Source organism: Arthrobacter sp. 4R501 (assembly GCF_002929755.1).
Classification (GTDB): Bacteria; Actinomycetota; Actinomycetes; order Actinomycetales; family Micrococcaceae; genus Arthrobacter.
On sequence record NZ_PJIW01000009.1, the window covers coordinates 1 to 57,671 of the forward strand.

General features: G+C 66.3%; 44 protein-coding genes and 2 pseudogenes (1 of these 46 running past the window's edge). 28 read left to right on the top strand and 18 right to left on the bottom strand.

Translation table 11 applies throughout. The annotated features are described in order from the left end of the window. Both CXR02_RS22895 and lipB read right to left on the bottom strand, forming a co-directional pair. Positions 1 to 140: pseudogene (locus tag CXR02_RS22895) on the bottom strand (lipoyl synthase); the annotation flags it as partial. Then, complete coding sequence (gene lipB, locus CXR02_RS10395) at positions 137 to 805, bottom strand: lipoyl(octanoyl) transferase LipB (RefSeq protein WP_104061937.1); 669 nt, start codon at positions 803 to 805, stop codon at positions 137 to 139. The gene lipB and the pseudogene CXR02_RS22895, both read right to left, overlap by 4 nt. A 139-nt stretch (positions 806 to 944) precedes the next feature. On the opposite strand from lipB, the gene CXR02_RS22600 reads away from it, so the two are divergent. Then, entirely contained in the window at positions 945 to 2,957 is a 2,013-nt protein-coding gene (locus tag CXR02_RS22600) for a serine/threonine-protein kinase (protein ID WP_104061938.1), read from the top strand. Positions 2,958 to 2,998: 41 nt separating this feature from the next. Here the strand turns inward: CXR02_RS22600 and CXR02_RS10405 are convergent, their stop codons facing one another. Continuing rightward, the gene (locus CXR02_RS10405) at positions 2,999 to 3,892 is read right to left on the bottom strand and encodes a TIGR01777 family oxidoreductase (RefSeq protein ID WP_104061939.1); all 894 of its coding nucleotides are present in this window, start codon (positions 3,890 to 3,892) and stop codon (positions 2,999 to 3,001) included. A 73-nt stretch (positions 3,893 to 3,965) separates the two neighbouring features. On the opposite strand from CXR02_RS10405, the gene CXR02_RS10410 reads away from it, so the two are divergent. Next, positions 3,966 to 7,472 carry a S41 family peptidase gene (locus CXR02_RS10410; protein WP_104061940.1) on the top strand — a complete coding sequence of 1,169 codons (3,507 nt, stop codon included), beginning with the start codon at positions 3,966 to 3,968 and terminating at the stop codon, positions 7,470 to 7,472. A gap of 126 nt (positions 7,473 to 7,598) precedes the next feature. On the opposite strand, the gene CXR02_RS10415 is transcribed toward CXR02_RS10410, so the two are convergent. The 5 genes from CXR02_RS10415 to CXR02_RS10435 all read right to left on the bottom strand — a co-directional run bounded on the left by CXR02_RS10415 (position 7,599) and on the right by CXR02_RS10435 (position 13,798). Continuing rightward, a complete protein-coding gene (locus CXR02_RS10415; RefSeq protein ID WP_104061941.1) occupies positions 7,599 to 8,027 on the bottom strand; it encodes an OsmC family protein in 429 nt (142 codons plus the stop codon). Positions 8,028 to 8,259: 232 nt separating this feature from the next. Then, positions 8,260 to 8,610, bottom strand: coding sequence for a hypothetical protein (locus CXR02_RS10420; protein ID WP_104061942.1), 351 nt, complete (start codon positions 8,608 to 8,610; stop codon positions 8,260 to 8,262). Positions 8,611 to 8,772: 162 nt separating this feature from the next. Beyond that, positions 8,773 to 10,482: a 2-oxoglutarate dehydrogenase, E2 component, dihydrolipoamide succinyltransferase gene (gene sucB, locus CXR02_RS10425; protein WP_104061943.1), complete on the bottom strand. Its 1,710-nt coding sequence runs from the start codon at positions 10,480 to 10,482 to the stop codon at positions 8,773 to 8,775. A gap of 124 nt (positions 10,483 to 10,606) precedes the next feature. Then, complete coding sequence (lpdA, locus tag CXR02_RS10430; RefSeq protein WP_104061944.1) at positions 10,607 to 11,989, bottom strand: dihydrolipoyl dehydrogenase; 1,383 nt, start codon at positions 11,987 to 11,989, stop codon at positions 10,607 to 10,609. 282 nt (positions 11,990 to 12,271) lie between these two features. Then, entirely contained in the window at positions 12,272 to 13,798 is a 1,527-nt protein-coding gene (locus tag CXR02_RS10435) for a leucyl aminopeptidase (protein WP_104061945.1), read from the bottom strand. 260 nt (positions 13,799 to 14,058) lie between these two features. Between CXR02_RS10435 and CXR02_RS10440 the strand changes: the two genes are divergently transcribed. The 4 genes from CXR02_RS10440 (at position 14,059) to CXR02_RS10455 (ending at position 19,337) form a co-directional block, all read left to right on the top strand. Then, positions 14,059 to 14,997 (top strand): proteasome assembly chaperone family protein, encoded by a 939-nt coding sequence (locus tag CXR02_RS10440; RefSeq protein WP_104061946.1) that lies wholly within the window; start codon positions 14,059 to 14,061, stop codon positions 14,995 to 14,997. Positions 14,998 to 15,066: 69 nt separating this feature from the next. After that, entirely contained in the window at positions 15,067 to 16,422 is a 1,356-nt protein-coding gene (locus CXR02_RS10445; protein WP_104061947.1) for a nitrate/nitrite transporter, read from the top strand. 81 nt (positions 16,423 to 16,503) lie between these two features. After that, positions 16,504 to 17,763, top strand: a complete 1,260-nt coding sequence (locus tag CXR02_RS10450; protein ID WP_104061948.1) for a DUF4192 domain-containing protein — start codon at positions 16,504 to 16,506, stop codon at positions 17,761 to 17,763. A 266-nt stretch (positions 17,764 to 18,029) separates the two neighbouring features. Then, positions 18,030 to 19,337 (top strand): RNA polymerase sigma factor, encoded by a 1,308-nt coding sequence (locus tag CXR02_RS10455; protein WP_104061949.1) that lies wholly within the window; start codon positions 18,030 to 18,032, stop codon positions 19,335 to 19,337. Between the two features lie 169 nt (positions 19,338 to 19,506). On the opposite strand, the gene CXR02_RS10460 is transcribed toward CXR02_RS10455, so the two are convergent. Continuing rightward, on the bottom strand, positions 19,507 to 19,728 hold the full coding sequence (locus CXR02_RS10460) for a hypothetical protein (protein ID WP_056345317.1): 222 nt from the start codon (positions 19,726 to 19,728) through the stop codon (positions 19,507 to 19,509). A gap of 256 nt (positions 19,729 to 19,984) precedes the next feature. On the opposite strand from CXR02_RS10460, the gene CXR02_RS10465 reads away from it, so the two are divergent. Then, the gene (locus tag CXR02_RS10465) at positions 19,985 to 22,093 is read left to right on the top strand and encodes a type IIA DNA topoisomerase subunit B (RefSeq protein WP_104061950.1); all 2,109 of its coding nucleotides are present in this window, start codon (positions 19,985 to 19,987) and stop codon (positions 22,091 to 22,093) included. A gap of 18 nt (positions 22,094 to 22,111) precedes the next feature. Here CXR02_RS10465 and CXR02_RS10470 read toward each other — a convergent pair whose 3' ends face one another. Beyond that, positions 22,112 to 23,137, bottom strand: a complete 1,026-nt coding sequence (locus CXR02_RS10470; RefSeq protein WP_104061951.1) for a M56 family metallopeptidase — start codon at positions 23,135 to 23,137, stop codon at positions 22,112 to 22,114. Positions 23,138 to 23,143: 6 nt separating this feature from the next. Next, positions 23,144 to 23,530: a BlaI/MecI/CopY family transcriptional regulator gene (locus CXR02_RS10475; RefSeq protein ID WP_056345326.1), complete on the bottom strand. Its 387-nt coding sequence runs from the start codon at positions 23,528 to 23,530 to the stop codon at positions 23,144 to 23,146. 263 nt (positions 23,531 to 23,793) lie between these two features. On the opposite strand from CXR02_RS10475, the gene CXR02_RS10480 reads away from it, so the two are divergent. Genes CXR02_RS10480 through cydD form a run of 3 tightly spaced genes read left to right on the top strand, consistent with a single transcriptional unit; the run spans position 23,794 to position 29,944 of the window. Further along, positions 23,794 to 25,386, top strand: a complete 1,593-nt coding sequence (locus tag CXR02_RS10480) for a cytochrome ubiquinol oxidase subunit I (protein WP_104061952.1) — start codon at positions 23,794 to 23,796, stop codon at positions 25,384 to 25,386. A gap of 22 nt (positions 25,387 to 25,408) precedes the next feature. Further along, entirely contained in the window at positions 25,409 to 26,458 is a 1,050-nt protein-coding gene (gene cydB, locus CXR02_RS10485) for a cytochrome d ubiquinol oxidase subunit II (protein ID WP_104061953.1), read from the top strand. 6 nt (positions 26,459 to 26,464) lie between these two features. Beyond that, positions 26,465 to 29,944, top strand: a complete 3,480-nt coding sequence (gene cydD / locus CXR02_RS10490) for a thiol reductant ABC exporter subunit CydD (protein WP_104061954.1) — start codon at positions 26,465 to 26,467, stop codon at positions 29,942 to 29,944. A gap of 6 nt (positions 29,945 to 29,950) precedes the next feature. On the opposite strand, the gene CXR02_RS10495 is transcribed toward cydD, so the two are convergent. After that, on the bottom strand, positions 29,951 to 30,469 hold the full coding sequence (locus tag CXR02_RS10495) for a DinB family protein (RefSeq protein WP_104061955.1): 519 nt from the start codon (positions 30,467 to 30,469) through the stop codon (positions 29,951 to 29,953). Between the two features lie 9 nt (positions 30,470 to 30,478). After that, positions 30,479 to 32,989, bottom strand: coding sequence for a DNA topoisomerase (ATP-hydrolyzing) subunit A (locus CXR02_RS10500; RefSeq protein ID WP_104061956.1), 2,511 nt, complete (start codon positions 32,987 to 32,989; stop codon positions 30,479 to 30,481). A gap of 111 nt (positions 32,990 to 33,100) precedes the next feature. Between CXR02_RS10500 and CXR02_RS10505 the strand changes: the two genes are divergently transcribed. The 3 genes from CXR02_RS10505 (at position 33,101) to CXR02_RS10515 (ending at position 37,820) form a co-directional block, all read left to right on the top strand. Beyond that, a complete protein-coding gene (locus CXR02_RS10505) occupies positions 33,101 to 35,785 on the top strand; it encodes a bifunctional GNAT family N-acetyltransferase/acetate--CoA ligase family protein (RefSeq protein WP_104061957.1) in 2,685 nt (894 codons plus the stop codon). Between the two features lie 42 nt (positions 35,786 to 35,827). Continuing rightward, the gene (locus CXR02_RS10510; protein ID WP_104061958.1) at positions 35,828 to 36,574 is read left to right on the top strand and encodes a DUF5998 family protein; all 747 of its coding nucleotides are present in this window, start codon (positions 35,828 to 35,830) and stop codon (positions 36,572 to 36,574) included. 79 nt (positions 36,575 to 36,653) lie between these two features. Beyond that, on the top strand, positions 36,654 to 37,820 hold the full coding sequence (locus CXR02_RS10515; RefSeq protein ID WP_258060914.1) for an alkaline phosphatase family protein: 1,167 nt from the start codon (positions 36,654 to 36,656) through the stop codon (positions 37,818 to 37,820). Between the two features lie 4 nt (positions 37,821 to 37,824). Here the strand turns inward: CXR02_RS10515 and sepH are convergent, their stop codons facing one another. Further along, entirely contained in the window at positions 37,825 to 39,207 is a 1,383-nt protein-coding gene (gene sepH / locus CXR02_RS10520) for a septation protein SepH (protein ID WP_104061960.1), read from the bottom strand. A 280-nt stretch (positions 39,208 to 39,487) separates the two neighbouring features. Here sepH and CXR02_RS10525 point away from each other — a divergent pair, with 280 nt between their 5' ends. Continuing rightward, the gene (locus CXR02_RS10525) at positions 39,488 to 39,787 is read left to right on the top strand and encodes a DUF4193 domain-containing protein (protein ID WP_056345352.1); all 300 of its coding nucleotides are present in this window, start codon (positions 39,488 to 39,490) and stop codon (positions 39,785 to 39,787) included. 13 nt (positions 39,788 to 39,800) lie between these two features. On the opposite strand, the gene CXR02_RS10530 is transcribed toward CXR02_RS10525, so the two are convergent. Then, entirely contained in the window at positions 39,801 to 40,289 is a 489-nt protein-coding gene (locus CXR02_RS10530) for a DUF3093 domain-containing protein (RefSeq protein WP_104061961.1), read from the bottom strand. A gap of 115 nt (positions 40,290 to 40,404) precedes the next feature. On the opposite strand from CXR02_RS10530, the gene dut reads away from it, so the two are divergent. The 4 genes from dut (at position 40,405) to CXR02_RS10550 (ending at position 42,894) form a co-directional block, all read left to right on the top strand. Beyond that, the gene (dut, locus tag CXR02_RS10535; RefSeq protein WP_104062078.1) at positions 40,405 to 40,947 is read left to right on the top strand and encodes a dUTP diphosphatase; all 543 of its coding nucleotides are present in this window, start codon (positions 40,405 to 40,407) and stop codon (positions 40,945 to 40,947) included. Positions 40,948 to 41,052: 105 nt separating this feature from the next. Beyond that, positions 41,053 to 41,790 (top strand): DUF3710 domain-containing protein, encoded by a 738-nt coding sequence (locus CXR02_RS10540; RefSeq protein ID WP_104061962.1) that lies wholly within the window; start codon positions 41,053 to 41,055, stop codon positions 41,788 to 41,790. Between the two features lie 76 nt (positions 41,791 to 41,866). Beyond that, positions 41,867 to 42,145 carry a hypothetical protein gene (locus tag CXR02_RS10545; RefSeq protein ID WP_308470677.1) on the top strand — a complete coding sequence of 93 codons (279 nt, stop codon included), beginning with the start codon at positions 41,867 to 41,869 and terminating at the stop codon, positions 42,143 to 42,145. Then, on the top strand, positions 42,142 to 42,894 hold the full coding sequence (locus tag CXR02_RS10550; RefSeq protein WP_104061964.1) for a DUF3159 domain-containing protein: 753 nt from the start codon (positions 42,142 to 42,144) through the stop codon (positions 42,892 to 42,894). The genes CXR02_RS10545 and CXR02_RS10550 overlap by 4 nt, the downstream gene beginning before the upstream one ends. Here the strand turns inward: CXR02_RS10550 and CXR02_RS10555 are convergent. Both CXR02_RS10555 and CXR02_RS10560 read right to left on the bottom strand, forming a co-directional pair. Next, on the bottom strand, positions 42,861 to 43,610 hold the full coding sequence (locus CXR02_RS10555) for a TrkA family potassium uptake protein (protein ID WP_104061965.1): 750 nt from the start codon (positions 43,608 to 43,610) through the stop codon (positions 42,861 to 42,863). The two genes, CXR02_RS10550 and CXR02_RS10555, sit on opposite strands and share 34 nt — an antisense overlap. After that, complete coding sequence (locus CXR02_RS10560; protein WP_104061966.1) at positions 43,610 to 44,281, bottom strand: TrkA family potassium uptake protein; 672 nt, start codon at positions 44,279 to 44,281, stop codon at positions 43,610 to 43,612. The genes CXR02_RS10555 and CXR02_RS10560 overlap by 1 nt, the downstream gene beginning before the upstream one ends. Positions 44,282 to 44,401: 120 nt before the next feature. Here CXR02_RS10560 and CXR02_RS10565 point away from each other — a divergent pair, with 120 nt between their 5' ends. The 8 genes from CXR02_RS10565 (at position 44,402) to CXR02_RS10600 (ending at position 56,053) form a co-directional block, all read left to right on the top strand. After that, positions 44,402 to 46,378 (top strand): APC family permease, encoded by a 1,977-nt coding sequence (locus CXR02_RS10565; protein ID WP_104061967.1) that lies wholly within the window; start codon positions 44,402 to 44,404, stop codon positions 46,376 to 46,378. Next, entirely contained in the window at positions 46,375 to 47,790 is a 1,416-nt protein-coding gene (locus tag CXR02_RS10570) for a class I SAM-dependent RNA methyltransferase (protein ID WP_104061968.1), read from the top strand. The genes CXR02_RS10565 and CXR02_RS10570 overlap by 4 nt, the downstream gene beginning before the upstream one ends. 152 nt (positions 47,791 to 47,942) lie before the next feature. After that, complete coding sequence (gene acnA / locus CXR02_RS10575) at positions 47,943 to 50,753, top strand: aconitate hydratase AcnA (protein WP_104061969.1); 2,811 nt, start codon at positions 47,943 to 47,945, stop codon at positions 50,751 to 50,753. Positions 50,754 to 50,882: 129 nt separating this feature from the next. Further along, entirely contained in the window at positions 50,883 to 52,856 is a 1,974-nt protein-coding gene (gene dxs, locus CXR02_RS10580) for a 1-deoxy-D-xylulose-5-phosphate synthase (RefSeq protein ID WP_104061970.1), read from the top strand. Then, on the top strand, positions 52,853 to 53,470 hold the full coding sequence (locus CXR02_RS10585) for a DUF402 domain-containing protein (RefSeq protein WP_104061971.1): 618 nt from the start codon (positions 52,853 to 52,855) through the stop codon (positions 53,468 to 53,470). The genes dxs and CXR02_RS10585 overlap by 4 nt, the downstream gene beginning before the upstream one ends. Beyond that, entirely contained in the window at positions 53,467 to 54,027 is a 561-nt protein-coding gene (locus CXR02_RS10590; RefSeq protein ID WP_104061972.1) for a hypothetical protein, read from the top strand. Before CXR02_RS10585 ends, CXR02_RS10590 begins: the two co-directional genes overlap by 4 nt. 10 nt (positions 54,028 to 54,037) lie before the next feature. Beyond that, positions 54,038 to 55,015 (top strand): aldo/keto reductase, encoded by a 978-nt coding sequence (locus CXR02_RS10595; RefSeq protein ID WP_104061973.1) that lies wholly within the window; start codon positions 54,038 to 54,040, stop codon positions 55,013 to 55,015. A gap of 12 nt (positions 55,016 to 55,027) precedes the next feature. Next, the gene (locus tag CXR02_RS10600) at positions 55,028 to 56,053 is read left to right on the top strand and encodes a nucleoside hydrolase (RefSeq protein WP_104061974.1); all 1,026 of its coding nucleotides are present in this window, start codon (positions 55,028 to 55,030) and stop codon (positions 56,051 to 56,053) included. A 9-nt stretch (positions 56,054 to 56,062) separates the two neighbouring features. Here the strand turns inward: CXR02_RS10600 and CXR02_RS22900 are convergent. Next, a pseudogene (locus CXR02_RS22900) lies at positions 56,063 to 56,234 on the bottom strand (mycothione reductase); the annotation flags it as partial. 296 nt (positions 56,235 to 56,530) lie between these two features. On the opposite strand from CXR02_RS22900, the gene CXR02_RS10610 reads away from it, so the two are divergent. After that, positions 56,531 to 57,379, top strand: coding sequence for a glycosyl transferase family 9 (locus CXR02_RS10610; protein WP_104061975.1), 849 nt, complete (start codon positions 56,531 to 56,533; stop codon positions 57,377 to 57,379). A 10-nt stretch (positions 57,380 to 57,389) separates the two neighbouring features. After that, positions 57,390 to 57,671: the 5' portion of an energy-coupling factor transporter transmembrane component T gene (locus tag CXR02_RS10615; protein ID WP_104061976.1), read on the top strand. It continues 465 nt past the right edge of the window; the window shows 282 of its 747 coding nt (coding positions 1-282); it begins with the start codon at positions 57,390 to 57,392; its stop codon lies off the right edge, out of view.

Consider the following 57,671-nt stretch of genomic DNA (forward strand, 5'->3'; position numbering starts at 1 on the left):
TTGACCAGGTTCTTGAGCTGGACATACTCCGGACCCATCTGGACCTTCGCCTTGATCCACTCCGGCTTCCGCTCCACAGGTACTGCAGAGTTGCGCTGCTCAACACGCAGCAGCTTCCGGCCTTCTGGTGCCAGTGTCACAGGAGTGCTCCCTCAGGGCTTGAAACGAGTGCTTCTTCGTGCTTGCGAAATTCTTCCACGAACCGGTCCGCGATATCGCCCGGGGCGATGTTCCTGCCGGTTTCGATGGACATTGTGGTGACGCTGGCGTCGGTGATGCCACAGGCGATGATCTGGGCATAAGGCGCCAGATCATTGTTGCAGTTAATGGCGACGCCGTGCATTGTGACCCCGTCCAGGACCCGGATGCCGATTGCTGCAATCTTCCGGTCCGGGCCCTTGCTGTCAGCCGTGATCCACACGCCGGCGCGTCCCTTGATGCGCTCTGCGTTGATGCCATAGTCAGCCATGACCGCGATCATGACGGCTTCGAGCCGCTCAACGTAGTCTCGGATGCCTGACCGGTTCTTCAGCTTGAGGATCGGATACGCGATCAGCTGGCCGGGGCCATGCCAGGTCAGCTTTCCGCCGCGGTCCACCGCAACGACGGGCGTGCCGTCCAACGGGCGCTCGTGCTCTTCCGTGAGCTTGCCCGCTGTATAGACGGCCGCATGTTCAAGGATGAGGACAGTGCTGGGCGCTTCGGCTGTGACGACCTTGCTGTGGATCCCGCGCTGCAGATCCCAGCCGCGCGTGTAGTCAACGAAGTCCGGGGCGAGACCCACCTGTGAAAACTCAAGAGTCATGCCGTCAAGCTTAGACCCCGATCCGCGACGGGTCCGGATATAGTGTCGGACCTCTCATGCACTGACTCGTGCTTTGTCGGATCCAGTGGGCCTGTGGATAACTTCTGCAGGCATTCCCGGATTCCGCTAGACATGAGTCATGGATGATTTCAATGCCCCGGTGGTTCCCGGCTTCCTGGTGGGCCGCGTGTTGGGCCGCGGCGGAAGTTCAACCGTGTGGCTGGTTACGGAAGCAAGGTCCGGCCGCGAGTTTGCGCTGAAATGCCTCGGTGCAGAGCACAGCGGCTCGACCGGTCCCGGCGAAGGCAGGGAAACCGGGGCCGATGCCGAGGAGGCCATCCGCCGTGAAATCCGCATTCTTTCTGTCCTTGACCACCAGCACCTCATCAAAGCCCACGACGCCCTCCGTCTTCGCGAGCCGGCGGGATCAGCAGTGACGGCCGGAGGGACAATAGGGCTGCTGCTGGATTACGCGCCCGGCGGTTCCCTCGGAGAGCTGGTCGGAAGCAGGGCCGAGCTCACCATCGGGGAGACGGTCACCGTGCTCACCCCTATTGCCCAGGTACTTGGCTACCTGCACGGCAAGGGGTTCACCCACGGTGACGTATCGCCCGGGAACGTCCTCTTTACAGGCCATGGCAAGCCAATGCTGTCCGACGTCGGGATCGCCAGAATGGTGGGTGATGTTTCGGCAGTGCCGGACCATGGCACCCCGGGGTTCATGGATCCGGCACCGGTGGACGCCGTGAGGGCGGGGCTGCAGCCGGAACGCGACGTTTACTCCGTGGCGGCGCTGGGGTGGTACTGCCTTACGGGCCAGCCGCCGCGCCGTACCGCCGACCGTCCGCCTCTCTCCCTTCTGCTCCCTGACGTTCCAGCCGAGCTGGCCGCGGCCCTGGAGGCTGGCCTTCATGAGGACCGTCGGCTCCGGCCCACGGCTGTTGAGCTGGCGACGGCGGTCTACCGCAGTGCCCCACCGTTGCCGGTGGACCTCGCCTCCTCCGTCCACGCCACGGTTATCCCGCAGCTCCTGACGCGGCGCCCCGTCCCGGAACATCCCGGCGGCGCGCTCCGGAATGGTCTCCGGGCCTGGCGGCGCCGGATCTCGACGTCGCGTTGGTCCGGGCTGGTGGGGGTGCGGCAGGTCCTTCCGTTCCCGGCCGGGGACGAAAGGGAGACGCCAGTGGTTGGCGCCCTAATGCTCGACGAACGAATGCTCCGCGATCCAGAGGCGAAGGCACTTGGGGCCGGCCGCGTCGCCGCAATGGTCCAGGCCGTCGACGGGGAAAAGCCGGCGCCGCGCGGCCGGCATGCCGTGGAACCTGGCCCGAAGGATCACGAACAAAACCCCGGGGCGAAGCGTCGCACGGTGGCGGCTCAAAAAGTGGTGGATCCCGGCCCGAACGATGAAGAACAGATCCCCGGGGCGAAGCGTCGGACGGTGGCGTCGCAGACGGTGGTGGGCCCCGGACCAAACCGGCGCGGCGGGCGTGTGGGGATGGCCGGACGCAATCGGGGCACGGTGCTGCTGGCGGTGGGAGCCGGTGCCGTCGTGGCGGGAGCCATCTGCGCCGCTGGAGCCTTTGGGCCGGAGGGGCCGTGGGCGGTGCCCGCCGGACCAGGGGCGGTCGCTGCCAGCGCCGGCGACAGGTCCGGCGCACGGGCAGAAGCGGAGGGCGCCGAGACCGGCGAGGTGGTCACCGGCGAGCTGGACACCTTGCTCGCCGCCGCAGGAGTCCCGGCCGACGCCGCGGCCCAGCTGGACTCGGCGGACCCGCTCGAAGCAGTCAGGGGATTGGCCGCCGTGAGGTCCCTGGCCTTCAGCTCCGGCCGGCTGGAGCTGCTGGATCTGGTTAATGCCCCGGGATCGGCGGCCTCTGCCGCGGATGCAGGCCTTAAGGCCGAGCTCCAGGAGTCAGGCCACGTCCTGGCCGGATTCACGAGTTCCGTAGCGGATCTGCAGGTCCAGCCCGGCAGTCCATCCGGCCAGGTTGTTGTCAGTGTCACGTCAGCCACGTCGCCCTATGAGGAAAGGAATGCTTCCGGAACGATCGTGGCGACCGGCGCCCCTGCAGCAGCCCGGAACCTCCGGCTGGTGCTGGTCTCCGTTGACGGCTGCTGGCGGATCACGGACGTCCTGCCCGGGACCTGACTGGTTGCCTCAGCACGTTGCCTCAGCCTGTCGACTCAGGCTCAGTGCTTGCCGGCCACCCAGGCAGCGGCCTGGGCCAGTGACGGGTGCTGCCACTGGAAGCCGGCTGCTTCCAGTGCCGCCGGTTCCATCCGCTGGCTGGGAAGGATGAGTTCATCGGCCAGCTGACCCAGGACCAGGCGCAGGGCCGGCGAAGGTACCCGGAAAAATGCCGGCCGGTGAAGCGCGGATGCCAAGGCACCGACCAACGCGTTGACGTCAGCGCTTTCGGGGGCGCAGACGTTGACCGGTCCGTGGAGCCCGGAGTCAGCGAGGAACATAAATGCTGCGGCGACGTCCGGAAGAGTGATCCACGGCCAGTACTGCCTGCCGTGGCCGAGTGGACCGCCCACCCCGAGGCGAAGCAGCGGCAGCAGCCGGCCCAGCGCGCCACCTGCGGGGCTGAGCACAACACCGGTGCGCGGTGTGACCACGCGGACGCCGGCCGGCGCCCGATGGGCGGCGGCCTCCCACTCGACGCAGATACGTGACAGAACACCCGAGCCCGGCGACGCATTCTCCCGGAGCTGGGCGGACCCCGAATCGCCGTAGTACCCGGACGCCGACTGGCTGATAAACGTCCGCGGCGGTTCGTCAAGCGTGGCCATGGCCGCGGTCAGGGTGCCGGTGGCTGCCAAACGCGAAGTCATCAGCTCGTCGACCCGGCGTCTGGTCCAGGGTCTGTCCCCGATCCCGGCACCGGAGAGGTTGACCACTGCGTCCGCGCCGGCCAGCGCCGCCGGATCCAGGCGGCGCGCTGCGGGGTCCCAGCGGATTTCGGCCGCGGACGTGGGCTCGCGTCGGACGAGCGTGGTCACGTCATGGCCGGCCTCTCGCAGCGTTGCGGACAAATGGGTCCCGATCAGCCCTGAGGCCCCGGCAATGACGATGTGCATGATCCATCTCACCACGGCCCGCACGCCGTCGGTACCTCCCCGGACCGTACCGGGAGTTGACTATGATCGAACGATGACTTCTTCGAGCTACTTCCGGTTTCCGCATGTCCACGGCGATCTGGTCACGTTTGTGGCAGAGGACGACGTGTGGATCGCGCCGCTCAGCGGCGGCCGCGCCTGGCGGGTTTCGTCACTGCAGCTGCCCGCCCGCAATCCGCGGTTTACGCCTGACGGCAAACGGCTGGTCTGGACTGTCATCCAGGGAACCGCCCCGGAAGTGGTCTCGGCGGAGGTGGACGGCGGTGGCTACCGGCAACTGACGTATTTCGGCCACGCCACAACCCGGGTCAAAGGCTTCACCGCAGCCGGCGACGCAGTAGTGACCAGCGCGTTCCGCCAGGCTGAAAGCCGGCACACCTACGCTTACAGCGTCCCGGTCGACGGCGGGTCTGCTGAGGAGCTCCCCTTCGGACCCGTCGAATCCGTGGCCTTTGGTCCGGAAGTGGGGGACGATCGGCCGGTTGTCCTGGCCAGCGTGCTCTCCCGTGAACCGGCCTGGTGGAAGCGGTACCGCGGCGGCACCGCCGGCAAGCTCTGGATTGACGCCGACGGAAACGGGGAGTTCGAGCGCCTGGTTCCCCACCTCGACGGAAACCTCGCAGATCCGATGTGGGTGGACGGGCGCATCGCGTTCCTGTCAGACCACGAGGGTTACGGAAACCTTTACTCGGTGCTGCCCGGCGGCGGCGATCTTCGTCGGCACACCGACCACCAGGACTTCTACGTCCGGCACGCGTCCACCGACGGTGGGCGGGTCATCTTCGAATCTGCCGGTGAGCTCTGGATCCTGCACGATCTGTCCTCTGCCGCGGTACGGCTGGACATCTCGCTGGGTTCCGCGTCGCAATCGCGTCGCCCGGGCCTGCTGAAAACCTCCAAACACCTGGGCACGGTGGTGCCGGATGACAGTGGCTCCGCGAGCGCAGTGGAGGCCCATGGGACCCTTCACTGGCTCCGTCACCAGGACGGCCCCTCCCGTATCGTCGAGGCCACCCAGGGTGTCCGGGCACGGCTCCCCAGGCCGCTCGACGGCGGCCGCCTCGCTTACGTCGCCGACCACGACGGCGTGGAGGCGATCTACATCAAGGAGATTGCCGCGCAGGTTCCCGACACCGTGGTCCCTGCCGTCACGGCAGCCCCGGCTGCCGTACCCGCTGCAGCTGCTCGGGACCAATTGGAAGCGCCACTGCCGCGCCCGGTTCCCGCGGCGGCATCGTCCGCACCGGTGACTGCCGACGTCGTTGTTTCGGTGCCTGATGACTCCCGGGCCGAGGACTCCCCGGCTGACGCCGCCCACGGCCCGTCGGAAGCCGACGTCGACGCAGGACGGGCCGGCCTGCCGACCCGCATCGCCTTCCCGAAGCCGTCACGCGCCAGCGCCCTGGAAGCTAGCCCCGATGGCCGGTGGCTTGCGGTGGGTACCTCCTTCGGGGACGTCTATGTGGCGGACACAGCCACCGGCGAGCTTTCCCTCGTCACCAGCATCGGCGAGGGCAGCATCGCGGAACTCGCGTGGTCGCCTGACTCCCAGTGGCTTGCCTGGTCCGAACCTGTCACCTCGTTCGGCTCCCGGAGCCGGCTCCGGCTGGCCAATGCCGCGGACCTGGCGGGCGGCATCGTCGAGGTCACTGACGGCCGTTTCTGCGACGGGTCCCCAAGCTTCACGCCGGACGGTAAGTTCCTGGCCTTCCTGTCCAACCGCAGCTTTGATCCGGTGTACGACGGGCATTCGTTCGACCTGTCCTTCCCCAGCCCCATCAAGCCGTACCTGGTGGCACTGGCCGCCACGACGCCGTCGCCGTTTGGCCCCGCCGTTGACCTGTCCCCTGCCGCACTCACGGACAGCGCGGATACCACGGACGCAGACGCCGCGGCAGGCGCTGCACCAGTAAGTGCTGTTCGCGTGGATCCGGCCGGGCTGGCCCACCGCGTCATCGGCGTTCCGGTGCCGCAGGGCAACTACACGTCACTCACGTCAACGGAGGGTGCACTGCTATGGCTGGACTGGGCTCTGGCAGGCGTCACCGGCGACGGCAAAGCCAGCCAGGAAGACAAGGACGCCCGCCCCAGCCTGGTCCGGTTCGACCTTGCCCGCCGTAAGTCCGCCACGCTGGTGGAAGCCCTGGACAGCTACCGGCTCTCCGGCGATCGCAAGAAAGTAGTGCTGGTCAACGACAAGCAGGTCAGCGTGGTTCCTTCTGCTGCCAAAGCCGATGAGGAATCCGGCCAGCTGGTCAAGGTGGACCTGGGGCGCATCCGCGTGATGATGGACCCCCTCAGCGTCTGGGGCCAGGCGTTCGACGAAGCCTGGCGCCTGCAGCGCGATTTCTTCTGGGCCGAAGACATGGCAGGACAGGACTGGGAGTCGATCCACAAGCGGTACCGTCCGATCGTTGACCGGTTGGGGTCCCACGACGACCTGGTGGACCTGCTCTGGGAGCTCCACGGCGAGCTGGGCACCTCGCACGCCTACGTTCGGCCCGCAGCCGTCACGGAAAACGGCAGCAACGGCCAGGGTCGGCTTGGCGCAGACTTCGCGTTCACACCGACGGGCTGGGAGATCACCCGCATCCTGGCCGGCGAGTCCTCGGACCCGCTGGCCACCTCGCCGCTGACCCGGCCGGGCGCTGCGGCCATGGCCGGGGACGTAGTACTGGCCATCGACGGTGTGCCGCTGTCCGCCACGGTGAGCCCCGCGATGCAGCTGGTGGGCGCCGCCGGACGGGCTGTGGAGCTGACATTACGCAACGGAGCCGGGCATGGAGTGGAGGCAGGGGAGCAGCGGCGGATTGCTGTGATCCCGGTGAAGGACGAGGAGCGCCTGCGCTACCAGGAGTGGGTGGCCGCGAACCGCGGGATTGTCCGGGAGGCTTCCGGCGGGCGCTACGGGTACCTGCATATCCCGGACATGATGGCCAACGGCTGGGCGCAACTGCACCGCGACCTGGACACCGAAACTGCCCTGGACGGACTCATCGTGGATGTCCGCCGGAACCGTGGCGGACACACGTCCCAGCTGGTGGCGGAGCTGATTGGCCGAAAGGTCACCGGCTGGAGCATGCCCCGCGGCGAACGTCCGCGGACCTACCCGCACCACGCCCCGCGGGGTCCGGTGATCATCCTCGCCGATGAATTTGCCGGGTCCGACGGCGACATCATCACCCAGGTCTCCAAACTTCGGGGGATCGGCCCGGTGATCGGCACGCGCACCTGGGGCGGCGTAGTGGGGATCGATAACAGGTTCTCCCTGGCCGACGGTACGGGGGTGACCCAGCCGCGGTACGCCACCTGGTTCGGCGGCGGCGTGGGCTGGTCCGTGGAAAACTATGGAGTGGACCCCGACATCGAAGTGCTCTACCCGCCGCACGCCTACGCCGCCGGTCGGGATCCGCAGCTGGAATACGGCATCGGTGCGCTCAAGGAAATGATCCAGGAGCTGCCCACCGACAAGCCCCCGGTCCGCGAAGGCTACCGCCGCCTGAAGCCCGCACCGCTGCCGGCCCGCCGGTACGGCGAATAAGGCCTGCCCGGCGCCAATAGAAACAAAGAAGGCCCTGCCCCGCCCGGATAGTCCGGGCGGGGCAGGGCCTGCTCTGTCTCAGGAGCCTTCAGCGTTCATAGCGAACGCGGTAGAGGCCTGGCTGGATCAGGACTGCAGGGTAGCGTCCAGGGTGATGTCGATGCTGGCCAGCGCGCCGGAAACCGGGCAGCCAACCTTGGCTTCGCTGGCGATCTTCTGGAATTCCTCTTCGGAGATGCCGGGAATCTTTGCGGACACCGTCAGGTGGCTGCCGGTGATGCCGGTGCCGGGAACGAAGGTCACGTCGGCCTTGGTGTTGACTTCTTCCGGAGCATGTCCGGCCTGGGCGAGCATATTGCTGAACGCCATCGAGAAGCAGCTCGCGTGCGCTGCGGCGATGAGTTCTTCCGGGCTGGTCTTGCCCTCGGCCGCTTCGGTGCGTGCCTTCCAGGTAACCTCAAATGTGCCCAGGCCGGAGCTGTCCAGCGTGGTCTGACCCGACCCCGTGATCAGGTCGCCGTTCCATACTGTGTGCGCGGTGCGTGTTGCTGCCATGTCCACTCCTCAAAGTCGGTTCGAACCGGGACCGGCCGTTGCCTGGCCCCGCCGGTTCCAATCCTAGGGATTGAGCGGCGGCCGTGCACAGGGTGTCCGCTCTCAGTGGATTGTGACTGGACAACCCAGCCGCGTGGCGGCCGCGTGGCGCTCACCGCTAGGCCGTCAAAACAGCGACGGCGCCGCACCCCACAGAGGGGAGCGGCGCCGTCGTGAGCGGTTCAGCGGGCGTTCAGTTCCACATCGTGGCGATGGCCACGTTAAGCAGTGCAAGTCCGCCAACTCCGTGGGCCAGGCCCTTGCTGATGTCCTCGCCCTTTTTGTATTTGCGGCGGCCGATGAAAGCCAGCACGCCGACGGCCAAGGCGATCGCGAACTTGATGCCCAGCTTGAAGTAATTCGCGTCCATGTCCAGGGACGGGATCAGGCCCATCAGCACGATGCCGGTGATGAGCTGAAGAGCTGCGCCGTCGAACTGCCGGGGGTGGACCGTGGGGGTTTTCATGTTCCCGATCCAGATTCCGACGATCATGGCGGCGCCGACGATGTGCAGGAAGACCACGATGTTGTACACGATAATCATGCGACCAGTCTACGCAGGGGTTCTACATCATGTAGTAAGGCCGGCCGCAGAGTTTCTGTGTCGGCGGATTCAGCGCTGCGCCTTAAACCGCGACGGCGGCGCACGCCTTCCGGTGGTTTCCCATCGGCGCGTGCACCGCCGTCGTTCGGTTCTGGCCTGGGGCTAGAGTCCCAGGTCGGCCTCGAAGGCGCCTTCTTCAAGGCGGGCCTTCAGGGTCTGGAGGAAGCGGCCTGCATCCGCGCCGTCCACCAGGCGGTGGTCGTACGTGAGGGACAGGTACATCATGGAGCGGATGGCGATCGAGTCGTCACCGTTCTCATCGGCCACCACCACGGGGCGCTTGACGATCGCGCCGGTGCCCAGGATGCCGACCTGAGGCTGGTTGATGATCGGGGTGTCGAACAGGGCGCCGACCGAACCGATGTTGGTGATGCTGAACGTTCCGCCGGACAGTTCGTCCGGGCCGATCTTGCCGTCGCGGGTGCGCCCGGCAACGTCCGCGATTTTGGCGGCCAGTCCGGCCAGGTTCAGGTTGCCGGCATCGGTGACGACCGGAACCAGGAGGCCCTTGTCCGTGTCCACTGCGATCGCCAGGTGCTCGGCGTTGTGGTACGTGATTTCCTGCTTGTCCTCGTCGTACGCAGCGTTGAGCTTGGGGTGCTGCTTGAGGGCCTCGGCCACGGCCTTGGCAATGAACGGCAGGAAGGTGAGCTTGACGCCGTTCTGGGCCAGGAACGAGTTCTTGGCCTTCAGGCGGAGCTTGGCCACCTTGGTCATGTCCACTTCATGCACCTGCGTGAGCTGCGTGGAGATTTCGAGGGATTCGCGCATACGGCGAGCGATGACCTGCCGGATGCGGGGAGCCTTCTGCGTGGTGCCGCGCAGGGAGGAAGCAGCCGGACCGGCCAGAGCGGCGGACGGCTTGGACGGTGCAGCTGCGGGGGGAGCGGCCTTGGCTTCTGCCGCGGCGAGGACGTCCTGCTTGCGGATGCGCCCACCGACGCCGGTCCCGGACAGCGATGCGACGTCCACGCCGTGCTGGTTGGCCAGCTTCCGGACCAGGGGAGTCACATAGCCGGAGTCGCCGCCGGCAGCAGGCTCGGCCGCGGGTGCCGGGACTGTAACGGGAGCGGGGGCAGCTGCCGCAGCAGGTGCCGCCGGCGCAGCCTCTGCCTTGGGTGCTGCGGGGGCCGGTGCGGCAGGCGCGGCGGCGGGTGCCGGCGCTGCTGCTGGTGCCGGTGCGGAGGCTGCGGGGGCTGCCGCGCCGGAGCCGATGACAGCGAGGACGGCGCCAACTTCGGCGGTTTCGTCTTCGTTGACACGGATTTCCTGCAGCGTTCCCGCGACGGGGGACGGGATTTCGGTGTCAACCTTGTCCGTGGATACCTCGAGCAGCGGTTCGTCCACTGCAACGGAGTCGCCCACGGCCTTCAGCCAGCGGGTGACGGTTCCTTCGGTGACGCTTTCGCCCAGTGCCGGGAGGGTGACGTCGTGGCTTTCGCCGTCCGAAGCTGCGGGTGCAGCCGCTGCGGGAGCTTCTGCAGCCGGTGCTTCTTCGGCCGGTGCCTCTGCAGCCGGTGCGGCGGGGGCTTCCTCGGCCGGTGCTGCTGCTTCGGGGGCTGCGCCGCCGCCGGAGCCGTCGCCGATACGGACCAGGGGAGCGCCTACTTCAGCGGTCTCGTCTTCGGCTACGAGGATTTCCTCGATGATGCCGGCAATCGGAGAGGGGATTTCGGTGTCTACTTTGTCGGTGGAAACCTCGAGCAGCGGTTCGTCCACCTCTACCCGGTCACCTACCTGCTTGAGCCAGCGGGTGACGGTTCCTTCGGTGACGCTCTCACCGAGGGCGGGCAAGTTAACGGATTCAGACATGTCGTCCCCGTTCTCCTTATTGATCTTTTGTGCGGATGATGGCTGGCTTGTTCGAGCTTAGTGCACCCGGCGGGTCGCGCCGGGTGCACCAAGCCCAGTTGTCTTGCTGTGCTGCTGGCTGTTATTAGCCGTGAAGCGGGCGACCGGCCAGGGCCATTGCGGCCTCGCCGAGTGCCTCGTTCTGCGTCGGGTGCGCGTGGATGAGTCCGGCAACATCTTCCGGGTAGGCTTCCCAGTTGACGATCAGCTGGGCTTCGCCGATCTGCTCGCCGACGCGGGTGCCGATCATGTGGACGCCAACAACCGGGCCGTCTTTTTCGCGGACGAACTTGATGATGCCGCCCGTGCCCAGAATGGCGCTCTTGCCGTTTCCGGCCAGGTTGTATTCCGTGCTTTCAACCTTGTCTTCGCCGAACTTCTCCTTGGCGGCCTTCTCGGAGTATCCCACCGAGGCAATCTCGGGATCGCAGTAGGTGACCTTGGGGACGTTGATGTCGTCGACAACCACGGGCTTCAGGCCGGCGATTTCTTCGGCGACGAAGATGCCCTGCTGGAATCCGCGGTGTGCCAGCTGCACGCCGGGAACGATGTCGCCGACGGCGTAGACGTTGCCGACGCCGGTGTGGAGGCGTTCGTTGGTGATGACAAAGCCACGGTCAACAGTGACGCCCGCTTCTTCGAACCCCAGGCCCGCCGTGGACGGTCCGCGTCCGACAGCCACGAGCAGAAGGTCCGCTTCGAAGGTCTTGCCGTCCACGAGGGTTACCTTGACGCCGTCGTTGTCCTGCTCGACGCCCTGGAAGAAGGTGCCGGTGTTGAACTTGATGCCGCGCTTCTTGAAGGTGCGCTCCAGGACCTTGATGATCGATGCGTCCTCGTTGGGCACCAGGGACGGCAGGCCCTCAACGATGGTGACGTCCGCGCCGAAGGACTTCCATACTGAAGCGAATTCAACGCCGATGACGCCGCCGCCCAGGACGATGACGCTCTTGGGCACGTAGTCCATCTTCAGGGCTTCGTCAGAGGTGATCACGCGGCCGCCGATTTCCAGGCCCGGAAGGGAGCGCGAGTAGGAGCCGGTGGCGAGGACGATGTTCTTGCCCTTGTAGGCCGTGCCGTTCACGGTGATGGTGTCCGGGGCCGTGAGCTTGCCTTCGCCCTCAATGACGGTGATGCCCTTGCCCTTGATCAGACCCTGCAGGCCCTTGAACTTACCGGCAATAATGCCGTCCTTGTAGGCGTTCACGGCTGTCATGTCGATGGACTGGAGCTCCACGTTCACGCCGTACTTGGCGCCGTCGCGGGCGTGGTCGGCAACTTCTGCGGAGTGCAGCAGGGCCTTGGTGGGGATACAGCCGTTGTGCAGGCAGGTGCCGCCCAGTTTGGCCTTCTCAACCAGACCAACGGTCAAGCCAAGCTGTACGGCACGCAGGGCCGTGGCGTATCCGCCGCTGCCGCCACCTAGTACCAGGATGTCGAATTCTTGCGCAGTTGCCTGATCGGCCACTTAGACGCTCCCTCGCGTGAACGATGACGCGACCGTGCGCATCATCTGGTCTTGGAACTTGTACTGCCGTGATTATGCCAGCAGGCAGGTTCTCGTGCATTTGTGACTACCGGGGTTCACCTTAGCGAACCCCTCATCCATGCTCCACCTTGGCGCCGCCTTTGTGGGGCGCTTGTGTCGAGTGTCACGCGGCCATGTGGCCAAGGGATCACGGCCGGTTCTGCGGTCCCAGGTCAACGGCCGCGTGACAACTCAACAGCACAGGCCAGGGTTCCCCTGGGGTCAGACGGCAGCCGCCAGGATGTCCTCCACGTAGGCAACCAGTGTGCGGACCGTGCAGCCCGTGCCCTGCTTGTGGGTGTAGCCGTAAGAGCTTCCGTTGTTGAAGGAGGGGCCGGCGATGTCGATGTGCGCCCAGGGGATCTGCTCCCCGTCTTTGGCCTTGCCCACAAACTCGCGCAGGAAAACAGCCGCGGTCATCATGCCGCCGTGGCGCTCACCGATATTGGCGAGGTCGGCCACCTGGGAGTCGATGCTCGGGCGCAGTTCCTCCGGCAGCGGCATGGGCCACACCAGTTCGCCCGCACGGTCGGCGGCGGCCTTGAGCGGTCCGGTGACACTGTCAGAGCCCATCACGCCGGCGGTCCTGTTGCCGAGGGCGATGAGCTGCGCACCGGTGAGGGTGGCGACGTCGATGATGGCGTCAGGGTATTCGAGGCTCGCCGCGACGATGCCGTCTGCCATGACCAGGCGGCCCTCGGCATCGGTGTTCAGCACCTCAACGGTCTTGCCGCCGAACATGGTAAGGACATCCGCCGGCCGTGAGGCCGCACCGGAGGGCATGTTTTCCGCGATGCAGAGCCATGCGGTCGCCTTCACCGGCAGGCCAAGTCCCGCGATGGCCAGCACAGTATTAAGGACGACGGCGGCGCCCGCCATATCGCTCTTCATGTCACCCATGCCAAGGGCCGGTTTGATCGAAATTCCGCCGGTGTCGAACGTGATGCCCTTGCCCACCAAGGCGATTTTTGCGGTGGCCTTTGCAGGGGCGTATTCGACCTTCACCAGGCGGGGCTGGCGCGTGGACCCCTTGCCCACGCCCATGATGCCGCCGAAGCCTTCCTTTTCCAGGCGCTTTTCGTCCCAGACCGTGACCTTAACAGGCAGGCCCTTGGACAGTTCCTTGGCGGCCTCGGCGAAGGATTCGGGGTAGAGGTGGCTGGGCGGCTGGTTGACCAGGGACCGCGTGGCGTTGACGGCTTTGCCGATCAGGCCTGCCCGCGTCAGCGCAGAGCGGAGCGCATCATTGGCGGTAACGTCCGTGTAGATCACTGCGTTGCGGACCGGATCCTTCAGCCCGTCGTTGGACGACCGGTACTCGGTGAACGAATAGGCTCCCAGGGCGGCACCTTCGGCGACCGCCGCGACGTCGGCGACTCCCGCCGTCGGGAGCGCGAGGACAACGGTGGGCAGGCCGCTGAGCTGGCGGACGGCGGAACCTGCGGCACGCCGCAGGGCCTCTTCGGTCAGCGGGCGGCCAGCGGCAACCTTGCCGACGCCGGCGAGGACCAGGACCCCGGAACCGGTTTCCGGCAGGCCGGGCAGCCGGACGACCTGGTCAGCGGCGCCGGTGACGCCCAGGACCTTCAGGGAGTCTGTGAGCGCTTCAGCCGATTTTGCGGTCAGCGGATTCTCAAGCAGGACGGGGCCGTCCGATCCCTGTCCCACGCCGATGACAACGGCGTCACTGGGGGTCCTCTTCAGGTCCTTAGCGAGGGTACTAAGGTTGATTTCAGTATTCTTGACCACGGGGTAAGTCCTCAATTCTCGAAAAGGCTGTTCGCGCTGGTATGGATGTCAGGCGCCCGGCCATGGAAATCCGGCGGCCGTCCGATCGGGACGTCGCCGGGGTGCCGGTAAACCCGTCCGGCGGGCCATTCACGATCGTAGCCGCTGCGGGCCGCGGCAGCGGAATCTCCTGAGACCTGCGCCACACCCGCTGGCGGAATTCAGGGGCGCCTGGCCGCGTTGTACAAGATATTCACCCGACTCCTTGAAAGGACGACGCCGTGCTTGAACGGATTTCCGGTTCCCTGCTGGACCCCGATGCGCTCTATGCGAGCAACATCGAGCTGTTCCACAGCCCGGCGCTCCGCGGGCTGAACCTGGTGATGGGCTTCACCGGCTTCGCCGATGCCGGCCACGTGGTGAAGCAGATCAATGCGGAGCTCCTGGACACCCTCGACGCCGAGACGGTGGCGGTGTTCGACGCCGACCAGCTCATCGACTACCGCTCGCGGCGGCCCCACATCTCCTTTGTGGAGGACCACTTGCAGGACTATCAGCAGCCGAAGCTGGCGCTGTACAAGCTGACGGACGGGCTCGGCAGCCCCTTCCTGCTGCTGGCCGGTTTTGAACCCGACCTTCAATGGGAGCGGTTCGCGCGCGCCGTCGTCGGCATTGTGGAAAAGCTGGACGTGAACCTCGTGACCTGGATCCACTCCATTCCCATGCCGGTGCCGCACACGCGCCCGGTGGGTGTGACCGTCCACGGCAACCGTCCGGAACTGATCGAAGGCATCTCGGTCTGGAAGCCCACCGTTGACGTTCCGGCGGCCGTGGGCCACATTCTGGAGCTGCGGCTGATGGAAGCCGGGCGCAATGTTGCCGGCTACGTGATCCACGTTCCGCACTACCTCGCTGAGGCGGAGTACCCGCCGGCCGCCGTAGCCGGACTCGAATTCCTCGGTGCCGCGACGTCCCTGATGCTGCCGGCGGACCGGCTGCGCGAAGCGGGCCGGGAAGTGGGCCGCCAGATCGCCAAGCAGGTGGCCGCCTCCGACGATGTGCAGCAGGTGGTCACCCAGCTGGAGGAGCGCTACGACGAGAAGGCCGAAGGCACCGTCCGGCGCTCCCTCTTGGCCGATGAAAATGACGAACTTCCCAACGGGGACGAACTGGGCGCGGCAGTGGAGGCCTACCTGGCCCGCGAGAACCCGCACCCGTAGCCCGCCCCGCGGCGTCCGCCTGGCAGACACTTGCCCTGGTCCGGGCAGCAGCCCGGGCATAATGAGGGGGTGACTGCACCCCGAGCCTGGCTGATCTGGACGATCGGCATCTTCGCCTACCTTGTGGCCGTCTCCCAGCGCACGTCATTCGGTGTGGTGGGACTTGAGGCCACCGAGCGATTCCATGCCGGCGCGTCCGCCATCTCCTTCTTTACGGTGCTGCAGTTGCTGGTCTACGCCGGCCTGCAGATCCCCGTGGGCCTGCTGGTGGACAGATTCGGCTCGCGCGCCATGATCGCCGGTGGAGCCGTCCTGATGGGTCTTGGCCAGCTCCAGCTGGCCTTCGCCGACACCATCCCCGGCGGTGTGGCGGGGCGGGTTCTGGTGGGCGCCGGGGACGCCATGACCTTTATTTCCGTGATCCGCCTGATTCCGTTGTGGTTCGCGCCGGCCAGGGTTCCCCTGGTCACCCAGCTGACGGGCATGTCAGGCCAGCTCGGGCAGCTTTTCAGTGTGCTTCCCTTCGCCTTTGTCCTGCATTCCTTCGGCTGGACCTCCGGTTTCCTGATGCTGGCGGGCATGGCGGGCATGGCGGTTGTCCTGGTGCTGGTGTTCTTGAAGGACCACCCGCCCGGTGCGCCCGCGCCGCAGGCGCAGCAGGGGTTGAAAGCCACAGGCGCCTCGCTCGCGCGGGCCTGGCGCCAGCCGGGCACCAGGCTGGGGATGTGGAGCCACTTCACCATCCAGTTCAGCGGCACCGTCTTCGCCATGACCTGGGGATATCCGTTCCTGATCTCGGGGCAGGGCCTGGATGCCGGAACCGTGGCCGGCCTGATGACCTTGTACGTTGCGGCGGCGATGGCGGTGGGCCCCTTCATTGGGCAGTTCGTCTCCCGCCACCCGCTTCGCCGGTCAACGATGGTCCTGCTCATCGCCGGCGCCACGGCCGCTGCCTGGGCCGCGGTGCTGCTGATGCCTGGCCGTTCCCCGCTATGGCTGCTGGCGTGCCTGGTGGTCGTCCTGGCCATCGGGGGGCCAGGCTCGATGATCGGGTTTGATTTCGCACGGACGTTCAATCCGGCGCACAGGATCGGAACCGCAACGGGCATCGTGAACGTGGGCGGCTTCATCGCGGCCCTCGTGGCCATCTTCCTGATCGGCCTGGTGCTGGACGTACTGCTGGCCAGCGGCTATTCCGGCGGCGTCCTGTACGGGCTGGAACCGTTCCGGATCGCACTCAGCGTACAGTTCCTGCTGCTGGGCTTTGGCGCCGCCATGACGATTGTCTGTCGGCGCAAAGTACGGCGCCAGATGGCAGCGCAGGGTGTTGTGGTGCCGCCGCTCCTTCGGGCCATGGCGCAGCAGCGGCGGGCGAACCAGCGTCGCCGGCCGTCCGTGTCCAAGGACCGCGCGGGCAAAGACTGACACCTTTCCCGCACAGGCAGGTTATTCACATACGGTAAGTTGGCGCTTCACCGCGGCTCGCGCGGCACCAAAGCTGGAACCATGAAACCTTCAGAACACCTGACCGTCCGAGGCCCTGAAGACATCCTCGGGTTCATTCCGCATTCCCTGGGCTACTGGCCGGCCGACAGCCTGGTTGCGATGACCCTGCAGGGGAACCGGCTGGGAGCAACCCTGAGGCTGGATCTTCCCGGCCCGGAAACCCTCGCGGACCCGCGGGACTACGCCCGCACGGTGCGCGACTACCTCCTGGCTGACGAGAATGCCGATGCCGCCCTGCTGGCCTGTTTCACCAACGACGGCTGGATGGAACCACCTGGAACATACCGCGGGCTGTTGGATGCACTTCAGATGGTTCTAGGGGCCGCGGGGATGCCGGTGCGGGACGCCTGGTATGTCGGCGACGCCTTCTGGCGTGAGGCTTTTTGCACCGATCCGTCCTGCTGCCCCTCGCCGGGCCGGTCTGTTCAGGCGATCCGGGACAGCATGCTCAATGCCGAGATGGTCTTCCGCGGCAGCAGCGTCGGGCCCGCGCCGGAGGCCGGGGCGCATCCTCCACCCCTGCTTTCCGGCGAGGACCGGGCAGCCGTCCTTGCCTCTGAGGCCACGTGGGCGGCACAGCTGGACCGGCGACGGGGGAGCAGGGAACAGTTCGGCCAGCTGATGGCCCAGTGGGAGGCCCTGCTGGCCAACGAGCCGGGGCCTCTGCCCGTCAATGACGTTGCCTTCCTACGCGCGTCGCTCCGGGTCCCCGCCTGGCGTGACGCCGTCCTGGTGATGGCCGCCGCCGGTCAGGCGGCTGCCCTGGCGGGTGCCGAGGTGTTCGGGATCTTCGATGTCGGCTGCATCCTGGCTCCGGTGGGGCCTGTACTCCCGGGGCCCTTACCATCCGGACTTCCAGCGCCGGGAGCCGGACTGGCAGTACGGGAGCCTGCCGGAACAGGTGCTACCGGACCCCGTACTCGCAGCATGCCTGGCATTCCAGGATATGGCGAAGTCCTGTTGGGACTGGACCCGGTGGTTCCTGCCTGGCACACCCTTAACAGCCTGGACAATGTGCTGGAACAGCTGTCGGCGTGCGGCGGGCAGGCTGGTGCAGCCGCGCTGACCGGGCGTGGGTGGATCGCGTGGTGCAGGGGGAGAGGCTCCTACGCTGCTGCGTACCTCGGCCGCGCCCTTGACGAGGAGCCAGGCTACCGGCTCGCCGAACTCATGCTGGAGCTGGTCCGGCGCGGCACCCTCTGCGGCTGGGCTGCACGGAAGGAGGCCGCCTGGCGGAAATTCGAACCGGATGCAGCCTGACCGGATTCCGCCTGACCGGTCTGGATGGGGGCAGCGTTGAGGTCGGGTTTGGGAAAACCGTGAGACAATGGTTGCCGAGACCCGGTTGGGTCCGTGAATCAAGTGCATGTGATGAAGCCCAGTCGGGAACATTACAGCCGCCCCGGCAGTTCTACTTGTAGACTCTGCCGGCCGTGGTTGCACCTGATACTCATCACGGACTTGACAGGGTCATAGTGGTGTTGCCCGTATGGTGATTCCACAGACCGCCGCTAGAAAGGTTTTCTGTGACCCCGTCTTCCGCGAAGAAGGAACCCGCCGCCCAGGACGATTTGTCCCCTGAGGCGAAGCAGGCTGCAACGAACGCCAAGCGAGCAGCGACGCGGGCAGCCAACAAGGCCATCAAGGATGGCTCCGGTGACACCGGTTTGGACGGCAAGCCCGAGCCCAAGAAGCGCGGGCCCAAGCCCGGCGCCAAAGCCGCTGCCGAAGCAGCCGGAAAATCAGCCCGCGGCGCATCGGACGATGATGAGGACGTTGAGGAGGACCTCGACGACATCAACATCGCCGACGACAGCGAGATCAACGCCGCCAAGGCCGCGTCAGCAGCCACCGGCAAGGGTTTTGTCTACTCGGATGCCGATGATGACGACGCCCCTGTCCAGCAGGTGATGTCGGCCGGCGCCACGGCTGACCCCGTCAAGGACTACCTCAAGCAGATCGGTAAGGTTGCGCTGCTCAATGCCGAGCAGGAAGTTGACCTCGCGCTCCGGATCGAAGCCGGACTCTTCGCCGAAGAGAAAATCAACGCCGACGACGGCTCGATGGACCCCAAGTTCAAGCGTGAACTTGAGTTCGTCATCCACGACGGCAAGCGCGCCAAGAACCACCTGCTCGAAGCCAACCTCCGCCTCGTGGTGTCGCTGGCCAAGCGCTACACCGGCCGCGGCATGCTGTTCCTGGACCTCATCCAGGAAGGCAACCTGGGCCTGATCCGCGCTGTCGAGAAGTTCGACTACACCAAGGGCTTCAAGTTCTCCACGTACGCCACGTGGTGGATCCGCCAGGCCATTACCCGCGCCATGGCAGATCAGGCCCGCACCATCCGCATCCCGGTGCACATGGTTGAAGTCATCAACAAGCTGGCCCGCGTGCAGCGCCAGATGCTTCAGGACCTGGGCCGCGAACCCACGCCCGAAGAGCTGGCCCTCGAACTGGACATGACTCCCGAGAAGGTCGTCGAGGTCCAGAAGTACGGCCGCGAACCGATCTCCCTGCACACCCCGCTGGGTGAAGACGGTGACTCCGAGTTCGGTGACCTCATCGAGGATTCCGAGGCCGTGGTTCCCGCCGATGCCGTGAGCTTCACGCTCCTGCAGGAACAGCTGCACTCCGTCCTGGACACCCTGTCCGAGCGCGAAGCCGGCGTGGTGGCCATGCGTTTCGGCCTGACCGACGGCCAGCCGAAGACTTTAGACGAAATCGGCAAGGTCTACGGTGTTACGCGTGAGCGCATCCGCCAGATCGAATCCAAGACCATGTCCAAGCTCCGCCACCCGTCACGGTCGCAGGTGCTGCGGGACTACCTGGACTAGATCAGGACTCAGGCAGCGCGGGTCCCCTTCGGTCCATCGTCTTCGGATGGATGGGCCGGAGGGGACCCGCGTTTTCCTGTCTGCGGCTTCATGGCAAGTTCACGACAAAAGAGGACCCCTCCGGCTGGAGGGGTCCTCTTCGAGGTGTATCAGGTTGTGGTGCGCCTGGTCAGTCGACGGAGACGGGAGCCTTCTCGTGAAGCCTGCCCGTCTCGTCGTGCCAGTCGGAGCTCAACGGCCTCAGCGTGGCCTCGATTGCACGGGCATGGTGGCCGCAGAACAGCAGCTCACCGCCGGAGGACTCGAGTACAACGCGGACATATGCCTGAGCCCCGCAACGATCGCACCGGTCCAGTGCGTTGAGTGTGCGGTCTGCCACTGCTGTTGTCATGTCGGCCTCCTTAGTAGATCTGTATGTCTATATAACCAGTATTCGTACCAATCCCGTCGCAAGGACGGGTCAAGTTCGCTGTCCGCGTAGCCACAAGAATGGATCAAGGCGCCGGTTTCGGTTACGGAAAGATAACGAGTGGCCTTGCCCACAGCCCGTGGGAAGTGTGGCAGCCCTTTCTCTGCTGCCGCGCCGACTAGGCTTGATGGAGCGCCCGCAGCGCCAGCTGTTCCGTCACTGAAGGAGTTCACTACCCGTGGCACCAAGTTCTGATTACACCGCCCGGCACCTTTCTGTCCTGGAGGGCCTCGAAGCCGTCCGCAAGCGCCCCGGCATGTACATCGGTTCCACCGATTCGCGCGGGCTGATGCACTGCCTGTGGGAGATCATCGACAACTCGGTGGACGAAGCGCTTGCCGGATTTGGGCACGACATCAAGATCATCCTGCACGCGGACAACTCGGTGGAAATCCACGACGACGGCCGCGGCATCCCCGTGGACATGGAACCCAAGACGGGGCTCACCGGCGTCGAGGTGGTCTTCACCAAGCTCCATGCGGGCGGCAAGTTCGGCGGCGGATCCTATACGGCCTCCGGCGGCCTGCACGGCGTGGGCGCCTCCGTGGTGAACGCCCTGTCTGCGCGCCTGGACGTTGAAGTGGACCGCGGCAGCAAGACCTACAAAATGTCGTTCCGCCGCGGCGAGCCTGGGCGCTTCAAGGACCAGGGATCCAAGCTGGACCCGTCGGCAGTGTTCGCGCCGTTTGTGGACGGCTCGGTGCTGGATGTGGTGGGCAAGGCGAAGCGTGGTGTGACCGGGACCCGGATCCGCTACTGGGCGGACCGCCAGATTTTCACGCCGGACGCCAAGTTCTCCTATGACGAACTGGCCGCACGGGCACGACAGACCTCCTTCCTGGTACCGGGACTCAAGCTCACCGTCCGCGATGAGCGCAGGCTGCCCGGTACCCCCGGTGAGGCAGCCGGCCACGAAGAGGTGTTCCACCACGACGGCGGCCTGTCAGAGTTCGTCGAGTTCCTCGCCGCTGATCCCGCCGTGACCGACGTCTGGCGGCTGCACGGCTCAGGCAAATTCAAGGAAACCGTGCCGGTACTCGACGAACGGGGCCACAGCCAGCTCGCCGAGGTTGAACGTGACTGCGAAGTGGACGTGGCTCTGCGGTGGGGCATCGGCTATGACAGCACCGTCCGCAGCTTCGTCAACATCATTGCCACGCCCAAAGGCGGAACCCACCAGTCGGGCTTCGAGCAGGCGCTGGTCAAGACGTTCCGGAAAGCAGTGGAGGCCAACGCCCGCAAGCTGAAGGCCGGCAACGACAAGATCGAGAAGGATGACATCTTCGCCGGCCTGACAGCTGTCCTGACGGTCCGGCTGGCCGAACCTCAGTTCGAAGGCCAGACGAAGGAAATCCTGGGCACCTCCGCCGTCCGCGCCATCGTCGCGAAGGTGGTGGAGCAGGAGATCACCGCAAAGCTGAATTCAGCCAACCGGAACGACAAAGCCCACTCAGCGCTGCTCCTGGAAAAAATCGTCAGCGAGATGAAGTCCAGGATTTCCGCGCGCGTGCATAAGGAAACCCAGCGGCGCAAGAATGCACTGGAAACCTCGTCCATGCCCACCAAGCTTGCCGACTGCCGGACGGACGACGTCGACCGTTCCGAACTCTTCATCGTGGAAGGCGACTCCGCACTGGGAACCGCCAAGCTGGCGCGGTCCTCGGACTTCCAGGCGCTGCTGCCCATCCGCGGCAAGATCCTGAACGTGCAGAAGGCGTCCGTAGGGGACATGCTGTCCAACACGGAGTGCGCTGCGCTGATCCAGGTAGTGGGTGCGGGATCCGGACGCAGTTTCGACATCAACGCGGCCCGGTACGGCAAGGTCATTCTCATGACCGACGCTGACGTCGACGGCGCCCACATCCGGACCCTGCTGCTGACACTCTTCTTCCGGTACATGCGCCCCATGATCGACGCCGGACGGGTCTATGCTGCCGTGCCGCCGCTGCACCGGGTGGAGGTCATCAACGCCGGGCAGAAAGCCAACGAGATGATCTACACCTACTCGGAGGCGGAACTCCACGTGCTCCTGGCCCGGCTGGCCAAGGAAGGCAAGCGCTACAAGGAACCGATCCAGCGGTACAAGGGCCTGGGCGAGATGGACGCCGGACAGCTTGCCGAGACCACCATGGACCCGCGGCACCGGACGCTGCGCAAGGTGGGGATCGAGAACGCCAAGCATGCCGAAGACACGTTCGACCTGCTGATGGGATCCGATGTTGCCCCCCGCAAAGACTTCATCATCGCCGGCGCCTCCAGCCTGGACCGGGAGCGGATCGACGCCTGACGGCTCACGCCGGGGGGATCAGCCCAGCAGGCCCGGCACGATCAGCAGGGCGGTGGGCACGGCCAGGAGCAGGGCGGAGCCGGCAAGCACCATCCCGCGGGCGGCGGCAGGCAACTGCGGCTCAGGGGACAGCAGCCGGCTGACCCGGGAGATGGTGGTCCGGGCAGAACCTGAGACGGCGCCGGTGGGCGCCTCAAGCCCGTCCAGGGCAAGGCCGGGGTGCGCGGACGGTATGGCGGCGGCCGCCATGCTTCCCGCCATCCCCGCCCCCATCCCTGCCGTCATACCTCCGGTAGGTCCGCTGGCAACAATGGCGATCGCCTTGATGAGCGTGGCCTTGCTTTCCGTCTTCAGCGCGACGTCGTCCGCCAGCATTTCGATGAGCGAGTTCACCGCCTCCTGAGCGAGGCGGGTGGTGGGCAGCCAGGGGAGCGCCTGGCGCCACGCGGCAAACGCCCAGAGCAGGAGATGGTGGCGCTGGTTGAGGTGGGCATTCTCGTGGCTCAGGACGGCCCGCAACTCAGCCGGCTCCAGCGCGGCCATCAGGCCGTCCGAGAGCACCGTGACGGAGCGGGCCCCGCCGGGCAGGCAATAGGCGACGGGTGAATCGTGGCTGATGACCACCGTGCGGGCCGCGTCGACGGACGGAGCGGCCAACAGTGCCAGGAGTTCCCGGTGCCGACGCCGCTGCCGTTCGATCTTGTAGTAGGTCAGCAAGAGGGTGAAGACCAGGTGGGCGGTGAGCAGCGCCGCGGCGGACAGGGCGAACAGATGCCAGAAGCCCAAGGCCGTGGTGGGCGCGTTGAAGAGGACCATATCCGCCAGCCCGCGAAGCCCGGAGATGAGGTTGTCTCCGATCGGTTCAAGCCCGTAGACCAGCATGGCGCCGATCATGGACAGCCCGCCCGCAAGTGCTATGGCCTGCCACAGCAGCATGGCCGTGAACGGTGACCGGGCAGGCCACGAGGCACGGGAAAGCAGGATAGGCACTGGCCACGCCAGGACTATCGCGAGGACCGCCAGCAGGTACGAGGTCCAGAACATGGTCCGCTAGATGTGGCCAAGCAGCTTGCGCAGTGTTTCCGCTTCACTGTCCGTCACGGAGCCGATGAACCGTGCCAGCACGGCTTCACGGTCAGGCGCTGAGCCCAGCACTTCGTGCATCAGCTCCGCCGTGTGGTCTTCCCTGCTGGAAACGGCCTGGTAGCGGTGCGGACGCATACCGCGTTCCCGCTCCACAAGGCCCTTCTTCTCAAGCCGTGAGAGGACGGTCAGGACCGTTGTGACGGCAAGCTCCTTGCCCTCATGTCCGGCAGCATCCCCTTTTGCCTCGGTGGTTGTTGCCAGTCTGTCGCGTAGGGTATTCGCGGTGGCTGCTTCGTGGCCCGCCCAGAGCAGATCCATCACTGCCCGTTCCAGTTCGCCAAGACTTGCCATTGCAGTACTTCCTTCGATTTCCCCGCACCGGGCCGTTGACGGCCGCGGTGACTGCACCGTGCGCTACAGATACAAGAACAAATTTACCTGTTTTTCGCCTAAGTTTCTACGTGCGGTAGAACACTCGGCGCGCCGCGGCCTTGTGGGAGCCACTTTCAGGTGGAACTGTTGGTTTACAGTGCCCGCCGCATTGTTCTACACTCTGTAGAATTCAAAGTTCTACGTCACGTAGAAAAATTGCACCGCCAACCCGAGGGACTGCTGTGGAAGCTCTGGAAATCGCACGCTGGCAATTCGGCATCACCACCGTCTACCACTTCATGATGGTGCCGCTCACCATCGGACTGGGCCTGGTGGTGGCCGTGATGCAGACGATCTGGCACCGCACCGGCAAGGTGGAATACCTCCGGATGACCAAGTTCTGGGGCAAGCTCTTCCTGATCAACTTCATCATGGGCGTGGCCACCGGCATTGTGCAGGAGTTCCAGTTCGGCATGGCCTGGAGCGAGTACAGCCGCTTCGTGGGAGACGTGTTCGGGGCGCCGCTGGCCCTGGAGTCGCTGCTGGCCTTCTTTGTTGAGTCCACGTTCCTGGGCCTGTGGATCTTCGGCTGGAAGCAGCTGAAGCCGGCCATCCACCTGGCCTGCCTCTGGGTGGCCGTGGTGGGATCGGTGTTCTCCGCCTACTTCATCATCGTGGCCAACAGCTGGATGCAGCATCCGGTGGGCGCGGAGATCATTGACGGCCGGCCGGTCATGACCGACGCCTGGGCCGTGTTCACCAACAACACGGCCCTGGTGGCCTTTCCGCACACGCTGATGGGAGCGCTGGCAGTTGCCGGCGGTTTCCTTCTGGGCATCGCCTGGTACCACCTCTGGCGCAGGCGCACGGACGGCATCGACACCATCGGCGCCGACGGGAAGGTGATTCCCGGCGAAGCGGCCATCCCCGGCCGGGACCGGACCGATTACAAAGTGTGGATCCGCTCGTTGCGGATCGGCGCCGTCGTCGCCATGATCTCGTTCGCCGGCACCGCCCTGACCGGCGACCTGCAGGGCAAGCTCATGTTTGAGCAGCAACCCATGAAGATGGCCGCGGCCGAGGGCGCCTGCCACGACGGCACCGGTTTCTCCGTGCTCAGCGTCGGGAACCTTGGCTCGAAGAACTGCGATGAGATTGTGGCCCTGATCGAGGTTCCGGGCATCCTCTCCTTCCTGGCCAATGGCGACTTCACCACGGAAGTCAGGGGCGTCAACGGACTCCTGGACCAGTACAAGGCCGACTACGGAACCCACCTGCCGGACAACCCGATCTACGGCGAGCGGGCCGGCCAGGAGATCGAGTATGTCCCGGTTATGGAAGTCACCTACTGGGGCTTCCGGATGATGATCGGCTTCGGCGGTATTGCGGCGCTGGCGGCGCTTCTCGCGCTCTGGGTGACGCGGAAGGGTACGGTGCCTGCCTCGCGCTGGCTGATGCGCCTGGCGGTGTTCGGCATACTGGCCCCGTTCGGCGCCAACGCGGCCGGCTGGATTTTCACCGAGATGGGCCGGCAGCCGTTTGTGGTGGCCCCCAACCCGGACCTGAACGGGATCGACCAGGTGTTTATGTTCACCGCTGCGGCCGTCTCACCCGGAGTCTCCGCCGGTGAACTGCTGACGTCACTGATCGTCCTGACCGCCGTCTACGCCGCGCTGCTTGTGGTGGAGGTCAAGCTCCTGGTCAAGTTCATCCGGGGCGGCGTGGTGTCCGCGATGCCGGAACTTGCCCACACCCCGGACGACGAAAACGGGGACACCAACAAGGGCCCCGGCACCGGCAAGCCCGCCGACGACGTCCTGGCATTCGCCTACTAAGAAGAGCAGAGGATACTCGAGCATGGAACTGCTGCCCACCATCTGGTTCATCGTCATCGCGGTGCTTTGGACCGGCTACCTCTTCCTTGAAGGCTTTGACCTCGGCGTGGGAATGCTGATGAAGCTTTTCGCGCGAAACAACACCGAGCGCCGGGTCCTGCTGAACACCGTCGGCCCGGTCTGGGACGGCAACGAGGTCTGGCTGATCACGGCCGGGGCCGCAACGTTTGCGGCGTTCCCGCTGTGGTACGCCTCGCTGTTTTCCGCCCTGTACCTCCCGCTTCTGGTGGTGCTGGTTGCCCTTATCTTCCGTGCCGTGGCGTTCGAATACCGCGGCAAGGGTGACAGCGACACATGGCGCGCGCGCTGGGACTGGGCCATCGCCCTGGGCTCCTTCTTTGCCGCCTTCGGTGTCGGCGCCGCCCTGGCCTTGACCACCACCGGCCTGCCGCTGAATGCGAACGGTGACCGCGAAGGCGGCGCGTTCGCCTGGTTCAGCGGTTACGCCGTGCTGGGCGGGCTGGCCGTGGTGGGATTCTCCCTGCTGCACGCGCTGGCGTTCCTCGCACTGAAGACCGACGGCGACATCCGCCACCGTGCGCGCCGCTGGTTCGTCCAGCTGCTTCCGGTCCTGCTGCTGCCTTTGGCAGGCTGGGCACTCATCATCCAGTTCCTGTCGGGCAAGGCGTGGACCTGGGCGGCCGTGATCGTGGCCGTCATTGCCGCAGCAGCCGCTTGGTTCCTGGCACGGCGGGGATCCGAAGGCAGGGCGTTTATGGCGATGGGGGTCTTCCTCATCCTCGGCAGCGCGTCAATCTTCGGTGCGGTGTTCCCGGTGGTGCTGCCCTCCACCCTGGACCCTGCCTTTGACCTCACTGTTGCCAACGCGTCGTCGTCCGAGTACACGCTCGGGCTCATGAGTGTGGTGGCAGCCGTTGGCCTGCCCCTCGTCATCACCTACCAGGCGTGGACCTACTGGGTGTTCCGGCGCCGTGTCAGCGCGTCCCAGATCCCCGCGGCGCACAGCTTCCTCCCGGCCATTGCCGTCCGGGCATTCACCACGAAGGGCTGACCGGCCGTGCGCCCAGACTTTCCGGCCGGACCGGCCACGCGCTCCGCCATCTACTGGCTTGGCCTGCTGGCAGCGCTGAAGGCGCTGTCACTGGTCCTGATGGGGCAGGCCGTGGCTGCCATGCTGGCCGGGCTGGCTACCGGGAACGGGTCGTGGGCCGAGCAGCTGCCCTGGGGCCTGGCCGGCGTTGTCCTAAGGTCCGCCACTGTCTGGGCCCAAGGCATCGCCGCGCGCCGCGCCGCGCTGGGCATCAAGGAGGAACTCCGCTCCGAGCTGCTGGCCCGGGCCCTGCGGAACGGTGCCCGGGGTACCGGTCCGGCCGATGGCGGGCTGGCCGTCCTGGCTACGCGCGGGCTGGACGCGCTGGACAGCTACTACACGCAGTTCCTACCCGCTCTGGTGAACTGCGCCGCGATCCCGCTGCTGCTCGGGGCCCGCATCCTGTTCTCTGACTGGGTCAGCGCGGTGGTGATTGTCCTGACAGTTCCGCTCGTTCCGCTGTTTATGGTGCTGATTGGCCGCTATACCGAGGACCATGTCCGCGAGGCCCAGGAAACCCTGACCCGGCTGTCCGCACACATGCTGGAACTGGCCAAGGGCCTTCCCGTGCTGGTGGGGCTGGGCCGTGCCACCGCGCAGCGCAAGGCCCTGGAGGAGATCTCGGAGGAATACCGCGCCAGGACCATGGGGACATTGCGCACCGCATTCCTGTCCGCACTGGCGCTGGAACTGATCGCAACCATTTCCGTAGCAGTGGTTGCCGTATTCATCGGCGTCCGTCTGGTGCACGGCGACATGCCGCTTGAGGCCGGCCTCCTGGCGCTGATTCTTGCGCCGGACTGCTACCTGCCGCTGCGCGAGCTGGGCACCGCCCACCACGCCAGTGATGACGGCCGGGCGGCCCTCGCCGAGACCAGGAAGGTCACCGAAGCACCCGAGCCGCAGCCGCTGCCCGTACAGGGACGCGAAGCTGCCGCGTCCGACGGCGGCAGCCGGGGTTCCGTGCCCGGGTCCGGGGGAGTGACGGTCACCGACCTCAGTGTCACGTACTCCGGACGGTCCGCTCCCGCCGTCGGGCCGTTAACGTTCACTGCCCCGCACGGGCTGATCACCGCCCTGGACGGTCCCAGCGGCGCCGGCAAAAGCACCGTCCTTGGCGTGCTGGCCGGGACCATCGGGGACGGCGGCGGAACCACAGTTTCCGGCCGCCTCTCCGGCCTGGCACGGGACGCGGTCGCCTGGGTCCCGCAGCATCCGGTGATGGTGGCGGACTCCGTGCTCGAGGAGGTCATGCTGTACCTCGGTGGCGGAAGGGGCTCAGATACTCCGGCAGCCGCCCAGGCGGCCATGGATTGTCTGGCCGCTGCGGCTGCCGGGCACCTTGCCGGCCGCCATCCGGCCGAACTGAGCCCGGGCGAGCTGCGGCGCGTTGCGCTGGCCCGCGGCCTGGCCCGCATCAAGTCCGGTGCCACCTTGCTGCTTCTCGACGAGCCCACCGCGCACCTTGACGGCGTGTCGGCGGCGCTGGTGCAGGACTCGATCCGTGCGCTCCGGGGCCAGGTCACCGTCATCCTGGTGGCCCACGATAAGCAGACCCGCGAGGTGGCTGACCACCTGGTACCTGTTTCCGCCCACGGCATCACAGCGCCCTCCGACGGAGCTGTGCTGTCAGCAGGGACAGGGCCGTCCGGAACCGTGTGCGACGGAACCGGGGCCATTGTGGAGCAAGAGCATGCCCCGGAAATTTCCGGGCGTCGCCCGGCGAGGACGCAGAACCTTGCCGCCGCGGATCTCCGGCCAGGCAGGACTGCCCGCCTCGTGGCCGGCCTGCTGGCACCGGTGGCTGGCCGGTTCGCCGGCGCCGCCGTGGTGGGCACTTTTGCCGCCCTTTTCGCCGTTGCCCTGTCCGGCCTCTCCGGCTGGCTCATCATCAGGGCCAGCGAACAGCCGCCCATCCTGTACCTGCTCACTGCCATCGTCGGGGTGCGGTTCTTCGGGATCGGGCGCGCCGTCCTGCGCTACTGGGAACGGCTCCTGCTGCACGATGCCGTCTTCGGCGCCCTCACCCGCCTGCGCGGCCGGCTCTGGGAATCACTGAGCCGCAAGGCACTTTCACTGCGGCGGCTCCTGCAGGGCGGCAACGTCCTGGGTACGGTGATTGACGACGTCGACACTGTCCGCGATCTGCTGCCGAGGGTTGTCCTGCCGCCCACGACGGCGCTCGCCGTGGCCGGTTCGGCGCTGGTGGCAAGCGCCCTCGTGGCGCCTGCCGCGCTGCCGGCCGTTGCCTTGGCAGCAGCTGTCAGCCTGTTCGTGGCGCCGTCCGCCGCCCTGTGGGGGGACCGCCGCTCGGCCACAGCGGAACAGAGCCTGCGGGCAGGCGTCCTGCGGCGCACGTCCGCCGCGCTGGATGCCCGGGCCGAGCTGCACGCGAACGGCATCGCTGCAACGGTCCTGGACGCGCTGCGCTCCGAGGACCGCCTGGCCACCCGGGCATCGCAGCGTTCCGCTTGGGCCGAAGGCCTCGGCCAGGCCATCACCGTCGCCGCCTGCGGCACCGCCGCCTTGGGTGCTGCCGTGCTGACCGCACCCCAGGTGCTGGCAGGAACCATGGAGCCCGCCACCGCCGCGGTTATTGTCCTCCTGCAGCTTGCACTCGTGGAACCGTACGCGGTGATGACGACGGCGGTGCGCCAGTACCCGGCGCTACGCAGCGTTATGGGCCGGGTCGGTGAGTCAGGGGTGCTGGATGGTGGCGCCACGGAAACCGGGGCCGGCGACGGCCTGCATGCTGTCCCTGCCCGTTCCGGTGCCGCCCCGGGGGTTGAACTGGAAGGCGTCGGGGCGGCCTGGCCCGGCGGGGAACCCGTGTTCTCCGGGGTCTCCGCCACGGCCGGACCCGGCACGTGGCTGGCGGTAACCGGGCCGTCCGGCGCGGGGAAATCCACGCTGCTCGCCGTCCTGCTGGGATTCCTGCCCGCCGCCACGGGCCGGGCCGCGGTGACCGGCACGGCGGCCTGGTGCCCGCAGGAGGCACACCTGTTCGATTCGACGCTGCGGGGCAACCTGATGCTGGGCGTCCCCTCCGCAGCGGCGGTGCCTAGTGCTGATGCGCCTGCCGCCGGTGGAGCCGAGCTGGAAGCGGCGCTGGCCGCCGTCGGCCTCAGCGCCCTGGTGTCGCGGCTGCCGGCCGGGCTGGACACCCGGATTGGGCCGGGTGGTTCCTTCCTCAGCGGCGGCGAGCGGCAACGGCTGGCCGTGGCGCGGACCCTGCTGACGGGGGCTGGGGTTATCCTGCTCGATGAGCCCACGGCTCATCTGGACGCACAGTCGGGACGGGAAATGCTGGCAGACCTCCGCGCCGGCCTCAAAGACCGCACGGTGGTCATGGTCACCCACAATCCGGCCGACATCCAGCCGGATGACACCCGGCTGGAGCTCTCGGCGTTGTCCCGGACGGGCCCGGCTGCTTCGCTGGTGGGTTGAGTCCCCTCAGCCGTCCACGTCGTGGAGGTGATGGACGACGTCGTGCAGGAAGTACTGGGCCAGCGTCAGGACCGTGAATTCGGAACCGTTGCTGCGCAGGCCCCGCCGTCCCCACTCTGACTCCCGGACGCCGGCGAAGGACTCGGCAATCTGCTTGCCCTCGGCCGTCAGCTCGGCGCTGACCACGGCGGGATCGGCATTGGCGTAATCCTTATCGACTGCTGTTTGGTCCTGGTCCCAGTTCTCAAATCGGGCGCCGTCGGCGTCGAGCATAAGGTTCAGCCGCTGGTCGAACAGCGTGAAGACGTCGCGGACGTGGCAGGCATATTCCAGCGCCGACCACGTGCTGTCATCCGGGCGTTCTGCAACGTCAGGCCGGCGGAGGACGGCCCGCCAGCGCGGGAGCATGTTTTCCACGCTGCCCGGCACCGTGGCCGGTGTGGCGGTGACAGCGTCGAAGGAGCACGCGGGGCACGGCCGGGAGAGGACCCAGGTCCAGTCCTTTTCATCAGGAATGATAGGCATGGCAGCAGTCTAGGACGGATCGCTCCAGGCCATGGCCGGACCCACCGCGTCCACTGCCTGGGACAGCGGAATCCCCGAACCGTCGCGCCGGCCGTGCTCCTGCGGCAGCGACCTGGCAATACCGGCGAGCGATGAGGCCTTCGCGGGGCCGTGCCCGGCCCACGCCAGCAGCAGCGTGTCTTCGCCCTTGAGGAACCTGTGGGCGCGAACGCCGGCTGTTGCACGGCCCTTGGCAGGGTATTCGGCGAAGGCCGTCACTTTCGCCGCACCCGGAGCGGTGCCCGGCAGGGCGCCGCTCGTGCCGGCAATGGTGACCACCACGGCGTCGTCGTCGGCGGCGGTGACCGCCCCGAAGAACAACACCTGGTCCCCGGCGCCGAGCTTGATACCCACCATGCCGCCTGCCGTCCGGCCCTGGGCCCGGACGTTGGCGGCGCTGAAACGGAGCAATTGAGCCTCACGGGTCAGGAACACCAGATCGGTCTCCTCAGACCCGGCCGGCGCCACACCCACCACCTCGTCCTTGTCCTTGAGCGCAATGACTTCCCAGTCCTCGCGGTTCAGGGGGTAATCGGGCTGGACCCGCTTGACCACACCCTGGGCGGTGCCGATGGCCAGGACTTCATCCAGCGGGGCGAACGCCACCAGCGCTTCACCCTTCAGCAGCGTGAGGAAGTCCTTGGCCGGAACACCGCCGGCGAGGTTGGGCAGGCCGGACATCGGCGGCAGCACCGGCATGTCCATGACCTGAAGCCGCAGCATCCGGCCCTGTGAGGTGACCGCCGCTATTTCCCCGCGGGCCGAGGTCTTGACCACTGAACGGAAAACGTCGTGCTTGGCCCGCGGTCCGGACTCGGCGAGGGGCTCCTGGTTGGACGTGCGCGCGATCTGGCCCGACGCCGTCAGGATGGCCCAGCAGGGATCGTCCGAGATCTCCAGGGCGAGCGGCGCGGCCTGGCCTTTGCCGTTGGGGGCGGCCGCCAGGGCTGCCGCCACGGTGGGGGAGACGGCCTCGGATTCGAGCAGGACCGTCCGCCGCGGAGTGCCGTATTTTTCGGCGATTTCGCCGAGTTCGGAGGACACAAGTCCCCGCAACCGTTCCTCGGAGCCGAGGATGGCTTCCAGTTCCGCGATCTCGCGGCGCAGCTCCTCCTGCTCCTTTTCAAGCTCGATCCGGGAGTACTTGGTCAGCTGCCGCAGCCGCAGTTCCAGGATGTAGTTGGCCTGGATCTCGGAAAGGTCGTAAATGGACATCAGCCGGACCCTGGCCGCCGCCACCTCATCCGAGGAGCGGATGATCTGGATGACCTCATCGATGTCCACGATGGCGATCAGGAGGCCCTCCACCAGGTGCAGGCGGTCCTTCTTCTTGCCCAGCCGGAACGACGTCCGCCGGCGCACCACATCGATCCGGTGCTCCACGTACACGGAGAGCAGCTTTACCAGGCCGAGGGTCTGCGGCTGGCCGTCCACCAGCGTCACGTTGTTGATGCCGAAGGAATCCTCCATCGGCGAGTAGCGGTAGAGCTGCTGGAGCACGGCGTTCGGATTGAACCCGTTTTTCAGCTCGATGACCAGGCGCAGGCCATGCTGGCGGTCCGTCAGGTCAACGATGTCACTGATCCCGGTCAGTTTCTTGCCATTGACGGCGTCTTTGATCTTCTCGATCACCTTTTCGGGGCCCACCATGTAGGGAAGCTCGGTGACCACCAGGCCGGTGCGCCGGGCCGAGAGCTGCTCGATCTCCACCTTCGCCCGGGTCTTGAATGAACCGCGTCCGGTGGCGTAGGCGTCCCGGATGCCGTCCAGGCCCACGATCCGGCCGCCTGTTGGCAGGTCCGGCCCCGGTACAAAGCGCATGAGGTCATCGAGGGTCGCGTCCGGGTGGGCGATCAGGTGCCGCGCGGCGGAGATGACCTCCACCAGGTTATGCGGGGCCATGTTGGTGGCCATCCCGACGGCGATGCCAGTGGCGCCGTTGACCAGCAGGTTGGGGAACGCGGCCGGGAGGACATCGGGCTGGGTCAGCTGATTGTCGTAGTTGGGGACAAAGTCCACCACGTCTTCGTCGAGGTGGTCGGTCAGCGTCAGGGCTGCTGCCGCGAGCCGGGCCTCCGTGTACCGGGGGGCCGCGGGACCGTCGTCGAGGGAGCCGAAGTTGCCGTGGCCGTCAATCAGCGGCAGGCGCAGCGAGAAGTCCTGGGCCATCCGCACCATGGCGTCATAGATGGCGGTATCGCCGTGGGGGTGGAGCTTGCCCATGACCTCTCCCACCACCCGGGCGCTCTTGACGTGGCCGCGGTCCGGACGCAGGCCCATCTCACTCATCATGTACAGGATCCGGCGCTGGACCGGCTTGAGCCCGTCCCGGGCATCAGGCAGGGCCCTGGAGTAGATCACCGAATACGCATACTCCAGGAAGGAGCCTTCCATCTCGGACGTAACATCGATGTCCACGATGTTCTCGACGAAATCCTTGGGTGCGTCCCCGGCAGGGGCTGGGCTTTGGCGGCGGGCCATAGGGCTGGTGGATCCTTCTGGGTTACGGGTGGTGCTGTGGTCTGGGCGCAGGTGTGGAGGATAACTCCGGGCACACGGCCTGCACCGTCAGTTTGTGGTTAGGCTAAGCCTATGGTGGATCAGCCCGGGGACGGCGAATATCCGGAACATTGGGAAGCCGATGTCGTGCTCCGTGACGGCGGCACAGCCCATCTGAGGCCTATCCACCCCAGCGATGCGGACGCGGTCCAGGCTTTCCACACCGGGCAATCGCAGAACTCAATCTACATGCGCTTCTTCGCATTCAAGGCCCGGCTGTCCAGCAAGGAGCTCAAGCGCTTCACCGAAGTGGACTACAAGGACCGGGTTGCCCTGGTGATCACCTTCGGCGGCGAAATCCTGGGGATCGGCCGCTACGACAGGCTGGATGACCCCCTCGAAGCCGAAGTCGCGTTCAACATCGCCGACGCCCACCAGGGCCGGGGAATCGGCTCAATCCTGCTCGAACACCTTGCCGCAGCCGCCCACGAAAACGGGATCCGCCGCTTCAGCGCCGAAGTGCTGCCCGAAAACCGCAAAATGCTGATGGTGTTCGCCGACGCCGGCTACGACGTCAAACGCCATTTCGACGACGGAGTGGTGAGCCTGGAGTTCAACATCGACCCCACCGAAAAGTCCCGGGCGGTGATGGAGTCACGCGAGCACCGCGCCGAGGCGAGGAGCGTCCGGGACCTGCTGGCGCCTTCGTCCATTGCAGTCATCGGCGCGAGCCGCAAGTGGGGGACCGTGGGGTACCAGCTGCTCGAACACATCATTGAAGGCGGTTTTTCCGGGCAGGTCTACGCCATCAACCCGGAGGCACTGGAGCTCGCCGGAATGCTGTCCTTCAGCCGGATTTCCGAGATCCCGGAGCCGGTGGGGCTGGCCGTGATCGCCGTCCCCTACGAGGAAGTGGCCACCGTGGTTGACCAGTGCGCCGCGGCCGGGGTCAAGGGGCTGGTGATTGCCTCCGCGGGCTTCGCGGACGACGGCGAACGCGGCCTCACCCGCCAGCGCAACCTGGTCCGCAAGGCCCGGGCCAACGGCATGAGGGTGATCGGGCCCGCGTCCCTGGGGATCGTGAACACCCATCCCGACGTGAAACTGAACGCCTCCATGGCGCCCTCACTACCGCGGCGCGGGGGCCTGGGCCTGTTCAGCCAGTCGGCGGCGATCGGTGTTTCCCTCTACGCGGCGTCTCACCGCCGCCGGCTGGGCCTTTCCACGTTCCTGTCGGCGGGCTACCGCGCGGACGTCTCCGGCAACGACATGATGCAGTTCTGGGAGGACGACGCCGACACCGCCGCGGTAGGCCTCTACCTGGAGTCGATCGGGAACCCCCGCAAATTCTCCCGGATCGCCCGGCGGCTCGCCCGCACCAAGCCCGTGGTGGTGGCCAAATCAGAAACCATGGGCCTGCGGCTGCCGCCCGGCCACGCAGTCCGGACCACCCAGGCGCCTGCCGGTGCGCTGGACGCCATGATGCGCCAGGCCGGCGTCATCCGGGTCGAGACAATCGAACAGCTGATGGACATCACCCAGATAGTGTCCGGCCAGCCGCTCCCGGCGGGGCCCGGACTGGCCATTTTCAGCAACTCCCTGGCGCTGGGCAAAGTGGTGGCGGACAGCGCCGAGGCCCACGGCCTGACTGTGGATGGCATCGTCACCGACGTGGATCTCGACGCCGGCATGTCACTGGCGCTGCCGGCCCTCCGCCGCAGCCTCCAGGACACCCTCGCATCTGACACCGTCCACGCCGTGGTGGCCGCGCTGCTGCCGGTGCGCGGCCTGACCGTGGACCACATCGCCGAGGTCCTGGCCGAATGCTCGGCCGCCGCCGGAAAACCGGTAGTCGCCGCCTTCACCGGCATCCTTGATTCCTCGATCTACGTGGAGGGCATGGTGGGAGGTGAGGGCCGGACAGTTCCCTGCTTCTCGAACGCCGGTGCGGCTGTGGCGGCGCTCGCCGCCGTGGTGCGCTACGCGGAATGGGTGGCACGGGACCCCGGCCACTTTGTCCAACCTGACGGCTGCGATCCGGAAGGCGCACGGATCCTGCTGGACCAGCTTCTGCGCGATGTCCACGGGGAGCAGCTCAAGACCCTCGATCCGGGGTCCGCGGCAGAGCTGCTGGCGCACTACGGCATTGCGGTGCTCCCGTCCGCCGGTTTCGACTCAGAGGACGAGGCGGTTGCTGCCGCCGGCAGGCTGGGCTGGCCGGTCGCGCTGAAAACCACCGACCCGGCGCTGCGCCACCGCCTGGACCTGGGCGGAGTCCGCCTCGACGTCGAGGATCCGGATTCCCTCCGCCGCAACATCGTGCAGATGCGGCGCTCACTGGCACCCTACGGTTCGTCGGCCCTGGAGGTGCAGTCCATGGCGCCGGTGGGGCAGGCGTGCACGTTCCGGGCCATTGAGGATCCGCTGCTTGGACCGGTGGTCTCCTTCGGGCTCGCCGGGGACGCCGTCAACCTTCTGGATGACTGGGCACACCGCGTTCCTCCGCTGTCCGCGGCCGATGTGAAGGACTTCATCCGTGGGCCCCGGGCCGTCCGCAAACTCTTCGGCTACCAGGGCCTTCCCGCCGTGGACATTGACGCCCTGGAGGAAGTCGCCGGGCGGTTGGCCTGGATGAAGGACAACCATCCGGAAATAGCCCTGGTGGAATTCAACCCGGTCCTCTGCGGAACCCGGGGCGTGTCCATCCTGGCCGCTGATATCCGGATCGGCAACGCAGCCCAGCGTACCGACAGCGCCCGTCGGGCCATGCTGGGCTGACCGCGGTTAGCATGTCCCCGGCCGATCTGTGAAAATGGGGGGATGAGCTCACAGCCTTCCCCGTCGACGCCTTCCACCTCCGGCAGTGACAGCCAGGCAACCCGCCCCCACAGCTCACACAGCCACACGCCCCAGGGGCAGAGCCTGGACGGTGCACTCCAGAAGGCTGGTTTCTACCCGCGCCTGGTGGCCGACGTCGTTGACGACGCCCTGGACGGCCGCGAATGCGTGGCCCACCTGGTGCACCTGGAAACCCACTTTGACCGGGCCGAAGTCCGCCGCCACATCACCGTGCTGGTCCTGACCTCAGACATGCTGGTGATCACCCACGTGGACGACCAGCAGCTCGATGAGGCCGGCGAACAGATCGTGGCCCAGATTTCCACCGAATCCGTGCCCGTCGCGCAGATCCGCTCCGTGGTCCTGAGCTACATGTACTCCCAGCCGCAGGACTACAAGCCCTCGGATCCGGTCCGGGAAGTCACCCTCGCGATTGCCTGGTCCGGCGGCCAGCGGCTGGACATCGGCCCCGCCAGCTGCGGAGACCCGCAATGCGAGGCAGACCACGGCTACAGCGGCACCATTGCCCAGGAGGACATCGTCCTGCGGATCAGCGCCGAAGCCGACGGTCCGCAGGCCGTCCAGGACGCCAAACTCTTTGCCCGCGCCCTGCGGGCCGTGAACACCGGTTCCACGGCTCCCGTGCCGCACGCCGGCCAGACGCTCCAGCCCCGGCCCCGGACGGGTGTGTTCGGAAACCGGCTCAGCCGCGGGCACCAGCAGCGCTGAGATGCCGGACCAAGGGAAAGCAACAGTCTCCTCAGCCTCTTCCGCCGCGGTTTCCCAAGGGGCCGCCCCGCAGCTGAGCATGCCGCCCGCGCCTGCCTTTGGCCGGCGGTCCATCGGGGATGTCCTCACCAGCGCGGCGGCCAGCCTCGGGGTAGAAGGTTTCACGAACTCCCTGGGCCTTCCGCCGGCGTCGCGCGTCTGCGTGGTCCTGGCCGACGGCCTGGGCCGGAACCTGCTCAAACAGAAGTCTGCCCACACGCCCTTCCTGCGCTCCGTGATGCAGTCCGGGCAGGGGGAAGTTCCCGTCTGGCTGGACTCCACGTTCCCCTCAACCACGGCCGCTGCCCTGGCCAGCTTCGGCACGGGACTCCCGCCCGGCCAGCACGGAATGGTGGGCTATGACGTCCTGGACCCGGACCAGGACAAAGTCGTCAACATGCTCGGCAACTGGGATGCCAAGGTGGACCCCGCTGAGTGGCAGCCGTTTCCTACCGTCCTCGAACGGGCTGCCGATTCAGTTAATGTGACCACGGTCAGCCTGCCGCAGTTCGGCAACTCGCCCATGACGCAGGCGGCCCTCCGCGGCGGGAATTTCGTCTCAGCCGTGACGGCCCACGCGCGCACAGAAGCCGCCGCCGAAGCCATGGACACAGCCGGGAAGTCCCTGATGTACTTTTACGTCAACGAACTGGATAAGGCCGGCCACCGGCACGGTTGCCAGTCCGAACAGTGGGAACACCAGCTCGAAGAGCTTGACGCAACCGTCAAACGGCTGCACGCGTCGCTCCCGGCCGGGACCACCGTCGTGCTCACTGCGGACCACGGGATGCTCGACGTCCCGGAACAGCAGCGGATCGACTTCGCCGCGGACGCGTCGCTTGTTGACGGCGTGCGGCATACGGCGGGGGAGCCCCGGATGGTACATCTCTACCTTGAGGATCCGGCAGACGCCGCGGGCCGGGAGCGCTTGCTGGGCGCGTGGCGTGCCCGTTTCGGCGACAGGATCTGGGCCTTTACCCGGGAGGATGCCATCGCCGCCGGACTGTTCGGGACACTGCGCCCGGCCGTCGGGCCCCGGATTGGCGACATCATGATTGCAGCGCGGGACGCGCTGGCCCTCTACGACACGCGCCGCGGGCGCCCGGCCGCCATGGAGGTGGTGGGCCAGCACGGCTCGCTGACCAAAGCCGAACGCGAAGTACCGCTGCTGTGCTTTAAGGCCGAAGGCAAGCCACGGCGACGCTGAGGCGTCAGTCCCGTTTGGTCCCGAAGACAATCTCGTCCCAGCTGGGAACCGTGGACCGCTTCGGTTTTGCGGGCTGCCGTTCAGGCTGGTCCGCGTCATGGTCGTGGTGCTGCCCCGATCCTGCGTCGTCGGTGCCGGCCGCGTAGGCCGCCCGGCGCGGGCTGCCGCCGCCCAGCAGTTCGTCCAGGCCCACGTTCGGCGCGGGACGCCCCGGAGCTGTCTCGCCGGGGGCACCCTGCCCTGCGGGACGAAGCGGGGACGCCACAATGGTGACTTCCCTCGTGTCGGTACTGACGCCGTCGTGCAGTTTCAGGACGTCATCGTCCTCGGAGTCCCGGTGCGGCGGGATGAGGCTCAGCCGGGACAGCATTGACGGCCGCGCATCACGCTTGCGGGTGAGGGGATCGGCGGCCGCGGCAGGTGCGGCGTCATCCTGCGCGGTGGACTCGGCAGGTGCTGCCTCGCGTGTTTCGGGCTCCCGGTACTTCTGTTCCCTGGAATCCGGTTCAGGGACCACCTCCGAGGGACGTGGATGGGCAGCGGGCACGCCGTGGGTCAGCAACAGCGCCAGGGCGTCGTCCGCGTCTTCGTCGACACCCAGACGCTGGCCGCGGCGTGAACGGAGCATATCCAGGAGACCGTCAGATTCCCTGGCCTGCGGGACGGCCTGCGGGCCGGTCGAATTTCGGGCGGCCGCTGCTTCCGCGTCGGTTTCAAAGTCAAACGGGCGGTCCGAGACAGCAGTGAGGCGGCGGGCCGGAACGGGGCCGTCCAGCGGTTCCAGCTCACTGAGCTGCTGGGCCCAGCGGTTGGCGTTCTGCAGCGACTTGCGGACCGGGCTGAACGTCCACCGGGCAGGCGGCTCTTCCCCGATGCCGGAGGTGCCGTCCTTTTTGGCTTCAAAACGGGCCACCACGGTCCAATTGCCGTCCTGGCGCCGCCACGAATCCCACTCCACGGTGGAAGGTTCAATCCCGTGGGCTGAGAGCCGGTGGTTGACCATGTCGTGGAGGGAAGCCGGGTGGTCGCCGAAAATGGAGCGGTAGGTGTCATGGCCGGGGGAGGGCGAAGCCACTTCCACCTTCCGTGCCTGTTGCGCTACATACTCCCGCTCGGCAAGGACCGGGCCCTCATACCGCTCGACCTTTGCGAGGGGAAGCCCGGAAAGCTCAGCCACCTCCGCTGCGGTGGCACCGCTGCGGATCCGAGACTGGATGTCCCGCGGGGACATGGCAATGGGCGCAGCCGCGGAAGCCGTCTTCGCCGAAGACCGGCTGGCCGTCCGCAGTGCTTCATCGATCGGCAGCTGGAACATCTCGCCGCCGGCACCGCTCAACAGGAGATGCTCCCCGTCGTCGTGTACGCCTACAAGCCGTAGATCCTGCATACAAATCCTCCACCCTGGCATTACTGTCAATCGAAACTCTGCCACTCACCGGCACCCTTTTGGGTTAGGAGCAAGGGCGCGCCGCGATATTCCGGCACTTTCGGACGCCAGTGCGGTCAGTAGCGGGGGTTTGCGCAGTGCCAGCGGACAGCACCGGCGCGGAAGTCTGGATTTTGCCGCGTGCATGCGGAAGGATGGGCCCACGCCGGGCACAAACCCGGGGTGTCCGGCGTTATCAAGGGTGTCACCCGCTGACCGGAAGGAACGGAGTTAAGCCGCGATGGCCACCGACTACGATGCGCCGCGAAAATCCGAAGAAGACCTCACCGAGGATTCGCTGGAGGATCTGAAAACCCGGCGATCAGATAACCCGACGGCCGCGGTTGATGTGGACGAAAGCGACCTCGCCGCAGGCTACGAGCTTCCCGGGGCGGACCTGTCCGGCGAGGAGCTGCTGGTTCTGGTGGTGCCTCCACAAGCGGACGAGTTTACGTGTTCCTCGTGCTTCCTGGTCCGGCACCGTTCGCAGATTGCGCGGGAAAAGGACGGCCACTTCTATTGCAAGGAGTGCGAGGGCTGAACGGCTATTTCCCCTATTTCCGCGAAAGCGCGGCAGTGAGTTCCTCGGGCCGCCTGGACGACGTCAGCCAATAGGGGGTCCGGTCAGACGGGTCCGTGATTTCGATCCGCACCACCGGGTCGATCCAGCCACGGATGCACAGGTAGGCGAGGCCGTTGAGCCGGGTCCCGCGTTGGGCCGTGGCGTCTTTGCCGTGGAACGCTGCCGCGTCGCCGACGAAGCGGCGCTCAATGGTGGCGCGTCCTACCGTCAAGGCGTCACTGGTGACCAGGATCGTCGGAGTGGACAGCACGAGCAGGACAGCAATGATCGTGAACAGGAGGCTGGCCGCCGTATAGCCCGCAACCATGCTGATCGGGGCGAAAACGAGGATCCCGGCACCGGAGATCCCCGCCGCGATGATCCAGATCCAGACGTTCGGCCACAGCCTCTCCCGGAAAACTGCCGGGGTGCCGGCAGAGGGGGCATCAGGGACGGGCGCGGTGGAGCTGGATTCGGGCATGCCACCAGCTTTCCACCTTTGGCTGGCTATTTCATCTTGGGTTCATCCGGTCGTGGCCTGCGGCGTCCCGTTGAATCTAGGACGGAACGGCGGCTGGGCGTTAGAGTGAGTGACTGTGACTGACGAACTTGCCACTGTTGAAACCGTTCCTGACGATGAGCTGGCCGGCTCTGCACAGGATGCAGCCGCAGCCTACGGGGCCCCGACGCTGCAGGTGCAGCTGAAGATGCTCGACGCCGGACTGGAGGCACCTTCCTATGCCCACCCCGGCGACGCGGGAGCTGACCTGCGGACCCGGGAAGATGTGGTCCTGGCACCGGGGGAGCGGAAGCTGGTGGCTACCGGTGTTTCCATCGCGCTGCCGGACGGGTTTGTAGCCCTGGTCCACCCTCGCTCCGGCCTGGCCACGAAGCATGGGCTGACTATCGTCAATGCGCCCGGCACTGTGGATGCCGGTTATCGCGGGGAAATTTCCGTGACCCTCCTCAACACCGATTCCAGGAACGCCATAGAGCTGCGGCGCGGCGATAGAATTGCACAGATGGTGATCCAGCGGGTGGAATATGCGCAGTTTGTCCCCGTCAACGAATTGAGCGAATCGGTGCGGGGAGCCGGCGGATTCGGATCCACCGGCGGCTTCACCTCGCCAAACGCCTGACACAGCCGACGGCGGCAACGAGAGTTGGTTGCCCGCGGCAGCAAGACTTCCGACGGTACCCACCGGGCCCGGCGAGTCACTTTCACAACTAAGGAGACAATCCCCATGGTTTTTGGGCTCGGCAGGAAATCAAAGAAGGAACAGCCGGCCGACCCGGACGAATCCCAGGCCTCAGCGGAATCAACGGATTCCGCTGACACGGCCTCGGCGGACCCCGGGCGTCGGGTTTCGGGCCCCTTTGATGTTTCCGAGGTCTCCAGCCGCGAGGGATATGTTGACCTCGGTGCGCTGCTGATTTCCCCGAGCGAGGGGCTCCAGCTCCGGCTCGAAGTTGAGGAAGCCACCCAGCGCGTGGTCGCTGTGACCATGGACCTGAACGGCTCCAGCCTTCAGCTGCAGGCGTTTGCTGCTCCCAAGACCGAGGGGCTGTGGGACGAGATCCGCGAACAGATCGGTCAGTCCGTGGGAAGCCAGGGCGGGCAGGTTGAAGAAGTCCAGGGTGGCTTCGGAACCGAACTGATCGCCAAACTGCCCGCCGGTGCACAGGACGGCAGCCAGGGCTACCGGGTGGCGCGCTTCATAGGCATCGACGGGCCGCGTTGGTTCCTGCGCGGCGTCCTGGGCGGCGCGGCAGCGATGGAGCGCGAGGCTGCGGCACCGCTTGAGTCCCTTTTCCGCAAGATTGTGGTCATCCGGGGCGACAGCCCCATGCCGCCCCGGGACCTGCTTCAGCTGCGGCTGCCCAAGGATGCCAGCGTCACCCCGCCGCCTGGTGCCCCCGAATTCAATGCCCCCGAGTTCAAGGGCCCCGAACGCGGTCCGGAAACCACTCAGATTGGGTGATTCCCGCCAAGGTCCCCCGGAATCCTCCCCGGACGCGGGGATGCCGGTCAGCCGGCTGCCGGAACGGGGGAGGGTAGTGTGTCAGGGGCACATCGAATCGGTCACCTACATGCCCGCGGACCGGAACGCGGCATTCACCGCCATTGTCTCGGACCCCGACATTCGCGAAACGGGCGCCAAACCGGCACAGGGAACGAGTGGCCGCCTGCGTGTGGTCTGGCTGGGGCGGCGCCGGGTGCCGGGCATCGAGGCCGGGACCGTACTCCGCCTTGAGGGCATGCTGTCCCAAAGCCAAGGCCTGCCCACCATGTTCAACCCGCGCTATGAAATACTTTCCCGCCAGGAGAACGAATGACCTCGCCCCAGCAGCCCGAGCCGTCCAAACAGCCCGAGCCGTCCGCGGTGACGGGACTTGCTGAGGGCTATGCAGCCAAAGCCGGCCTGCACCGCACCCATGACGGCCGGATCGATGTCCTCAAGAGCGCCGGAGGAATCCAGGGCATCGCCGAAAGCATTGTGCCCGGCCTGGTCTTCCTGATCGCGTTTACCATCACGCGGGACCTGACGCCGTCGTTGGTGGCCGCGCTGGCCTCCGCCGCGGTGTTTACGGTGGTCCGCCTCGTCCAGCGGCGCCCGCTGACCCAGGCCCTCGCCGGCGTGGTGGGGGTGGGAATCTCGGCCTGGCTCGCCAACACCACGGGCAAGGCCGAGGACTTCTACCTGCCGGGCTTCTTCACGAACACCGCCTACATCCTCGCCATGGTGATCTCCATCGCGATCAAGTGGCCGGTGGCCGGCCTGCTGTTCGGGATCATCCGCAACGAAGGGCTGGACTGGCGCAAGGATCCCGCACGGCTTAAGGCTTACCGCCTGGGCACGTGGATCATCGTGGCTGTCCTGGTACTTCGGCTGATCGTTCAGGTTCCCCTCTACCTGATGGGCGAGGACGGACTCGCCGCCCTTGCCACGACCCGCCTCATCATGGGGGCGCCGCTCTATATCCTCGGCGTCTGGATCGCGTGGCTTGTCACCCGGCCGGTACCAGCGGACGCCGACGCCCCGACGTCGGATCAGCCGCCGAAGCCGTCGTCCTCCGGCGCCTGAGTTTCGGCAGGCGGCAGGCCGTCGGGCTCATGGGAGGCCTCCCCCGGCTCCTCCGCTGATTCGGGCGACAGCAGCGCACGCAACTGATCCTCGGCCGCGATAGTGGTGACGAAGAACAACTCGTCCCCGCCATCGATGACGTCATCCCGGCTGGGAGTGATGGGCGCGTGGTCCCGGAGGATTGCCACCAGCGTGGCGTCCTCGGGCCAATGGATGTCGCCCACCGTCAGGCCAATGACGTGCGAATCGTGCGGCACCGTGAACTCCACCAGCGAAGCGACGCCGGTCTGCAGCGTCAGGAGCCGGACCAGGTCACCGATCTCCACCGCTTCCTCCACAAGCGCGGTCATCAGCTGGGGGGTGTTGACGGCAACGTCCACGCCCCAGGAGTCGTTGAACATCCAGTCATTCTTGGGGTTGTTGACCCGGCCCACGGTGCGGCCCACGCCGAATTCGGTCTTTGCCAGGAGTGAGACCACCAGGTTCACCTTGTCGTCGCCCGTGGCTGAAACAACGACGTCGGCGTCCTCCACCTTCGCTCCCTGCAGGGTGCTGAGCTCGCAGGCGTCCCCCACGAGCCAGTGCGCGCCGCGCAGCCCGCTGCGTCCGATGACCTCAGGCTTGAGGTCGATCAGCAGGATTTCGTGCTTGTGGGCCAGGAGTTCCCTGGCGATCGATGACCCGACGCTGCCGGCGCCGACAATAACAACTTTCACTACAACTCCTTGGCGGGTGCTTTGGCCAGAATCTGGGCGACCTGGGAACTGCGGTCCACCGGCAGCATGGCGTGGACTGTGTCGCCGTCCTGGTACGAAGTCCCGGTTTCCGGAAGAATGCCCTCGCCGAACCTGGTGAGGTATGCCACCCGGATGTCGGCAGCTTTCTCGACCTCGCTGATCCGGTGGCCGATCCAGCCGGCGTCGAGGTCCACCTCGGCGAGGACCAGCCGGCCGGAAGGCTCGCGGAAATCACCGGCGAGATGCTGTTCGGGCAGGATGCGGCGCAAGACCTGGTCTGCGCTCCACCGGACGGCGGCCACTGTGGGGATGCCGAGCCGTTGATAGATTTCTGCCCGGCCGGGATCGTAGATCCTGGCCACAACGTGGGGGACGTGGAAGGTCTCGCGCGCCACGCGGGTGGCCAGGATGTTGGAGTTGTCACCGCTGGAAACGGCCGCGAAGGCGTACGCCTCTGCCACGCCGGCCTGCTGGAGCGTGTCCCGGTCGAAGCCCACACCGGTGACTTTCCGGCCCGTGAAGCCCTGCCGAAGCCGGCGGAATGCGCGGTCGTCCTGGTCGATGATGGCGACGGAATGACCGGCGTCCTCCAGCGTGTGCGCCAGAGTGGCCCCTACCCGGCCACATCCCATGATCACGAAATGCGCCACCGTATCTCCCTCAACTTCCGTAAGCCTGTTGCTGCTGCTAGAACTCTACCGGCAGCGCGCGTGCTGCATCCGCCCGGACGCCGTCATGACATGGGCGGGGAATCAGACTAGCTTTGTGGAGTGCTGACTATATTGAATGCCGTGAAACGGGTGCTGGTGGGCAGGCCCTTCAGGAATGACAGGCTCGCCCATACCTTGCTACCCAAACGGATAGCACTTCCGGTTTTCGCTTCCGACGCACTGTCCTCGGTGGCCTATGCCCCCGATGAAATCCTGCTCACCTTGGCCCTGGCCGGCGTGAGTGCGGTGGCCTTTTCGCCGTGGGTGGGCCTGGCCGTCATGGTGGTCCTCCTGACTGTGGTGGCGTCCTACCGGCAGAACGTGCACGCCTACCCTTCCGGCGGCGGAGACTACGAGATCGCCAACGAAAACCTGGGCAAGTTTTCCGGGCTGACTGTGGCCTCGGCGCTCCTGGTGGACTACGTCCTGACGGTGGCCGTCTCGATGTCCTCGGCGGCCACCTACCTCACCACGGCGGTGCCTTCCCTGCACGGGCAACAGGCCCTGTTCGCCACCATCGGCGTCGTAATCCTTGCCCTCGTTAACCTCCGCGGCATCAAGGAAGCCGGCAGCGTTTTCGCCGTCCCCACGTACATTTTTATGGCGGCGATCCTCGGCATGACGGCGGTGGGCGTCGTCCAGGCCGCGACAGGCCAGCTGGGCGAAGCACCGTCGGCGGCCTTCGAGATTGTGCCGGCTCCCGGTTTCGACGAAGGGCTGGTGGGCCTGGCCGGCGCCTTCCTCCTGCTCCGGGCGTTCTCCTCCGGCGCCGCCGCGCTGACCGGCATTGAGGCCATCAGCAACGGTGTGCCGAATTTCCAGAAACCGAAGAGCAAAAACGCAGCCACCACGCTGTTGCTGCTCGGCGTCATCGCCTCGTCCATGCTGGCCGGCATCATCTTTCTGGCCAACGCCACGAAGGTGCACATTGTGCTGGATCCGGCGACGGAATTCCTGATGAACGGCCTGCCGCTGCCGGAGGATTACATCCAGAGTCCTGCCATCAGCCAGATCGCCCAGACCATCTTCGGCCCGGGATCAATCCTGTTCTTCATTGTGGTCGCCGCCACCGGAGTGATCCTGGTGTTCGCCTCGAACACCGCGTTCAACGGGTTCCCGGTACTTGGCTCCATCCTCGCCCAGGACGGCTACCTGCCGCGCCAGCTGCGGACCAGGGGAGACCGCCTGGCGTTCAGCAACGGTGTCCTTGCCCTGGCCGCCGGAGCGCTGGTGCTGATCCTCGCGTTCAATGGCGACGTCACCAAACTGATCCAGCTCTACATCGTGGGCGTCTTTATTTCCTTTACGCTCAGCCAGCTGGGCATGATCCGGCATTGGGGGAGGCACCTCAAGCTCGCCAAGGACAAAGCCACCCGACGCCGGATGGTGAAGTCCCGCACCATCAACAGCATCGGGTTCGGCATGACGTCCCTGGTCCTGGTGATCGTGCTGATCACCAAGTTCCAGCAAGGCGCGTGGATCGCGCTGCTGGCCATGTTTATCCTGTTCCTGATCATGTGGAGCATCCGGGCACACTATGACAACGTGGCCAAGGAACTTGCCGTGGACGAGGACTCCTCGCCGCGGGCCCTGCCATCCAGGGTCCACGCGGTACTGTTGGTGTCCCACGTGCGCAAACCGGTGTTGCGTGCCCTGGCCTACGCCCGGGCGTCGAGGCCGTCGCGGCTGGACGCCATCACTGTGGACATTAACGCAGAAGAAACCGCGCACACGGTTGCAGACTGGGAAAAGCTGGAGATCCCCGTGCCGCTGACCGTCCTCGCCAGCCCGTACCGGGAAACCATCACGCCCATTATGGAATACGTCAAGAACATGCGCCGTGATTCCCCCCGCGACCTGATCGTGGTCTACATTCCCGAATACGTGGTCGGCAAATGGTGGGAACAGCTGGTTCACAACCAGACGGCGCTGCGTATCAAAACCCGGCTGCACTTCGAACCTGGCGTGATGGTGGCCAGTGTCCCGTGGCAGTTGAAATCGTCCGAAGAAGCCAAAAAAATGCAGGATATCCGATGAACCCCCAGACCCAGAGCCACCCCGCAACTGCCACGGCAGCCCCCACCGAACTGGTGCTCGACGTCGGCCCGGTGGCCCACGGCGGCCACTGCGTGGCCCGGCACGAGGGCAGGGTGATCTTTGTCCGGCACGGCATCCCCGGCGAAAAGGTACGCGTCCGCCTCACCGACGCGGGGGAGTCCGCCAAGTTCTGGCGCGCCGACGTTGTGGAGGTGCTGGAAGCCTCCCCGGACCGGATGGAGCACTTCTGGCGTCCGGCGGACTCCCTCCGCGCCTGGGCCCGTGGGCATCCGCCGGTGGGCGGGGCCGAATTCGGCCACATCTCGCTGGCCCGACAGCGCACGCTCAAGTCGGCGGTACTGGCCGAACAGCTTCAGCGGCTCGCCGCCGTCGAACGCCTGCCCGAAGGGCTGGACCTCGGAAACCTCGTGGAGGCTGTGGAGGCGGGCGGGCCGGATTCCAGCCAGGAGACTGAGCCAACGTACGACGCCGGCACTGGCCTGGGGTGGCGGACGCGCGCCAGCTTCTCGGTGACTCCGGGCGGCAGACTTGGCATGCACGCGCACCGTTCCGACCACGTCATTGCCGTCCGGGAGATGCCGCTCGCAACGGAGCGCATCAACCGGCTGCGCTTGTGGGAGCTCGACCTGACCGGCATCGAGCGCGTGGAGGTGGCAGCGCCGTCGAACGGTTCGCGCCCACTGGTGCTGCTGGCTCCTGCACCCGGCACCAAGCCCAAGCGGCTCAGTGCCATCGCGGCCCAGCTTCCGGACGATGTTTCCGTGGCCACGTTCGACCCCCTGACCGGGGAAGTTGCGCAGCTGCGCGGCCGGACCTGGGTCCAGGAGTCGGCAGCCGGCCACGACTACAGGGTTACGGGCGCCGGTTTCTGGCAGATCCACCGCGACGCGCCCGGGACGCTTGTGGGGGCCATCACAGATTTCCTTCACAATGGCGGATTCCTGGCGCCGGGTTCCGTGGTGGCAGACCTCTATGCCGGGGCCGGGCTGTTCACGGCTCCCCTGGCTGACGCGGTGGGGGAGACCGGGTCCGTTCTCTCGGTGGAAGGCGCGCCGGGAACCAGCCGGGACGCCCGCAAGAACCTTCACGGTGCGCCGCAAGTGGAGATCGAACACGGCCGGGTGGAACGAGTCCTCCGCCAAAAGCCGCGGAATTTCGATGCCATTGTGCTGGACCCGCCCCGGGCGGGCGCCGGGAAGCCCGTGGTCAGCCAGCTGATCGCTGCCGGGCCCCGCGCCATCGCCTACGTCTCCTGCGACCCGGCATCATTTGCCCGGGATGTTGGGTACTTCCAGCAGGCTGGCTGGTCCCTGGCGGGCCTGCGGGCCTTCGATCTCTATCCTCACACCCACCACCTGGAGACGGTAGCGCTGCTGACGCCGGGTCCGTGATGCTACTAGGATGGCGGTAGTAATCCCACGTCGCGCCCCGTATTCACGGCTGACCTCCTGCAATTTGTGTGGCCAGCACTAATTAGGCCTGCCTAACTAGCAAGCGGTCTACCGCGCGACAAAGATGAAACTGTTGCGAGAGGAGTCCTGCGATGAGCACTGTGGACAGCTTCGGTTCAAAAGGCAAACTTAATGTAGCCGGAACCGAATACGAAATTTTCCGGTTGAACTCCGTTGAAGGTGCAGAAAACCTTCCGTTCAGCCTCAAGGTATTGCTTGAAAACCTGTTGAGGACCGAGGACGGCGCGAACATCACGGCCGATCACGTGCGTGCCTTGGCCGGCTGGGATCCTAATGCCCAGCCCGATACAGAAATCCAGTTCACGCCTGCCCGCGTGATCATGCAGGACTTCACCGGCGTCCCCTGCGTGGTGGACCTGGCGACAATGCGTGAAGCGGTCAAGGAACTCGGCGGCGACCCCAAGCGGGTCAACCCCCTCGCTCCTGCGGAAATGGTCATCGACCACTCCGTGCAGATCGACGCTTTCGGCAACTCCGGCGCACTGGAGCGCAACATGGAGATCGAATACCAGCGCAACGGCGAGCGTTACCAGTTCCTGCGCTGGGGCCAGACCGCATTCGATGACTTCAAGGTTGTTCCCCCGGGAACCGGCATTGTGCACCAGGTCAACATCGAATACCTGGCCCGCACCGTCATGACCCGCGAAATCGACGGCGTCCTCCGGGCCTACCCGGACACCTGCGTCGGCACCGACTCGCACACCACCATGGTCAACGGCCTGGGTGTCCTGGGCTGGGGCGTTGGCGGCATCGAAGCCGAAGCGGCCATGCTGGGACAGCCTGTCTCGATGCTCATCCCGCGTGTTGTTGGCTTCAAGCTGACCGGGTCCATTCCGGCCGGCGCCACCGCCACGGACGTGGTGCTGACCATCACCGAGCAGCTGCGCAAGCACGGTGTTGTGGGCAAGTTCGTGGAATTCTACGGCGAAGGTGTTGCGGCAGTGCCGCTGGCCAACCGAGCCACCATCGGCAACATGAGCCCGGAATTCGGTTCCACCGCCGCAATGTTCCCCATCGACGACGTCACATTGGACTACCTGCGCCTCACCGGCCGCTCGGACGAAAATGTGGCACTCGTGGAGTCCTACGCCAAGGAACAGGGCCTCTGGCACGATGCTTCCCGCGAGATCAAGTTCTCCGAGTACCTTGAGCTGGACCTGTCCACCGTTGTTCCCTCCATCTCCGGCCCCAAGCGTCCCCAGGACCGCATTGAGCTGACGGATGCCAAGGAACAGTTCCGAAAGGACATCCACAACTACGTCGCCATCGAAGACGGCAGCGTGGACGAGTCCCTGGACGAGTCCTTCCCTGCATCGGATGCGCCGTCGTTCACGCACGCCGACTCGCACACCACCGAGACCAGCCGTGTTGTGTCCGCAGCGAACGGCGCCCACGGGCGTCCGACCAACCCGGTGCACATCAAGACTGAAGACGGCCGCGAGTTCGAACTGGACCACGGAGCGGTGTCCATCGCCTCGATCACGTCCTGCACAAACACGTCCAACCCCTCGGTGATGCTGGCCGCAGCCCTGCTGGCCCGCAACGCCGTCGACAAGGGCCTGACCTCGAAGCCGTGGGTCAAGACCTCTGTGGCTCCCGGGTCCAAGGTTGTCACTGACTACTACAACAAGTCGGGCCTGACCCCGTACCTGGAGAAGCTCGGGTTCTACATCGTGGGCTACGGCTGCGCCACCTGCATCGGCAACTCCGGACCGCTGGACGCCCAAATCTCCGAGGCCATCCAGGCCAACGACCTCTCCGTCACCGCGGTGCTCTCCGGTAACCGCAACTTCGAGGGCCGGATCAACCCGGACGTGAAGATGAACTACCTGGCCTCCCCGCCGCTGGTCATCGCATACGCCCTGGCCGGTTCCATGGACTTCGACTTCGACACCGATTCCCTCGGCAAGGACGAAGCCGGCAACGACGTCTTCCTGAAGGACATCTGGCCCAACCCGGTTGAGGTCCAGCAGGTCATCGATTCCTCGATCGACAAGGACATGTTCGCCCGCGGCTACGAGGGCGTCTTTGACGGCGACGCACGCTGGAAGGCGCTCGACACGCCGGCCGGTGACACCTTCGCCTGGGATCCGAACTCCACATACGTCCGGAAGCCCCCGTACTTCGACGGCATCAAGGCGCAGCCGGAACCCGTCCAGGACATCTCCGGCGCCCGCGTGCTGCTGAAGCTGGGCGATTCGGTCACCACCGACCACATCTCCCCGGCCGGTTCCTTCAAGTCGGACACCCCGGCCGGCCAGTACCTGCTGGCCAACGGTGTGGAGCGCAAGGACTTCAACTCCTACGGCTCACGCCGTGGCAACCACGAAGTCATGATCCGCGGCACCTTCGCGAACATCCGCATCAAGAACCAGATCCTGGACGGCGTCGAAGGTGGCTTCACCCGCGACTTCACCCAGGCTGACGGCCCGCAGGCATATGTCTACGACGCTGCGCAGAACTACCAGGCAGCCGGCACCCCGCTGGTGGTCCTGGCGGGCAAGGAATACGGTTCCGGATCCTCGCGTGACTGGGCAGCGAAGGGCACCGCCCTCCTGGGCGTCAAGGCCGTCGTCGCCGAGAGCTACGAACGCATCCACCGCTCCAACCTGATCGGCATGGGCGTCCTGCCCCTGCAGTACCCGGCTGGAGAATCCGCAGCCACCCTGGGGCTGACCGGCACGGAAACCTTCTCGGTTGAGGGCGTCATTGCCCTGAACGAAGGGACCACGCCCAAGACCCTCAAGGTCACCGCCACCGCAGAAGACGGCTCCGCCAAGTCCTTCGATGCAGTACTCCGCATCGATACTCCGGGCGAAGCCGACTACTACCGCAACGGCGGCATCCTGCAGTACGTCCTGCGCCAGATCTCGGCCAACTAGCCGGAATCTGAACCCACGCAGTACTCTTTCGAAGCCCCGGCCGGTCACCGACCAGCCGGGGCTTCGGCTTTGCATTTTCCGCGAGGCGTTAGAGTTAACAGGCACGTCTACCACCCGAAGGAGGGGTCATTGGGAATCTTGGACACCATCCGGAATCCGCAGGACCTGAACCAGCTGTCTCAAGGGCAGCTCGAAGAGCTGGCCGCTGAGGTCAGGAGTTTCCTGATCACCAACGTCTCCCAGACAGGTGGACACCTCGGACCGAACCTCGGCGTTGTGGAACTGACCCTGGCCGTGCACCGCATCTTCGATTCGCCCCGGGACAGCATTGTTTTCGACACGGGCCACCAGTCCTATGTGCACAAGCTCCTCACCGGCCGCCAGGACTTCAGTACCCTGCGCCAGCAGGGCGGCATGTCCGGCTACCCGTCCCGCGCCGAGTCCGAGCATGACATTGTGGAAAGCTCGCATGCTTCCTCCTCCCTCTCCTGGGCGGACGGCATATCCCGTGCCAGGCAGCTCACCGGCGAGTCGGAGCGCTACACCGTCGCCGTCGTCGGAGACGGGGCGCTGACCGGCGGCATGGCCTGGGAAGCCATCAACAACATTGCGGCCGACAAGCGCCGCCGCGTGGTGATCGTCGTCAACGACAACGGCCGCTCCTATGCCCCCACGGTGGGCGGCTTCGCGGACTACCTCGCCTCACTGCGCCCCACCATCGACTCGTTCCGCGCCGCCCCAGCCTATGAAGGCACGCTGGACTGGTGGAAGAAGAAGCTCCAGAACGGCGGCCCCGTAGGCCAGTTCACCTACAAGAGCCTGCATGCCATGAAAAAGGGCATCAAGGACTGGTGGGCGCCGCAGGGCATGTTCGAGGACCTCGGCATGAAGTACATCGGCCCGGTTGACGGCCACAACCTGCAGGCCATGGAGCACGCACTGTCCACGGCCAGGAACTACGCCGGCCCGGTGATTGTCCACGCCATGACCGAAAAAGGCCACGGTTACGCCCCGGCCCGGGCCCATGAAGCGGACCAGTTCCACGCCGTCGGCATTATCGATCCGGAAACGGGCGAACCGACGGGAGTCTCCGGGGCACAGTCCTGGACGTCTGTTTTTGCTGACGAGATCGCGAAGATCGCCGATGAACGCCCCGACATTGTGGGCATCACCGGGGCAATGCTCATTCCCGTGGGCCTGCATAAGTTTGCGGCCAAGCACCCGGACCGCGTGATCGATGTCGGCATCGCCGAGCAGCATGCGCTGACGTCCGCCGCCGGCATGGCTTTCGGCGGGCTCCACCCCGTGGTGGCCGTGTATGCCACCTTCCTGAACCGTGCCTTTGACCAGCTCCTGATGGACGTGGCATTGCACAAAGCCGGCGTCACCATCGTCCTGGACCGGGCCGGTGTCACCGGGCCGGACGGGGCCAGCCATCACGGCATGTGGGACATGGCAATGGTCCAGATCGTTCCCGGACTCCACCTCGCCGCGCCGCGCGACGCCTCCCGGCTGCGGGAAGAGCTGCGCGAGGCTGTGGCCATCAGCGACGCCCCCACCGTGGTGCGCTTCTCCAAGGGCACCGTGGGCTCCGAAGTGGAAGCCATCGAACGCCTGGCCGACGGTGTTGACGTGCTGGCCCGCCGGCCGGCCGGCTCCACCGAAAACGACGTCCTGATCGTCAGTGTCGGAGCCATGTCCGAACTGGCCCTGGACGTGTCCAACCGCCTGGGCGCCCAAGGCATCAGCACCACCGTGGTGGACCCGCGCTGGGTGCTGCCGGTGCGGCGTTCCATCATCGCGCTGGCCTCCCACCACCGGCTCGTCATCTGCATCGAGGACGGTGTCAGGGCAGGCGGCGTCGGATCGCGGATCCGCCAGGAAATGCGCGCCGCCGGCGTGGACACCGCCCTGAACGAGGTGGGGCTCCCTGCGGAGTTCCTGGACCACGGCACGCGCAGCCAGGTGCTGGAGCGCGTCGGGCTGACGGCCCAGCAGATCACGCACGACGTCGTCGCCCAGGTTCTGGGCACAAAAGTCCCCTTCGCGCGCCCCCTGCCAGGCCAGGAGCACCCCACCACCGGCAGCCTGCCGATCCTGTGAGGGAAGAAGACGCACTGAAGTATCCGGCCGCCGTCGGGGATTCAAGTCCGGCGAGGCACACGAGCACCACCCGCGTTCCCGCGGGACTGCAGCCAGGCCAGCTGGTGGTGGCCCGGAACCGGAAATGGAACGGGCAAGCCCACTGGGTGGTCCCGGGGCGGTACCTCGGCGAGGACCGGCACGGCTGGTGGATCTTCCAGGGAACCAACGAATTCTGTTCGCGCCCGGGCGCCGCCTTTTACACAGCATCCGACGCCGTGCTCCTGGTGCCGCGGTCCGGAGACTGGGTGGCCACGTTCTACGACGACGCCCACCCCAGCGGCGTCAGGGTCTACGTTGACCTCGCCGTCGCCCACGAGTGGACGGACATCCGGCCCGCCGTCACCGAGTTCCATGTGATCGACATGGACCTGGACGTGATCCGCATGGCCGGCCGGGGCGTCTTCATCGATGACCAGGACGAGTTCGCCCAGCACCGCGTCGCCATGAATTACCCGGACCTGCTGGTGGATGACATCCAGGCGGCCGCGGACGAGCTATATCAGGCCGTCAAGGCACAGCACGCACCATTCGACGGAACAGACGCCGGATGGTTCACGAAGGGACGGTCATGAGCGGGATCATCAGGGTTTACAAACGGGACGACGAGGGAGTACTGCACTTCCGTGAAGGCTGGTTCGACGAGGACTACAGCCAGTTTGTGATGAACTACGGCGTGGTTGGCCACCAGAGCAAAACCGAAGAGACCGATGTGGCGGACGCCGCCGCGGTGGAGGGCCTGATGAATGCCTTTGCCGTGCAGTGCGCCGAGGACGGCTTCGCCGAAATCCCCGACGAGGACCAGTTCTGGGTGGTGGCGCAGTTCGCCCTCAAAACCAAGGAGGGCACGGACCGTGACCGCTACCTTGAGGAAAAGGCGAAGGACGCGCTCATCAGCCACCTGGCCTGGCGCGGCCTGGGAACCGTGGAACGCTCGGTGTTCAGCGACTATAAACTGAACATCTTCTGCCTCTGCCCCGACGTGAACAAGGCTGTCAGCGCCATCAAGGTCTGCAGCCGTGGCGAAGACCTCGACTTCACGAAGCTCAGCATCGGCGCCGCGCCCTTCAGCGAACCGGACAACTTCAGACTCAAGCACTCCCCGAAGCCTGCCAACTCCTTCAGCCTCTAGAGGGAAATCCATGCCTGACTACCGACGCCTGGGGAACTCCGGGCTGACCGTCTCCGTGGTGGGGCTCGGGTGCAACAACCTGGGCCGCGCCAACACAGTGACCGAATCGCAGGCGGGGACTGACTCCGTCGTTCATGCCGCCTTCGACGCCGGCGTGACGCTTTTCGATGTTGCTGACAGCTACGGGCGGGAGCCCGGACTCAGCGAAACGATGCTGGGCAAGGCCCTGGCCGGCAAGCGGGATGATGCGGTGGTGGCCACCAAGTTCGGCATGGATGTCCGGGGTGCCAATGGCAACGACTTTGGGGCCCGCGGGTCCCGGCGCTACATTGTCCGTGCGGTGGAGGCCTCGCTGCGGCGGCTGGGCACGGACTGGATCGACCTTTACCAGTTCCACACGCCTGACCCACTGACCCCCATCGAGGAGACGCTAAGTGCCCTCGATGACCTTGTCTCCAGCGGCAAGGTCCGTTACATCGGACACTCCAACCGCGCCGGCTGGCAGATCGCCGAGGCGGAATTTGTGGCCCGGGCCGCCGGCGGCACACGTTTCATTTCGACGCAGAACCACTACAACCTCCTGGACCGGCGGGCAGAACTCGAGGTCACCCCGGCGGCAGAAGCCTACGGCCTGGGTGTCCTGCCCTACTTCCCGCTGGCCAACGGCCTGCTGACGGGCAAGTATTCGCCAGGCTCGGCTCCGGCGGGGTCGCGGCTGAGCCATACACGGACCAACATGGTGCACGACGCCGACTGGGACCAGCTGCAGCGTTTCAGTTCCTTCGCGGCAGTCCGCGGCCTGACCGAGATCCAGGTGGCCTTCTCCTGGCTCGCGGCCCAGCCTGCTGTCAGCAGCGTGATCGCCGGCGCCACCCGGCCGGAGCAGATCCGCGAAAATGCGGCCGCTGTTGCCTGGGTGCCGTCGCCGGCGGAACTCGCCGAACTGGATGCGATCTTCCCGAAGGTCCCCAAAGCCGCACTCTTTTAGGAGACTCCGCCGATGACAAGACTGCTGCTGGACGTGGATACCGGGATCGACGATGCCCTGGCGCTGGCTTACCTGGCCTCCTTGCCGGAGGTGGAGTTCGTGGCCGTGACGGCATCGCCCGGGAACGTGGACGCACACCAGGTGGCGCGGAACACCCTCGCCATGCTGGAACTGTGCGGACGCACCGGGGTGGAGGTCGCCGTCGGAGCATTCGCTCCGCTGAGCATTCCGCTGGTGACGACGCCGGAAACCCATGGACCCCAGGGCATTGGCCACGCCGTCCTGCCGCCGCCGTCCGGGACGGTCTCGGCGCGGCACGCCGCCGACCTGTGGGTGGAGGCCGCCCGTGCAGATCCTGGGGAACTCACGGCCCTGATCACGGCGCCGCTGACGAACTTCGCACTGGCCATCCGGCGCGAACCCCGGCTGCCCGAACTGCTGGGCAAGGTGGTGATCATGGGCGGCAGCTTCTACCACCAGGGGAACACCACTCCCACCGCCGAATGGAATACTCACGTTGATCCGCAGGCGGCCAAGGAAGTTTATGCGGCCTACCGCGGCCTGCCGGTGGACCGGCTGCCCATTGTCTGTTCACTGGACACCACTGAGCGGATCGAGCTGCGGCCGGAGCATGTGTTGCGGCTCGCGGAGGCGGCCGGCTGCAGTGAGCGGGAGCTGGTCCTGCCGAAGCAGCCTGAAGGACTCAGGAGCACGGCCGACAGTCCGCTGGTGCGGCACCTGTCCGATGCCCTGCGCTTCTACTTTGAGTTTCACCGTCTCTACGGCCAGGGCTACCTGGCGCACGTCCACGACTACTTCGCTGCCGGTGTGGCCGCCGGGACGCTCGACTACGCAACCCGCCTGGCCACCGTGGACGTCGAGGTTGACTCGCCCCTGCTGATGGGGACCACCGTGGCCGATTACCGGAACCTGTGGAATCACCCGCCAAATGCCCGGATCGTCTCGAACAACAACCCTGAGCAGGCCTTCGGGGAATTGATACGGTCCGTCGGCGGCCTCGCGGCGCGGCTGCGCTGAATGTTCGCCCTACAGCGGGGCGTTTTCAGGCAAGTCCACGTCCAGCGCGAGCAGGGCGTTCTCCACCACTTCTATGAGGGCCAGATGGATCCAGTACGGTCCCCGCGCGGCCGGTGGACCGCTCGGCCACAAGCTTGACCACCCCTTCCTCGTCCTCCATGGCCCAGCCATAGGCGTAGTCGATGCCCTCCATGCCCATTCCCACCGGAAAGTCGAGATGCGTCCGGGCTCACTCGCGAACGCAGCCACTAACAGGGAGCACCGGGAACCACAACAACACATAAGGGATCGGCCAGACCCGGGTCTGCAGGGCAAGGGGATCCCTGCCCGTCACCATGCCGGGATTCCGGAACCGGTAGACTGATGCCGGATCCGGGCCGGCGCAGACGCCCCCGGCTGCCGCCGAGGTGACATAGGCGGCGTTCCTCACTGCCCGGGCCATCCGGGCGCCACAGCCTGCATCCCAGAAGGAACGCCATGTCATCGCCCTCCCTCACCTTGCCGTCCCCGGCCACTGCCCGGAACCGCCGCCTGCTGGAAACCCTCGGAGCGTTGGCCATCGCCGGCACGTACATCTACCTGGTGTTGAACCAGCCCGCGGACATCACCGGCGGCCCCGGCAGCGCGTCGGCACTGATCACCCTGTCCGGCTTCCTCATCGGGGCCGTGCTGCTGATCATCGGCGTGCTGCCCACGCTGCCCGTATCCACGCTGGTGCTGATCCCGGTGGCACTGGTGCTGAACATTGTCCTGGGCCAGTTCGTGGGCAGCACCTTGGTGCCCTTCTACCTCGACGCCATCGGCACCGTCCTGATCGCCGTCCTGGCCGGACCCGCCGCCGGAGCAGCCACGGGTGCCCTCAGCAGCATTGTCTGGTCCTTCTTCAACCCCACCGTCCTGGCGTTCGCCGCCGGTGCCGCCCTGATCGGCTTCCTGGCCGGCGTCGCCGCGCGCCACGGCCTGTTCCGGCGCTTCTACCTGGCGCCGGTGGCAGGGTTCCTGGCAGGCATCATCGGCGGTGTAGTCTCCGCTCCCGTTGCCGCGTTCGTCTTCGGCGGCACCTCCGGCCTGGCCACCGGCGCCATCGTCAGCGCCTTCCGCTCCATGGGTGACACCCTCCTGGCGGCCATCACCAAGCAGGCCCTCATCTCGGACCCCATGGACAAGGCCATCGTCTTCACGTTGGTGGCCGTCCTGGTCTACGCCCTGCCGCGCCGCACCCGCCTTCAGTTCCCGTTTGTCCGGCGGTACCGCGTGCTGGCCGGAACAGCCATCAGCCAGCCCACCGGCGGATCCACCGGCAAATCCACCGGCCAGGACGCCTGACCCGGCCCTGATGCGTCTTCACCCGCTGACGTCGCTGGCGGCTGCCGGCAGCACTGCAGTCATCACGACGGCGGCTGCCAGCTGGCCGCTGTCCCTCACCGTGATCGCCGCGGCCGCGGGCTTGTCGGTAGCCGGGGGAGTGGCCCGCCGGATGCTGCCTGTGGGGGCGGTCATCCTGGCTCCGCTGGTCCTGTCACTGCTGGCCATGCACGGACTCTTTTTTCCTGAGGGCACCACGGTCCTGGCGCAATGGGGCCCTGCGCGGGTCACCGTGGAAGGGCTCCATTTTGCC

What these genes read in the sequence shown, in the direction of transcription:
- CXR02_RS10525 (WP_056345352.1), top strand. Translation starts at nt 39,488, where the DNA reads ATGGCCACCGACTACGATGCGCCGCGAAAATCCGAAGAAGACCTCACC.
- CXR02_RS10470 (WP_104061951.1), bottom strand. Translation starts at nt 23,137, where the DNA reads ATGTTCTGGACCTCGTACCTGCTGGCGGTCCTCGCGATAGTCCTGGCG.
- CXR02_RS10475 (WP_056345326.1), bottom strand. Translation starts at nt 23,530, where the DNA reads ATGGCAAGTCTTGGCGAACTGGAACGGGCAGTGATGGATCTGCTCTGG.
- CXR02_RS10450 (WP_104061948.1), top strand. Translation starts at nt 16,504, where the DNA reads ATGAAACCTTCAGAACACCTGACCGTCCGAGGCCCTGAAGACATCCTC.
- CXR02_RS10540 (WP_104061962.1), top strand. Translation starts at nt 41,053, where the DNA reads ATGGTTTTTGGGCTCGGCAGGAAATCAAAGAAGGAACAGCCGGCCGAC.
- lipB (WP_104061937.1), bottom strand. Translation starts at nt 805, where the DNA reads ATGACTCTTGAGTTTTCACAGGTGGGTCTCGCCCCGGACTTCGTTGAC.
- CXR02_RS10510 (WP_104061958.1), top strand. Translation starts at nt 35,828, where the DNA reads ATGAGCTCACAGCCTTCCCCGTCGACGCCTTCCACCTCCGGCAGTGAC.
- CXR02_RS10595 (WP_104061973.1), top strand. Translation starts at nt 54,038, where the DNA reads ATGCCTGACTACCGACGCCTGGGGAACTCCGGGCTGACCGTCTCCGTG.
- CXR02_RS10590 (WP_104061972.1), top strand. Translation starts at nt 53,467, where the DNA reads ATGAGCGGGATCATCAGGGTTTACAAACGGGACGACGAGGGAGTACTG.
- CXR02_RS10515 (WP_258060914.1), top strand. Translation starts at nt 36,654, where the DNA reads ATGCCGCCCGCGCCTGCCTTTGGCCGGCGGTCCATCGGGGATGTCCTC.
- sepH (WP_104061960.1), bottom strand. Translation starts at nt 39,207, where the DNA reads ATGCAGGATCTACGGCTTGTAGGCGTACACGACGACGGGGAGCATCTC.
- CXR02_RS10500 (WP_104061956.1), bottom strand. Translation starts at nt 32,989, where the DNA reads ATGGCCCGCCGCCAAAGCCCAGCCCCTGCCGGGGACGCACCCAAGGAT.
- CXR02_RS10550 (WP_104061964.1), top strand. Translation starts at nt 42,142, where the DNA reads ATGACCTCGCCCCAGCAGCCCGAGCCGTCCAAACAGCCCGAGCCGTCC.
- CXR02_RS10600 (WP_104061974.1), top strand. Translation starts at nt 55,028, where the DNA reads ATGACAAGACTGCTGCTGGACGTGGATACCGGGATCGACGATGCCCTG.
- cydB (WP_104061953.1), top strand. Translation starts at nt 25,409, where the DNA reads ATGGAACTGCTGCCCACCATCTGGTTCATCGTCATCGCGGTGCTTTGG.
- CXR02_RS10460 (WP_056345317.1), bottom strand. Translation starts at nt 19,728, where the DNA reads ATGACAACAGCAGTGGCAGACCGCACACTCAACGCACTGGACCGGTGC.
- CXR02_RS10495 (WP_104061955.1), bottom strand. Translation starts at nt 30,469, where the DNA reads ATGCCTATCATTCCTGATGAAAAGGACTGGACCTGGGTCCTCTCCCGG.
- CXR02_RS10405 (WP_104061939.1), bottom strand. Translation starts at nt 3,892, where the DNA reads ATGCACATCGTCATTGCCGGGGCCTCAGGGCTGATCGGGACCCATTTG.
- CXR02_RS10505 (WP_104061957.1), top strand. Translation starts at nt 33,101, where the DNA reads ATGGTGGATCAGCCCGGGGACGGCGAATATCCGGAACATTGGGAAGCC.
- CXR02_RS10530 (WP_104061961.1), bottom strand. Translation starts at nt 40,289, where the DNA reads ATGCCCGAATCCAGCTCCACCGCGCCCGTCCCTGATGCCCCCTCTGCC.
- acnA (WP_104061969.1), top strand. Translation starts at nt 47,943, where the DNA reads ATGAGCACTGTGGACAGCTTCGGTTCAAAAGGCAAACTTAATGTAGCC.
- CXR02_RS10420 (WP_104061942.1), bottom strand. Translation starts at nt 8,610, where the DNA reads ATGATTATCGTGTACAACATCGTGGTCTTCCTGCACATCGTCGGCGCC.
- sucB (WP_104061943.1), bottom strand. Translation starts at nt 10,482, where the DNA reads ATGTCTGAATCCGTTAACTTGCCCGCCCTCGGTGAGAGCGTCACCGAA.
- CXR02_RS22600 (WP_104061938.1), top strand. Translation starts at nt 945, where the DNA reads ATGGATGATTTCAATGCCCCGGTGGTTCCCGGCTTCCTGGTGGGCCGC.
- CXR02_RS10415 (WP_104061941.1), bottom strand. Translation starts at nt 8,027, where the DNA reads ATGGCAGCAACACGCACCGCGCACACAGTATGGAACGGCGACCTGATC.
- CXR02_RS10410 (WP_104061940.1), top strand. Translation starts at nt 3,966, where the DNA reads ATGACTTCTTCGAGCTACTTCCGGTTTCCGCATGTCCACGGCGATCTG.
- CXR02_RS10570 (WP_104061968.1), top strand. Translation starts at nt 46,375, where the DNA reads ATGAACCCCCAGACCCAGAGCCACCCCGCAACTGCCACGGCAGCCCCC.
- CXR02_RS10610 (WP_104061975.1), top strand. Translation starts at nt 56,531, where the DNA reads ATGTCATCGCCCTCCCTCACCTTGCCGTCCCCGGCCACTGCCCGGAAC.